Consider the following 57,671-nt stretch of genomic DNA (forward strand, 5'->3'; position numbering starts at 1 on the left):
AATATCAGCTTCCGTTAAACCATAGCGATTGATTGCCTCGCTAATAACAGAATCAAAGTAATATGGATATTTATATGTGTCTTCATAATGATACGTGTTAGCCGTGAGAACAGGCTCTTGCTGATATGTTTTCTCCTGAGAAGCCGAAATCTTCCCATTTTCCTCCATCAATCCCAATACTACGTTCCGTCTATCTTTGGCATTGGTAGGATGATCCACTGGATTAAAGCCACTTGGATTAGTTAACATTCCAGCAATAACAGCAGATTGTGGTACTGATAGTTCAGAGGCGCTAACTCCAAAATACCGTTTTGCGGCATCCTGAACTCCCCAGACCCCGTTACCAAAATACGCATTATTCAGGTACATAGCAAGTATGTCTTGCTTAGAATATACATTTTCAACTTCTACTGATAAAAACAACTCACGTGCCTTTCGTGAGAAGGTCTGTTGCTGAGACAAAAATGCATTTTTTACCAACTGTTGAGTAAGCGTACTTCCACCACCAGAAATATAGTCGCGCCCAAGTAACTTATTCATTGCAAACAGAACCGCAGCTCTTCCAATACCTTTAATTGAGAAACCGTGCTCTTTATAAAAATTTCGATCCTCAGTTGATATTACGGCATTTTGCACATTGGGAGAAATCTTATCTAAATCGACCCATGTTCCCTTTTGCGAATATAGACTTCCCGCCTTACTATTGTCGTCATCGTAAATCACAGTTGATTTTGATAAAGCAGCCTTTAAATCACCAACATTGGCTGTTTTAGCTTCAAATGTAAGATACGCACTCATTGCAAAAAATATTCCTAAAAAAAAGACAATTATCCATCTAGTAATCTGATAACGATGCCAATATTTTTTTATGAATCTATTTATCACTTTAAAAATTGGTTTTAGCCAAGCAATGATCTTTGCCATAAACCCGTTTTGATTTTTCATACTTAACATCCAATCCGTTAGAAATTATGCTTTATTTTACCATATCCCCTAATACAGAGATTTCTTCAAAGATTTTTTAAGCCCTTCTTAACCTCTAAAAAGTTTATATTCTTCATAAAAAAGGTTATTTCAGCAAAAAAAAAGACCGGTACAAATGTTTATATCAGTCTCTAGTAATAATAAATAGTTTCCCAATCAAATATAATATTTTAAAATTTTATTCAAAGAAATTGCACTTTCTGCGTCACTACTAAACGTAATAACTGTATCATATCCCGCTAAAGTTCCTTTAATTTCTCCAAGTTTAGCATCATCCAAAACCGCAGCTATTCGATTTCCATCATTCGGTGTGGTCTTAATAATATTCACAAATTGTACCTGTGTAACCTCTAAAACACTTTCCTCAAAGGCATCTGGTAAAACATCACTATGAATATTTTTGTCAGGCTGAGGCACACGGTAATACTGATCCCCAGTTATATCAGCCTGTTTAACAATCCCCAACTCTCGAATATCTCTTGAAAGAGTTGCTTGCGTAACTTGTACACCAGCCTTTTCCAATAACTGAATTAGATCAGCCTGTGTTTCGATTTCTTGCTCAGAAATCACATCAACAATTAACTTTTGTCGCGTTTCTTTTTTCATAATATCTAACCAACAAATGAAAATATTTTATTTTGGTACTTTATAGTATTTTCATGCTCCATTTTTTTAACAACTTGACTAGTTGTTTCTCGCGTTGTACCACTCATTAATGCAAGTTCAGCTAAACTAATTTTAAATGGTATTCGAATAGTTTCTTTAATGTACCTTGCATGATTTTCTTTTAGAAGAAAAACAGTTTGCTCTATTCTAACTTGTGCAGACGAACTACCAATTTCTTGCATCCGACGTTCAACCGTATCAAACATTTGATGCACCCTGTTTAAAAGAGCCCGTGAAAATGTCACTTGAGTCTGAACAAGTCCTCTTACGATTTGGTGCGGAATTTCAATAAGTAACACATCACAGATTGCATCGGCGGCATAATGATGAATCTCACTACGCCCGAATAAAGTTCGAATGGAAAAAAATGCTTGAGGTTCCAAATATGTAATGAAGGTTGGAACCCCTTCTAAGTTCAGTTTTCTAATCTTAACATGTCCCTCTACAATGCAATATGAGGATTTTACGTGTTTGCCTTGGTTAAAAATCTTTTTCCCGCGTTTAACAACACGCAACGTAGCTTTGTCTGCTAAATCGCGTAAAACATTAGCGTCCAAACACTTAAAATCCTGATGTTGCACCAAATACTGATATATCTGTTCTTTCGTTGTGAAAACTTGGTCCATACATTCCTCCTGATATTTATAATAAAAATGATACTCAGCTGCAAAACAATCTATACCAATTAGAAATAGTGTGGGAGTGTTTATTTTTCTTCAAGGTAATTGTTAACTACTAACTAAGCATCAGCAAATATTATTATATCTTATCGGAGATATACCTAAAAGTCGAAATCCGACATTTCAAAACATTTTTTTACATTTCTTGTGGTGATTTAACACCTAGAAGACGCAATGATTCCTTTAAAACCATTGACACACTTTTAACCAAAGCAATTCTTGCACCTAGTTCTTGATCATTAGTTAAAACCTTTGAATTAGCATAATACTTATTAAATGCTTTAGCCAATGCCAATGCATATTTTGCGATAATTGAGGGCTCATAAGCTAATGCAGCTCGTTTTATTGTATTGGGAAAACTTTCTAGTGCTTTCAAAGTTTCCCATGCATTTGTATCGCTAATGGAAATATTTTCATCGATTTCGATGTCACCAGCTTTTCTCAAAATACTCTCGGCACGTGCTCTCGTATATTGAACGTATGGTCCAGTTTCACCTTCAAATCTAACAACTTCTGCTAAATTAAAGTCGAATGAATTCGTGCGTTCATTTTTTAGGTCATGAAAAATAACTGCCCCAACACCGACATCATTTGCAACCTGTTTTGCATCCTTTAAATCAGGATTTTTTTCAGAAATTTGTTGACTAGCAAGTTTAATTGCATCATTTAAAACCTCGTCTAACAGAACAACTCTACCGGATCTTGTTGATAATTTCTTACCATTCAGCGTAATCAATCCAAAAGGAATATGATGAATATTATCTGACCAATCATAACCCATTTCCTTTAGGACAGCCTTTAGCTGTTTAAAATGATTAGTTTGTTCTGCTCCAACCACATAAAGTGATTGTACAAAATCATAAGTGCGATAACGATAGATTGCTGCTGCAAGATCTCTCGTAATATATAATGTTGCACCGTCAGTTTTTTTAATTAGAGCCGGATTTAAATTGTATTTTTCAAGATCAACAACTTGAGCGCCTTGGCTTTCTTTAAGTAATCCCTTATCTTCAAGCAATTCAACGACTTCGTCCATTTTATCATTATAAAATGCTTCTCCATTGAATGAATCAAAGGTTATACCCAACTTGTCATAAATATACTTAAATGATTTTAATGATTCAGATCTAAACCATTTCCATAGTGTGATTGCTTCCTCGTCACCATTTTCTAACTTTTTAAACCAATCTCGCGCAATATCATCCAATTCCGGATTTTTTTGATCTTCTTTATGAAAACGTACGTAATACTCTAAAAGTTTGTTAATCGGATCTGCCTTAACTTCTTCTTCTGATCCCCACAGTTTGTATGCTGTAATCAGCTTTCCAAATTGCGTACCCCAATCACCTAAATGATTAATCTTTACTGGGCTATAACCATTTTTCTCTAAAATCAATGCCAGCGAATTTCCGATTACTGTTGAACGTAGATGCCCCATTGAAATTGGCTTTGCAATGTTAGGTGATGACATGTCAATTGGCACCTTTCCACCTTTTCCATCTTCATTTTGTCCGTAGGATGCTTTTTGTTTCATTACAGTCGTTAAAACTTCGTTGCTAAATGACTTCTTATCTAAAAAGAAATTAAGGTATGGTCCAGCCACTTCAACCTTTTCAAACTTAACTTGATCGATTTTTTCCGATATTTCCTGTGCAATTATTTGTGGTGCTTTGTGCATTGTCTTTGCCAAGGTAAACGTTGGAAACGCATAATCCCCCATCTTCGATTCTTTTGGGACTTCAATTCTGTCATAAATATCTTTCTGATTAGCCCCGTCTAATACTGGTTCTAAAGCATCTACTACCAAATTTTTATAATCCATTATATCCTCCTAATCCTTACCCACCAAATCAAGACCGCTACATAATTTTATTTAATTAAGATAAATTATTTATCACAAGGTACAAAAAAACTCCTACATTACAGATAATGTAAGAGACGAGATATCCCGCGGTACCACTCTTTTTGATTGAATAATCCACTCATTATTAAACTAGCTTCTAAAGAGCACGCCTTCACACTCACGTAAGCGTTGGCTTCCACCGTCCCAACTTCGCTAAACTTAAAAGAAGTGCTACTACTCTCTTATCATTGAACACTGATAATTATAACAAAAAACAGAAAGAAGAGCGATTTATTATTTTTATTTTCCATAAAAAGTGATAAAGTAGTTATTGTAATAATTGCGGATGTAGTTTAATGGTAAAATCCGAGCTTCCCAAGCTCGTGTCGCGAGTTCGATTCTCGTCGTCCGCTTATGAATAGGTGCTTAACTACTGATTAAACAAGCTTTTACAATTTTAAGTGCACCAAAAGTGCACTAAAGTTTCCATTAGATAAATATACAATTAAAAACACTACCTCTATTTTGAAGTAGTGTTTTTATTTTCTAGTTCAACTAACTCATCAGCAACTCGACAGAAGGGATAATGTATTTGGATAGTGGTTTTACTTTTCAATTCAATTAAACCTACGCCTCTTTTCCCACTGACTTGTGTAGTATTTTATCCTTTTTAATTTCACACAACATTTTAAATTGTTTCATGAATTTTGAGTTGAGGTCCTTGTTTTTTAACTCGAGAATCAACGAATCATCCGGATTAATAAAATACCTTACTGTTTTTAATAGCATCATGCTTTTTAAGAAGACAATACGGTAATACAATATATAAAAAACATAATTTGAGTATTTATTTAACAACTACCTTCATTTATTAAAGCTATAACTTCTCAATCAAATTAGCATAAAATCAATCACATATTACAAATTTCGTATAGAAAACTATTTTTCTTGGTATAATATAAAAGTATTCTCTTTGCCTGCAGCAGAGTACCAATTAAACTACCAGTTTTGCACTTATATACCAGATATTCAAAAGTCAACCAATTTTAGGGAGACTTTAAAAATTAATTCATTTTTTATTTAATCTACTAAAATATTAATAAATGGCAGACAAACTTTGACAACCTGTCGTGGTTCAATGCTGCTAGTGAAAATACGAGCAAAAGTGATCCTCGTTAAAAGCTAATATTTAGGAGATGACAGTTATGATTAAAAATTCATTGGCACGTTTTAATACGGACTATAGGAAGAGATTTTTTAATTATTTAATTGCAATGGTGATTATTTGGGTTATTACATTCATGATAGTTAAAATTTCTGGTCATGAAAATCAAATTTTATCCCTGTTAAAGAACACTATTGGCAAATCAGCAGGAAACGGGCAACTAGCGTTATTCTGGCATAATTTTTCTAGTTCATTACTAATTATTATCCTAGGTATAATTCCAATTCCCCTTTATTATTTATTTATTATTATGAATGCTGCGAGCGTAGGGATGACACTTTCCTTAGTAAACAATCCAATTCCAATGTTTTTAGCTGGGATTTTACCACACGGACTATTTGAAATACCTGGACAATTGATGAGCGTTGCAATTAGCGCTCGACTTGTTTGGTTCATGATTAATAAATACTTTCGGCATAAGCAAACTAATGTAACATTAAAAACTCTAATTACTGAAAGTGCTATCGATACAGTTGTATACGTTTTACCATTGCTTTTCATTGCAAGCATTATTGAAACTTATATAACACCTATCTTAATTAATATGATCAGCAAATAACTTATTTATCCACTCTGGTGACGTTAGCAGTGGTTCGATTCCACTGGTGGAAATATAGGTCGGGTTCTCACCTCGACACAATCTTCTAGTTCCTATTGGTCATAGAATTAATTAGATCACTATTTTTACTTGGTTCACATACAGAAAGCTTTTTCAATCAATACTTTGATTACTCAAAATTTCCAGAATGCCTAGTTTAAGAATAGGGTTGGATATAGCTAATATTCAAAATTTATTTTCATTCTAAAATTGACTTCCATTGATCCACGATGTTTTCCATCTGGAAATCCCGCACCCTCTCTAACGACCTTTTGGCGAATTGCTCTCTTATCCCTTGGTCGTTTAATACTGGCAAAATTTTTTGAATAAATTCGTCTACATTGTGACCGTCTAACAGTAGTCCATACTTGCCGCCATCCAAGTATTCATCTGCCCCAGTTGAATACATTGTTGCAATTGGTAACCCAAAGCTCATCGCCTCACCTAGCACCAGTGGTAGTCCCTCCCACCGTGAAGTCATCACAAACAATGAGGCATTTAAATAATGTTGCTGTAATTCGGCATCTTTTAATCGACCTAAATAAGTAATTTTATCTGTTACGTCCTTTTGCCTTCTCAATTGTTCAAAATCATTCATCGCTTTTTCTCGTCCATCACCAGCTATCGTTATTTTCCAATCATCTGGTAACTTAGATGCTACGTCAATCAAATAGTCAATTCCCTTTTGTTGAATATCGATCCGTCCAGTAAAGGCGATGTTGTGTGTTTCTAAATTGGAATAGCCAGTTGCCTCAATCGTAAGCGGATTATAAATTTTTATAGTTTTAGGGTTATATGGTAGAAATCCTAAAAGGTCATAGTCAGTTAATACAACAACTCCATCGGCTTTTTCTAAACCACCTATAAATTCCTTTTTCATATAGATATAGTAATTATTTAAATATGTGTCTACATTATTATGCATCCAAGCAATTGCACGAATATTTGGAATTTTATTTTTTATTAAGGGTATAAAACTTGTTAAACAGCCAGCTGTGAGAATAACTGCATCATAATAACCTACTTGTAATTCTTCAATTAAGTCATCGATCTGATCTTTCAATCTGGTTAATGGCTTATCACCACGAAAACTAATTCCATTGGAATCTAGCGGTCTTTTAGCGATTATAAGTGGTGCATTCAATTCATAAAACGGTTCAATATCAGCCAATGTATAAAATTTAACATCCATCTCATTTGCAAGCCTGTTTCCCAATATGCTTGCAACCCGTTTAACACCATCCATGACAAAATTCTCGACTACAATTAAAACTTTCATTAAAATCAACTCTTTTCATCTAAGTTAATTAACACAATAAATCGAAGTTAAGAAAATTATGCACGGCGTTAACTAATAACGCAAAATTTATGCTCTCAAAAAACATCCAAAAAAAAGTATGCCTTCGACAAGGTCTGGCCTTTATCGATTGCATACTTTTAATTTATTTCTTCGCTAACTCAATTGACTTATCAACCAATACAGATTGAGAATCAGCAATTGGAAAATCATGGTCAGGTGCGATTTCTTGAGCATATGAAAGTTCTGTACATCCTAAAATAACAACCTCTGCCCCACGTTCCTCGATCATTCTCTGCAAAATTACATGAAATAGATCAGCGTCAACTTCATTCTGCGCTTTAATATCGTCAAAAATTAACTCACTAGTCATATCTTGAAGCTCTTGAGTAGGTTTAATTACTTCTAACCCGACTGCTTCCAGCTCACGATCGTAAATCCCATCCGAAGTTGTTCCTGGAGTGCCAATAATTCCCACTTTTTTAACTTCTGGAAAACGTTTTTGAATATCCTTAACCGTTTCGCGAGGCATATGCACGATCGGAATCTCAGTTGCTTTTTGCAGATCGTCGTAAAAATAATGTGCTGTATTACATGCGATTACAAAGAATTTAGGACTTAATTTACTTTGATCTCTTATATCTTCAAGCAAATCTGGATATGGATTTGGTTTCGAATTATCCATCAAGTAAGTAGAACGATCTGGAACACTCGCATGATTAACCAATACATAGTTCAAATAATCTTGATCACGGTGTGCCGGAGTTCGTTTGTTTAGCAGTCTAATATAACTTTCAGTAGCCGGAGTACCCATACCCCCTATGATTGTAAAGAAGTCTTTCATTTGAAATCACCCCTTATTTTCTTTAAAATACTTCCTAAAGTTTTTAACATAATTATGGTTCATCCATGCTAATAAGAATCGACGTTTTAAATTCATATCTTCATCAAAATACGCAGTCAGTCCATAGTTACCATCGTTAATTAAATCTAAGGCAGCCTTTTTTTCTTCATTATTTCGAGCATATTTTTTAAACACTCGTACTGGAACACCTAACCAAACCTTACGATTTTTAAGGACCTCGTTGGCTAAGATTAATTCCTTAGACTCCAAAGAATTGGTAACGTAATCATTGACCACATAACTTGCCAAATTGTAACCATTCAACGTAACAAAAAAACTGCTACGACCTTGTCGAATGTTAATTTCAAACAGCTTAAACTTACCATCGCGTTCATCGTATTTCATATCAAAATTAGCGTAACCAACGTAATTAATGCTTTCAAGGAATCTCTTAACTGTGTTATAGATGTCAGCATTATATTCGGGTAAAATAGCCACATAATTACCAATAGCCGATGGAGCGGGATCCTCCAATAATGGGTGTCCAAGACACATCATCTTAACTTTGTGATTCTTGTCAACATATGCATTTAAAACTCGCATATTACTGTCATCTCCAGGAATAAAATCCTGAAGAATTAAATCAGAAGTGTATCCATTATCATAAATTTTAGCTATGATATCATCCAATTCTTCCTGTGTTTTGATTCTGAATGCCTTTTTACGTCCTTCAAAATGAATATCCAGCCACTCAACACTGTCAGCTGGCTTGAGCGCAACTGGGAATGCAAATGGTGAAGTGAAATCAGCTTTACTTTCATAATCTGCTTTTGAGATAAACTTAGTATCAGGATACGGAAGATTGTATTGGTCACAAATGCTATAAAAACGTTCCTTATTATTAAGCTGTTTCAATAAATCATAGTCAATATACGGACAAACGAAAGTCTTTGAAAGTTCCTCTTTATGCTTCGAAATAAGTTCTGCATACCCGTCACCCATTCCTAGTAGAATAACTTTCTCGTCCGATCCGTCAAACTGTTTTGCAATTTCGCGCATAGACTCAATGAACACAGGATCCTCTGAGAATCCCGGAATAATATTAACATCAATAATTTTAGTGAACCGAGTTGGTGCCAGCTCAGCTCCAGCGTATGCTTTAACTTTTCTCCCAGTTAATTCAAAAAAGCCACGCGCCATTCCATATGCATTAAAATCACTTCCTAAAAGAATTGGTGTGAAATTGTTAACAGGTCTCTCCATGTTATAATCCCCTTTTAAAATCTTCGGCTACTTTCATATCAGTTGGCCACGGTGTATCAACACCACGGACTTTTTGATATGGATCCTCACCTTTTCCAGCTAAAACAACAACATCCCCATCGTTGCTTCCGTTTATTGCTTGCTCAATTGCTTTTTTTCGATCTAAAATTCGGTGAACTTCAACCGATCCCGGAATGATATTTTCTTCAATTTCGTTAAGAATATCATCTGGATTTTCAAATCCTGGATCATCCGTAGTAAGATAGGCAACATCTGCCTGTGCACTAAGAGCCTGTCCAAACCCCGCACGACGTGACAATCCCTTATCACCAGGGCTTCCAACAACTACGCGAATCATTCCATTGGGATACTGTGTTCTCAAAAACCTTAATAACGCATTTAAGCTAGCAAAATTATGAGCATAGTCAACAAATACCATACCATGATGCGGAATCTTTAAATGTTCCATACGCCCTGGAATCACCACTAAACTTAATGGCTCGATAGCATCCTGTCGACTCGCCCCCGCAAGAGCACTAGCAATTAAAGCTGCCGTTGCATTTTCTTGATTATAATCACCTGGTACATTTACCTGATACTCACCCGCAACATTGAGCTTTTCGGCTTTATCAGTGTTAGCAATGACTTGCATCTTATCAGTATCAATCTGGTCTACGAGATTATTAATCGCAAAATCCGGCTTCTGTCGCTCTTTTGCAGTACTGTTTTGCTCAAATAAATAAATATCTGAATTCTCATGTCCAGCCTTCGCAGTTGCCAAAATATCGGAAAATCGATCCGTTGCAGCATTAATAATAACTTGCTTTGAATTAACCATTAACTGCATCTTGCAATGCAAATAATCCTCAAAATCTTTATGCTCATTACGACCAATGTGGTCAGGAGTAATATTTAAGAAAATTCCAACGTTAAACTGCAATCCAAACACTCTATTTCTTAGATATGATTGTGACGAAACTTCCATGACGAGGTACTTCATCCCATTATCGACGGATACCCGCATGTCGTGAAATAAATCCATTGATTCAGGTGTTGTAAGATCTGATTTGAACTGATCCTCTGCCTTAGGTCCAACAATTCGATCAATTGTTGAAAATAACGCCACTTGATGTGGATATTTATTTTCTAAAATACTATGTGTAAAGTACGCTGAGCTTGTTTTCCCCTTTGTGCCTGTAATTCCAATAATAAATAATTCATCCTGAGGACAACCATAATATGTAGCAGAAAGAACCGCCATGGCCTTTGCAACATCAGTTACAATTAAGGCAGTCATGCCGGTTCCTTCCTGCAATTCAGTTTCCGCAACGTAAACCGTGGCTCCGTTGGTTTGAGCTTTGGTCAAATACTCAGGCTTGAAATTACCCTTACAGAAAAACATATCATCTTTTTCTGACGTTCTTGAATCATACGTAATTCCATCAACTTGTTTCACTCCTGAGTCAATAAACTTACTCAGTAGTTGATATTTATCCAAGATTGCCTTTGCTTTGGCAATTTCAAGTTTCATCTGCTCATCTCCACTAAATTTGTGTTCGCTTTACTAAATCAACTGTATTAGCAGAAGTTTCTTCTGGGAAATATACTTGATACCATAAAATGAACGTATAGATTGTAAAAATCTTTTGCATGCTTGATTTTCCGTTAACATGCTCTTCCAAAATATGCATTAAAGCTTCTGGTTTAAAGAATTTCTTCGCAACATCTGAATTAAAAGCTTCTTCAATTCGTTTTCGATACTTGTCTTCCTTAATCCAATTAGCAATTGGAGATGGGAAACCAAGTTTTTCTTTTTTAGCAACTTTTTCTGGTAATTCGGCTTCAGCGGCACGACGAAGGGATACCTTAGTTTCATCCTTATGAATACGTGTTTTAATTGGCATGGTAGCCGCAAATTTAGCAACTTCACGATCAACTAAAGGTGTACGAACTTCCAAAGAATTAGCCATACTCATTCGGTCAGCCTTGTGCAAAATATCAAATGGCAACCAAGTATTAATATCGAAATATTGCATTTGCGTCATCTCATCTTTGCCTGCAACTTCATCAAAAATGTGCTTCGTATATGCACCAGTATCGACATTTAAACTTGGATCCTTAAGAATCTTATCGCGATCATCTTGGTTAAATACATAATTAACCCGATAATAACGTTCACTAAGGGGCTGTGCACCACGTGTTAAGAAACGCTTCCCATGGAAACGGGGTAACCCAGAAACTGCTTTAGCAAGTCCCTTACGTATTATCTTTGGTACCATCTTCTGGTAACGCTCAAATGTGAATGATTCCAAATACGTATTGTACCCACCGAAAAATTCATCGGCTCCTTCGCCAGACAAAGCAACTTTAACATTTTCACGAGTTCCTTTTGAAAGGTAGAATAACTGCATCGCTGAAGGATTAGACAGTGGTTCATCCATGTAATACATGATAGTTGGTAGGATATCAAAATAATCATCCCCATCCATGTATAGAGGAGTATTCTTTTGCTTAATTTCCTTAGCAAATTCTGTAGAATAACTTAACTCGCTATATTTGGAATCTTCAAACCCAATTGAAAATGATTGAATTGGCTTAAACTTAGCTGCTTCAGCTAAAACATAGCTTGAATCAATTCCACTAGATAGGAAACTCCCCACTTCTACATCAGCAATCATGTGTGCATCAACTGAATCGTGCACAATTGTTCGGATTTTTTTAGCGTCTTCTTCAATTGTTTGGTTTTCATCAATGTGGTCATAATTAAACTTGAAGTAAGTATGGGTCTCAGTTTTTCCATTCCGATGAATGAAGTATGTTCCAGGAAGTAGTTTGTATACATTCTTGAACATTGTTTCTTTAGATGGAATAAACTCAAAACTTAAATGAATTGGTAACAATTCCTTATTAAATTCCTTGTTGAATTTAGGATGTTCCAAAAACGCCTTGATTTCTGATCCCCATAAAAATGTTTCATCATCGTCATAATAATATAATGGCTTAATTCCAAAGTGGTCACGTGCTCCAAACACCTCATCATTTTCGATGTCATAAATCACAAAAGCATACATACCACGTAACTTTTGTAACAAATCAGGTCCCCATGCATCGTAACCATGAATTAAAACTTCTGAATCAACGTCCGTCTTAAACACATATCCTAATTCTTTTAGTTCTTCACGAACTTCTTTATAATTATAGATTTCACCATTAAAGGTCAGTACTTTGGTTTCCGTACTATTCATCATCGGTTGGCGACCATGCGCCAAATCGATAATTGAAAGTCGTCTGAATCCCATTGAAGCTTTTTCATTTTGGAAATATGCCTCGTCATCAGGCCCACGGTGCTTAATCCGATCAGCCATTGAGTGAACGACATTCTTATCTACATTACTTTGGTTAACGTACCCTACAAAACCGCACATGTTTTTGTCCCCTTTGAATAATAAAAATTATTTAACTGACTTTCGTCACAACACAAATTATTTTATCAAATTAACGCCTTAAATACTACTATTGTAAGATTTTCATAACCTTTAATTAAACTAAACTTAGGAGGGTTAAATTATTTTCTAACAAACCAGAGTTAGCCTTTAAAGCCATTGTATCCCATTTTAAGTTCAAAGATATTTTCAAATTTGTTTCTAAATAACGAAATGTATCGGCATTAACATAAAAATCCCCTAATGAACTACCGAACAAAATATTATATGAATCTGGCAGTTGCTTTTTCTTAATAATAATTAACTGATATTTTAACCCATTTTCAAGTAGTTCATTGGAAAACGGACCAATACCATCATCCAGATCAATAATTCCAACCGTATCTTCAGTAAAAAAAGGCCGTACCTTTTCATAGGCATCATCGGAAAAAAGAATTTTCATAAATTTCTATCCCCTATCTAAAACTTTTATGAATTCCACTGCCTTCTCATATAGCGCACTCCTTGAGCAAGATTTCGCTTCAACCTGAAGTCCATTATGAAAAGTTAATAGCAACCCAACCAGATTATCCTTCGAAGCTGCCGAATCTTTCGAAATCACCCTCTGAATACTTTTCCTATATTCGTTGAAAATATTATCAACCATCCCTGTTACTGATCGATATTCTCTAGTACCAACCGCGTCAACGGCCATACATCCTCTGGGGAAAACATCATTTTCCCAGTCCATCACTAGTAGATCACAAAGAATTTCGTTCTTTGCTTTATTTTGTTTTTCAATAACCTGAAGTGTTCGTTTAAAAAGTCTCGTATAATACCCCAATGCCACGATGTAAAGCTCTTCCTTATTTCCAAATTTATTATATAAACTTTGTGGCTTTACATGAACAAATTCGGCAACTTTTCTCATGGTTGTCGCTTCAAAATCATTTTCCCAAAAGAAAAGCATTAACCCTTTTAAAACAGAGTCAACATCAAACTCAGTTTTTCTCGCCATATTTCTACTTTCCTCCCAACACAATTACTATACAATATATTTAACGAACGTTCAATAATTATTTAAAGAATACTATTTTCATCATTTAAAACCTATTAAGTCCAAAAACATATTTTTATCAGGCAAAACTTGTTTAAAATAAAATTCACTTTTACAATCGTTTTCGTTGTAAAAGTGAATACAAGGTAAGTTCCTAATATTAAATTGAATAAAATATTACGAAGAATAATGATACTACTCTTAGTTATTTAAAATAAAATCATCTTGATTCATGATTATCAATAAAATTATTAACCTGGGACTCCTTTTTTTCAACATCTTTTTCAATCAACTTTATATCATGCTGAACACGTCCCTTTGGATAAATACTTTTCTGAATTTTATTTATATCACTTCTCTTAACTGTCCAATTATAACCACCCACGTCAGGAACTCTGCTCCCAATCTCGTACGTTAATTCTGTAATTATAACAATTACAGCAAAGAAAATGACCATAATCATCGTATAGGTGCCCGATTTTATTCCTGTTATATGCTGATTTGGAATAAATGTTGAGTAGAAAACAATTATTGATGATAATAAACCAATTGAAGCAATACCATACTGTCCCATTTTGCCACCAGGAATAACAAAGTCTCGATGGACCTTGTCTTTTTGATTAATTTGTTTCAAATACGCCGTAAAAATTAACACGTAAGTTACCAAATACAACATAACAGTTAATGCCATAGCCATTTGGTAAGCATTATTGTCACCACCAAAGATAACCGTTAATACCCCACTGATAATTGTTACAATTCCTCCTTGCAAAAATATCAATCTAACCGGAACATTTTTTTTGTTAACCTGCATGAAATATCGAGGTAAAATACCGTCTTCGGCAGTCACAAAAAGTGATTTAACCGGTCCTATAATCCACGAACTAATTTCACCAATCATTCCGAATGCCATCAAAAGTCCAATAATATAAACGCCCCAGCCCAAAAATGGTATTGTATCATTAAACATTTGACTAACAGCTTGAATCACACCTTGATTCAATGTTAAGTCTTTGACTGGCACTACAGCCGCTACTGATAATCCTCCGAGGGAATCAATTAAAATTGCAAAAACTACCAAAGTTAAAAGTGCGATCGGATAATTCCTTTTGGGTCGTTCCAAATTATTAATATATGACGCAGACGCTTCAATACCTGTAAATGCAAGTACGTACGGGACAATTGTGTCTAAAGAAAAATTTTGTTTTAGGGTGGCTAAATTGCTCGAAACATTAGTATCAAACTGAACGTGACCTGCTGAGAAAAAATATACCAACCCAAGGATCAGTAAAACAATTGAAGGAAATACAATTCCAGAATAAAAACTAACGTTAACTAATTTTTCAGTTTTGCCAACTCCCCCCAATTGCCAAAATGTCATTCCCCAATATATTACCAAGAAGGCGATCCATTTTATAATTGGATTATCGTTTAGCTCTGGCCAGTTAAACACGTATGAAATTGCACCTATAATAAAATAAATCATAGTTATAAAATTAACGGTAATTTGTAACCATTGAAAAAATACAGCCATAAAACCAAATCTTGATCCCAAAATGTTCTTAACCCAAGTAAAAACACCACCATCTTCGTTGCCATCAATGGTCGCAAGTTCTGCCGAACAAAGTGCAACAGGTAAAAACCAAATAATACCTGCGAAAATTAAGTAAAGTACAGAAAGTAATCCCGACTGTGCAAAAGCAGGATATTCATCAGCTGACATTAACATTGCTGCTGTTAGCGTAAAAAATCCCATTAAGTTTATTTTTTTGGTTTCCATAAGATTCCTCCCATATTAGTTACTATTCTAATACGCATACTTCCCTATTGACAATTTTTTTGCAAATAACCCATTTCGTTTCATCATTTTCTATAAATGAAACTAATTTACTTCCCATTTTTTAACAATTCTGCTAAACTACTTAGATAAATGAGACAGGAGGAATGGAAGATGAAAAAAACATTTGTATGTTGTATGGGTCTTAACAGTCAGCTGAGCCCAAGCTTTAATCATCTTTCAATTCCTAATTTTAGTTGTTAATGGATCAAGTCTTGTTTATTTAGGTTCACTAACTAATTTGATTATTGCAGTGTAGATCCACTCCCGGGCTTGGTCCATCTTTGATTAGCAGGGAGTGGGTCTTTTTAACTTCAGGAGCGAGTTTAACAATGTTTGAAACTATTGATAGTATAATTCAGCGTGATCCGGCAGCTAGAAGTCGTTTACAGGTTCTGCTTACCTACCCTGGTGTACTGGCGTTGCGTTGGTACCGGGTGGCTTCTTTTCTTTGGAATCATCATTTAAAGTTACTAGCTGAAATCATCACTAATATAACGAGACGACGAACAGGCATAGAAATTCATCCAGCAGCTCAGATTGGAAAACGTTTGTTTATTGACCACGGGATTGGAGTTGTAATCGGTGAAACTGCAATAATTGGAGATGACGTAACTTTAATGCATGGTGTTACATTAGGAGCTAGGAGAACAGTCACTGGAAAACGCCATCCAACCGTTAAAAATGATGTACTCATTGGAGCTAACGCGTTACTTTTGGGAGATATTACTATTGATAATGGAGCTAAAATCGGCGCTGGTGCGGTGGTTTTGCATAGTGTCTTACCTAATCAAACAGTTGTGGGCTCTCCAGCTAAACCAATTTAATTCTAAGGAGATAATTATATTATGATAAAAAAAGAAAGTATTTTAGACTATATTGGAAAAACGCCAATTATCAAGTTACAGCGTAGTGTGCCTGCGGGTGTTGCCGATGTTTACGTTAAATTAGAGTATTTCAATGAAGCGGGCTCCGTTAAGGATCGCATTGCTCTTAAACTAATTGAACATGCTGAAAAAACTGGTGATTTAACTAAAGATGTAACCCTTATTGAACCAACTTCAGGCAATACCGGAATTGGAATTGCTGCGGTTGCTGCTGCTAAGGGATACAAAGCTATCTTGGTTATGCCTGATACTGCGAGTGAAGAAAGAAAGCAAATCATGAAGGCTTACGGTGCAACACTCATTGAAACACCCGGTTCAGAAGGAATTAAAGGATCTATCAAAGTCGTAGAAGAATATACAAAAGACAGCAAATATCTATCGCTTAATCAATTCGTGAACGAGATCAACCCACTTGCTCATTATGAAACAACCGGACCTGAAATTGTTGACTACTTTGATGGCACTCCAGATGCTTTCGTAGCTGGAATCGGAACAGGTGGAACACTATCAGGAACAGGAAAGTTTTTAAAAGAAACTAATACAAACATTGAAATTATTGGTGTTGAACCCGCTACATCTGCAATTTTAAATGGTGGAAAACCAGGCAAACATCCTATTCAAGGAATTGGAACTGGATTTGTTCCAGACACACTCGATACAAATATTTATGATTCAGTAACCGACGTAACTGGCGATGATGCGGTTAATACTGCGCGCATGCTTGGCAAAAATGAAGGAATCTTACTTGGCTTCTCCGGTGGAGCGGCCGTATGGGCAGCAATTGAGAAAGCTAAAACAATGCAACCAGGTCAAAAAATTCTAGCCTTAGCAGCTGACAATGGCGAACGTTATCTGTCTACATCACTTTACAAAGACTAATCTATTTATTTTTCATACAAAAAAGGCCATCAAAATGATGGCCTTTTTTGTATTATATATATTAGTTTTCAGCAACTCTCATATTACGATCAACAGTGGATCGTCCAGTTTTATAATCAAACTGGACGCCAGGCTCCACATTCCAAATAAAGACATTAAAATTCAAACTACCATCCGTTGAAATTGCCTGTGAGTGATATCCAATTGGCATTAAATCATCACCCTTAAAAACCGTTGAAACCTTATAAATAACCTTTTTATTTTGAGCAAGCGCATTTCGAACGCGTTCTTCAAAAATTTGCATTGTTCTCTGGTTACTAAATTCCGTTTGAGTAGCAAGATTCTTCGGATTATCAAGAGAGCCTAGCTCATTTTGATTAAAATTACCATCTTTATCAAACTTCCCGGTCACAGAATATGCCAATAAATGGCCACGATTTAGTATCTCGATTTGACGACCGTCAATTGAAAGTCTTTTTTGATGCCACCCCGTCGGATTCCAAACTTGACGAGTTCGAGTATTTGATTTAACTAAATTCCTTCTCTCAAGAAAAGCGATGTTTTCAGTTGTACGATTTAAACTATCAAGTTGTCCATAATCAATTTTATTTTGTTTCCATTGAGTAGGATCTAAATCACTTCTGCCATTATTTACATTAATATATGCAGATTCACCAGATTTAAAAGTAAGTTCCGCTAATTTATCGTCTGAGACACTCTTTTTAACGGTTTTTGCTGACTGAATTCCAGCGCCTATATTTCCCTTAAAAAGTTGTTGTATTGTCCCACTATTTCGAGATAGGAATAAAAAAGCTGCTAATAATATGAGCAACCATGCACTTTGTTTCGAATATCTTCTCTTCTTCATAACTTCTCCCCTAGCCATTATTTTTGAATAAAAAAACCGACATTAATTAATGCCGGCATATCAAAACTATAGTGTTGTTAAAAAATCCAGATATCTTCTCTAATGCCGTCGACAGGGATCGAACCTGCACATGGTTTCCCATACAGCGACCTGAACGCTGCGCGTCTGCCAATTCCGCCACGGCGGCTTAAACAACAAGTGTAATTTTACACTAGTTTTCATGCTAAGAAAAGGAAAAATTAATCAGTCTTTACAACTGTTCCATAAGCATGCACTACCAAAAACTTTGGAGCTACACTTACTTGTGCAATTTCAGTATTATATTTCAAACCAATAATTCCATTACCGTCTAATAATTCTGCTTTTTTTTCCAACTTTTCCTTTGCTTCTTCAAATAGTTGATCAAACAGATTAAACTTATCAATATCTTCTGATGCGAGCATTAAACTGGTTGTTGCTTCCACAACTCCTTTGATGGTATGTCCAACATTAATTCCTTCAGTTGTTATAAACATTATTGATTACCTCACTCTAGTATTTAGATCAATTAGAAGATCCATTGATTATAACTCATAAACATTTTAACAGAATTAAACTGCCCTTTACTAACAGCTTCCACTGATCAGTCATTTTCTCTTTTATTCGTATCTGCCATTCGACTTTTAACTTCAAAATAGGTTGACAGTGCCATTGCTAACACTAGCCCGATTCCCCAAGTTAAATATAAAGCAACTCCACTAAGTTTCCCAAATTCCGTCCATAAAACTAAAACAACTGCGATGATCAATGGTACAACTATCCTTAAAATTTTCATGGTGTCTGTTTTTTTCTCATTTCTTCATTTTTTGGTCTAAAACATTCTTAATATAAATACCTAACCCTAGCAAAATCAAAATTGAAATAATGATTTTATTGGTTAAACTAATATCAGAAAAGTACGTAACTAATCCTATCATTACCGTCAAAACTAGTAAAACAAACCCATTCAAAAAAATCTTTTTCATTATCTAATCCAAAACAAACTTGTTAATTGCTTCAGCAACACCGTTAACGTAGTCACCATTGGTAACGTGCTTAGCAATTTTTTTGGCTTGGTCATTCGCGTTAGAAACTGCAATTGGTAACCCAACTTTAGAAAGCATTGGCAGATCATTTCCGTTATCACCAATAGCCATAATTTCATCTTTTTTAATACCTAAACGATTAGCTAGCTCAAGTGTGGCAAGTCCCTTATCAACACCCTTTTTATTGAATTCCGTGTATCGGTCAGACGAAAAAGTAACATTTAAGTCAAAATCAACGTTTTTTAAAACGAGGTCCCTCATATAAGCCAATCGGTTAAAATCGGGATTCATCGTTATTACTTTCATTATCTTCTCATTCCGTAGTAACTTAAGGTCCTTTTCCTTATACTCAATTGGTCTCACACCACGTGTTTCAATATAATCTAAATCAGCTTGAAGTGGGTTATAAATATAAACATCATTAAGCGTATAAACATGCGTATCAAAGTCCTTAACTTTCATAGCAATATTATAAATTTCACTCGCCTGTTCAAATGTTAATTCATTAGTCTGTACAACTTTTAAACCAGCATTTTCAACAATAGCACCCCCGTTATAAGAAATAACAAACTCTTCTTTTTGGTCTTTCAATCCTAATTTCTGTAATAAACCTTGTACTGAACTAAATCCGCGACCAGTGTTAGGTACAAACTTAACACCTGCTTTTTGAGCCTTTTTTATTGCTTTAATATTTTCATCCGAGATACTTCCATCCAAGCCTAATAATGTTTCATCTAAATCACTAACAATTAACTTAATCATACGTAACCTCTCTCTATTCTTATATAATTTAAGATTAGCCGATTTGGAAAGGGTTTTCAATTATATACAGTAACTTTTTTAAATTTAATACTAAATTAATATAAAACAAATGTGACCGTTTTCGTGCAATTCATGCACAAAAAAATTCAAAGCACAATATGTTGATGTGAATTTTTATATGATATACTATCCCTTGGTTAAATTGTAAAAAAGAGGGGCAAAGCATGGTGATAATTACAGCAGGAATGATTGGTGTCGGAAAAACAACATTAACAGGTAGAATTGCGGATTTTTATGGTTCAAAGGCCTTTTTTGAACCAGTAGGCGATAATCCAGTATTACCACTTTACTATTCTGATCCTAAAAGTTATGGTTTTTTACTCCAAATTTATTTCTTGAATAAACGATTCCAAATGATTAAAAAGGCTCTGGCAGATGATAATAATGTTCTTGATCGTTCAATTTATGAAGATGCCTTATTCACACGCGAAAACAATAAGGAAGGCAACATTACTGACACAGAATTCGGCGTCTATATGAACTTGCTCGATAACATGATGGGTGAACTCCAGAACCTGCCTAAGAAGGCTCCAGATTTGATGGTTTATGCTGAAACTGATTTTGATACTATCCTATATAGAATTAAAAAACGCGGTCGTGACTATGAACAATTCGACAATAACCCTGAACTTGAGTCTTATTATAAAAAAATGTGGACAGCATATAAAACATGGTACGAAGAATATGATGCTAGCCCTAAAATGAAAATCGATTTACAAACTTATGATTTATCTGAAGAAAAAAATGTTAATATCATCTTGCAACAAATTGATAAAAAATTAAAAGAGACACGTAAGGCTAATTACAATCAAGCCATTTAAATCAAAAAGTGTTCCGAGCAACTTCACCTCACAGTGAGTTCTCCGGAACACTTTTTAATTTTCCTACTTAACAATTGATACATCAGTTTTAGAATTTTCTACAACATAACTCGCAGTCGAGCCGATCACAACTCATGCAACTCGTCCCAATCCAGTAGCACCTAATACCGTTAAATCAATATCATACTTATCGGGAATATCTTCAGAAAGTTCTTGCTTTGGGTTTCCCACTCTTAAATCTATTTGAACATCACTGACTCCTGCTTCAATTGCTTTCTGTTTTAAAACTTCAAGCTCCTGCTCGCGTTCCATCAGTGCCTTCTTTATATCAATATCAGTGCTCGCAATTCCAAATCCCAATGACACACTTTCAGTATTCGCGTATTGTTGTTTAACAATTTCGCTAATGACCAACCTAGCATGATTCTGTTTTGTAATCTCAATTGCTTTCTCAAAGGCTTTTTGGGCCTCCGGAGAACCATCATATCCAAAAAGAACATTTTTGTAATCCATAGTAGCACCGCCTTCCTGTTTTTATTATAGCAGTGTACCCTATAGATTTTCCAAGTTTACGATTTCCTCGTCTGTTAGAGCTCTATAATGACCAGGCAAAAGTCCCACATCTAGCTCCAATGGACCAAATTTCACTCGTCGCAACCTAAGAACACGTTCACCCAAAGCGCCAAACATGCGTCGTACCTGATGATACTTTCCTTCGCTAATCGTTACTTCCACCGTTGTCGTTTTTTCCAAATTAGAATATTCTTTAACTTTCAGACCGGCAGGCTTCAACTGAGTACCATCTTTGAGCGTTAATCCGTTAGCAAATTTGGCTGCCGCACCCTCACTAATTTGTCCTGTTACAGTCGCTTCATAGACTTTATCAACATGGTGTTCAGGCGATAATAAGCGGTGCCCAATCTCCCCGTTATTTGTAATTAGAAGTAATCCTTCAGTGTTCTTATCTAACCTTCCAACTGGAAATAAATCTGGTCTACGGTCATTTTTATTAAAGAGTTCCATGACTGTTTTTTGCTTTCGGTCTTCCGTTGCTGTCAGTACCCCAATCGGTTTGTTAACAATAAAATAAAAGTGCTTTTGATATTGAACTACCTCACCACTAAGCTGCACCTCATCTTGATCAGGATCAATCTTTACTCGACCAGACTTTACAGCTTCGCCATTTACACTAATTTGCCCATCACGAGTTAGTTTTCGAATCTGAGTCCTTGTACCAACGTTCATATCATGTAAAAATTTATCAACTCTCAACATTTCAACCTACTTTATTCTTAACATATTTCTTAGACGACTTGCTCTACTACCCAGCATTTCATCGGCTAATCTGCTCTTAAGTGAACAATAAAGATAGAAGAGACCACCAGCCGAAGCAGCAACCAAAGCAACGATCAACGCAGCAACTTTGCTTTCATTATTCATAAATAGATACATTCCATGTGCCACTCCCCATGCAATGACAAACATTCCTAGTGAATATAAAATAATTTTAGTCAAATGTTCATTAATAACTTGATAATCAATGCCATATTCATCGTTAATATGCTTTAAAATCAACCAATTAATAAAAGCAAAACCAATTGCTGTCGACATTAATGAGCCAATAGCTGAAAAGGCCATTACAAGTGGAATTTGCGCAATAAATTTAATTATGACCCCGTACAGAAAATAACGAACTGCTAATTTATTCTCACCAATTCCTTGCATGATAGCAGAAATCACCGTGAAAACCCCTAAAACAATTGCAACATATGAATTAAACTCAAGAATAGCTGTCCCCACTCCACTAAAATGATAAAAAAGTGTATAAGCAGGTTGTGCAATTGCGGCCATTCCAAGGGCTGCAGGAATCATTAAAAATGAAAATAACGAAATGGCTTCAGTTACTTGTTGACTAATTGCTCGTGAATCCCCTCGCGTTTTTGCTTCTGAAAGTAAAGGAACCGAAGTTACAGCCATTGCAGACGCTAATGAAATCACAATCATGACCAATTTATTTGCATTAAAAGCAAAAATGGCATACATAGTATTTAAAATATCAGTGGTATAGCTACTTGTCATTTGCATAATTTTAAAGAAAGTATACTGATCAATTAATTGAAAAATAGTAATTGCGGAACCAATGATAATAAATGGAATCGCTTGTGCAATAATCTCCCGATATAAATCACCTGTGGATACAACCAGCTCATTGGAGCTAGCCTGAGCAAGTGTTTTCAAACGTTTACGATATTTTAGAAAATACCATCCTAACACCAGAAAACCGCCTATCGCTCCAATAAAAGCAGCAAATGTTGATTGTGAAACAGCAAATACCCAATCACCATGGTGAACTCCCATAATTAAATATGCAGTCACCAGCATATAACCAACTCGCGCCAATTGCTCAACAAACTGAGAAATAGCAGAGGGACCCATTTCTTGGTAACCTTGGAAAAATCCCCTAGTCAGACTCATTGTTGGAATGATTAAAACTGCCCATGCCAACGCATGCAATACAGGAACGACACTCTCAGATCCAGCAGATAGAAAAGGTGCACCATAAAATAATATTAAAGCACAAACAATTCCTGATCCGACTGACAATAACAGACCCCTTTTGTAGAGCCTTTGTCCTAAGGCAAATTCATTAAGTGCGTTATAATGTGAAACTTGTTTAGCAATTGCAGAAGGGATTCCAGCAATTGCAGCAATTAAGAACAAGCTATAAATATTATATCCTTTAGCGTATAAAGCATTAGCCTGATTACTGTACACACCAAACCAAATTACCCAAGGAATGATATAAACTGCGCCAAGTATCCTAGAAAAAATACTGCCCGCTGTCATCCAGACTGATCCCTCAAGCATTTGAGATTTAGAAGAAGTTACTTTTTGTCCTTCTCTAAGGGGTTGTGACCCAATATATTCAAGGTCACTACTATCATTTTTATTCGGCTGATCTGCCATGGTGCTTCCCTACTTTCAATAATGTCTCCAAAATTATCCAACAACGATATTAACAATCCGATTAGGAACAACGATTACTTTCCGAATCTCTTTTCCGTTAATCCATTGTTGAACAGAGTCACTGTCCATTGCTAATTTCTGTAATTGTTCCTGTTTTAAATCCTTTTCAACAGTAAGACGTCCTCGGACTTTTCCGTTTATTTGTAAGATTACCTCAACAGTATCCTCGACTAATTTAGATTCATCAACGGTGGGCCATTTTTCATAACTAATCGTTTCCTTGTATCCTAAACGACTCCATAATTCTTCTGCCAAATGTGGAGCAAGTGGCGAAAGGATTTTTACAAAGTCCTCTACATATTTAACATAAATAGAATCCACTTTGTAAGCTTCATTTATAAATACCATTAGCTGGGAAATTCCAGTATTAAACCGCATATTTTCAAAGTCATTAGAAACTTTTTGAACAGTTTTATTAAAGATTAGATCTAACTTTCCATCGTTAACTTTAGTAATGCGGTCTCGTAATTTACCGTCATCATCAATAAACAGCCGCCATACACGGTCAAGCCATTTACGGCTTCCATTTAGTCCATCTTCACTCCAAGAAACTGATTCAGTCAAAGGTCCCATAAACATTTCGTATATACGCAGCGTATCTGCACCATATTTATCGACGATATCATCTGGATTAACAACATTTCCCTTTGATTTGGACATTTTTTCATGATTACTACCAAGAATCATGCCTTGATTAACCAATTTTTGGAAGGGTTCTTTAGTTGGAACAACTCCCAAGTCATAAAGCACCTTATGCCAAAAACGTGCATATAGAAGATGCAATACGGCATGCTCAGCACCACCAACGTATAAATCAACTGGCATCCATTCTTTGAGGAGTTGCTTATCGGCAATTTCTTGATCGTTTTTTGGATCAATGTATCGTAAGTAGTACCATGAGCTTCCCGCCCACTGTGGCATTGTATTAGTTTCACGTCGTCCTTTTCGCCCATTTTCATCGACGACATTAAGCCAGTCGTCTAAGTTAGCAAGTGGACTTTCACCGGTACCAGAAGGCTTCAAATCATCTGTCGCTGGTAAACGCAGAGGCAATTCATTTTCAGGAACCAGCCCAGTTTCTCCATCTTCCCAATGAATAATTGGAATAGGTTCACCCCAATATCTCTGACGAGAAAATACCCAATCTCGAAGACGATAATTAACTTTTTTATCACCCACGCCATTTTCTTTAATCCACGTTAACATTGAGGAAAGAGCAGCTTGTTTATCCAAGCCATTTAAAAAGGCAGAATTAATATGTGTCCCATCACCTTCGTAGGCACCATCTTCAATATTTCCCCCCTCAATAACCGGAATAATTTCAATTCCGAACTTTTTAGCAAATTCAAAGTCTCGCGGGTCATGAGCAGGAACAGCCATAACAGCACCCGTTCCGTATGATGAAAGGACATAATCAGCAATCCAAATTGGCACTTTTTTTCCATTAACCGGATTGATAGCGTAGGCACCGGTAAAGACCCCTGTTTTATCCTTATTTAAATCTGTTCGTTCAAGATCGGATTTTGTAGCAACTTGTTTTTGGTATTCTGTAACTTTAGCCTTGTTTTCGGCTGTTGTAATTCGTTCAACAATATCATGTTCAGGCGAAACCACTAAATAAGTCACACCAAACAATGTGTCAGCACGGGTTGTAAATACTTCAATGTTTTCTTCTGTATCTTCAACCTTAAAGTTAACGCTAGCTCCGACCGAGCGACCAATCCAGTTACGTTGCATTTCCTTGATGCTTTCAGGCCAATCAACTAGATCTAAGTCATCAAGTAAACGATCAGCGTAAGCAGTAATTTTTAAAATCCATTGTTTCATCGGTACTCGAAAAACCGGAAAATCGCCACGTTCAGTACGCCCATTAATAACTTCTTCGTTTGCAACAACAGTGCCCCCCATCAAATCAGGTGCCCAGTTAACAAGTGTTTCTTTCTCGTATGCTAAACCTTTTTTGTACATTTGTTCAAAAATCCACTGGGTCCACTTGTAATAACTAGGATCTGTAGTATTAATTTCACGGGACCAGTCATATGAAAAACCTAGTGATTGAATTTGTCGTTTAAAATTTTTAATGTTATCTTTTGTGAAATCTTTAGGATTATGTCCCGTTTTCATAGCATATTGCTCAGCTGGCAAACCAAAAGCATCCCATCCCATTGGATGAAGAACTTTAAATCCTTGCATGCGTTTCATGCGCGACATAATATCCGTCGCTGTATATCCTTCTGGGTGTCCCACATGTAATCCCTGTCCTGATGGATACGGAAACATGTCTAGTGCATAATATTTGGGTTTATCCTCTGTTGCGTTTGTCTTAAATGTTTCGTGGTCTGACCAGTACTTTTGCCATTTTGGTTCTATTTCATGATGATTAAAGGGCATATCCATTCCTCCTAAAATTTGCCAACAAAAAAATCCCAAGAGAAAATCTCTTAGGACGAAATCTGTTCCGCGGTACCACCTAGGTTTGTAGCTTACAGCCACACTCTTGATTCCTTAACGCGGAAAAACGTTCCCCTTACTATAATTCAGCAGGAAACTCAAAGGCGAGTTCGAACGCATCAATCTCCAAGTTCACACTATCCACCTGGTCTCTGTAAAATATAAGCGTCTAATATTCCTTATCTTCGTTGACTTTATGTTGATATAATAGTATCAAACTATATCTCAGTTTGCAAACCTACATATGGTAATATACCAGAGAAGGATACCACATAGGAGGAGTTCATGAGGACAACAAAAACATCACAATTTGCGCCTTTTATTCTAAGTTTAGTGTTTTTTATTTTGTTAACCTTAACCGTAAAGTTTGTTCCGACAACGCTTTACCCTTTTGATAAATTTATAACAAACTTAATTCAATTAGATCCTAGTCCACTAAAACTAACTTTTTTTAAGATAATTACGCAAATTGGTAACCAAATACCGTTCATCATTATCAATTTCGCTATACTTTTAATTCTCACAGTGAGCAAACATTTCAAATACGGAATTTTCTTACTTTTTACTACTTTTGGTAGTTCTTTAATTAATCATTTAATTAAAGAGTGGGTTAAAAGGCCACGCCCATTACCTCATTTAGTTAGAGCTACAGGTTATAGCTTTCCTAGCGGTCATTCTGTAGTTGCAATCGCCTTATTTGGTGGACTAATCATCATCACAAATCAAATCATTAAAAATAAGGCTATTAAATTCGTTTTAAACTTTATTTGGAGTCTCGGACTGATCCTACTTCCAATTTCACGGGTATATCTTAATGTCCACTATCCATCTGACATTATTGGTGGAATGCTTCTAGGATTCATGATTTTACAAATTTCACGTTATATTTTAATTAAGGAGTTTTAGAAAATGCTAAAAAATTCAATGCAGTATAGTCATATCGTTTTACAAGAGATTATCAATAAAGGTGACAATGTTATTGATGCCACTATGGGAAACGGTCATGACACCCAATTTCTGGCTAAATCAGTTGGTGCTACTGGTCATGTTTATGCGTTTGATATACAGCAAGATGCCATCAACCATACTAAAGATCGACTTACACAATTAGATTTAATAAGCCAGACAACACTCATTAACGATTCTCACTCTAAGATTGATAACTATGTGTCTAATCCGATTTCGGCTGCAATTTTTAACCTTGGATATCTTCCGGGAAATAATAAATCAATCATTACACATTTTTCGACTACTATTCCGGCTATCAACTCCTGCCTTCGTTTACTCAAAGTTGGTGGTAGAATTGCTGTTGTTTGTTATTACGGGCACCCAGGCGGCAAGGATGAATTAGACCATATAACCCATTATCTAAGCCAAATAGAACAACAAGAATTTAGTGTCCTGCGCTATGAATTCCTTAATCAGATCAATCAACCGCCCATTTTATTAATTATTGAAAAGAAATAGTGGAGTATGTTTTACAATATTGATTATCCAATAATTCTTTAACCATATCTTTTTTTAAGGATCTGTTGCATAACAAAATATCTATCGTTTATATTGCTAGTAATACTCGTTATTTTCCGACCTATGTCCCGCTTTTTATGCTGGAATTAACTAACTATTTTCAGCCGTTTTTCGGTCAAAGATATTCACCACTAAAGCTATTAGGATTAATATAAATCCAGACAAGTAGATATTATGAAGAGCTGAGTAAAGAATCAAACGTAATCCACCCAACAAGTCACTAGGTAATTCTTTAGCAGTTTGCGGATTAATTAATTTATTCATCATTCCCATATTGTAACGACTATTCTGTGCTACTCCACTATTCATACTACTATTCATAATAATTCCAAAAATAGACATCATAATTGTCTGACCAAGTGATCGCGCCAAAGTATTAAACGAAGTAGCAACTCCAATCTGATCAGAACTAACTAGATGCTGCGAGGTAACCGTTGTAGAAGTAATAGTAATCCCAAATCCCGTTCCTAAAATCGCTGAGATTACAAAGAAAAACCAGAACGGTGTTTCAATTGGTACAACTGCTAATATGAGGCTACCAACCGCTAGTATTGATAAACTAACACTTAAAACTTTATTAGGTGACAACTTCACCATCATTTTACCCGCCAAAAATGAGCCAAAAATCCACAACAAGGAACTTGGCGTTACAGCAAATCCAGCTAATGAGGCTGGTAGTCCTAAAATTCCCTGTGTCCACGTTGGAAGATACACTTCAAAACCAATCAAAAAACCCGCTACTAACATTGTAGCTACATTTTGAATAACAAATGTTCTATTTTGAAAAAGTTTGAGCGAGATAATTGGGTCCACTGCCTTTTTTTCTTGTCGAATGAATAAAACCACTCCTAAAATAAAAAGTACAAATGAGATCAATAGCATAAATGGTGAAAAATGTGCTTCTCCAATCAATTGGAATCCATACATTAACCCAAGTAAAGCAAGCATTAACCAAGCACTTCCCAAAAAATCAATTGGTTTATCATTTACTTTTACTTCTTCCCGCAAAAATATTTGAATGAGTAGAATCGTTATAATGCCAATTGGGACATTTATAAAAAACACCCAATGCCATGTTAATTTATCTACAATAAATCCACCTAATAATGGGGCAATAATTGAAGCAATTCCCCAGGCAGCGCCATTAAATCCCATAATACGTGCCCTTTTTTCGATTGGATAAATATCTGCGATGATAGTATTCGATACAGGCATAATGCATCCAGCACCCACACCTTGCAAAGCTCGCCAAATGATTAAAGTAGTCATTGAATTAGCTAATCCACTCAAAATTGAACCCACTAAAAAAATAAATATTCCAACATTAAAAATTCGTTTTCTTCCAAATATATCAGCTAACTTTCCATAAATTGGAGTAAAAATTGCATTTGTTAATAGAAAAATTGAAATAACCCAATTCATCAAACTGACACCGTGTAAATCACCAACAATTGTTGGCATAGCAGTTGAAACGATCGTTCCCTCCACCGCTGACATAAATGTCGCAATAAAAATTGCAATTGTGACAATAACTACGTTTGTTTCTTTTTTCTTCATAAAGCCCCCAAATTTGTTCAAAAATAAATGAGTCTGAGATAATCAGGTCAGACTCATCAAAATCGCATAATAATTTAAAAGATGGGACATAAATTAAGCAATCATTTGATTGCCCACCATGTCCCACTGTTGCAAATATTAATTAAAGAAATCCTGTAGTTCTTGAACTTTATCAACATGCTCCCATGGCAGGTCAATGTCTGTTCTGCCAAAATGACCATAGGCAGCCGTCTTTTTATAAATTGGGCGGCGCAAATCAAGCATTTCTATGATACCAGCCGGACGAAGATCAAAGATTTGACGAACAGCTTCAGTAATATCTTCTTCTGAAACTTTTCCGGTCCCAAAAGTATCTACCATGACGGATACAGGTTGTGCAACCCCAATAGCATAGGCAATCTGAACCTCAACTTTTTCAGCAAGCCCCGCAGCAACTATATTTTTAGCAATATACCTTGCTGCATAACTAGCCGAACGATCAACTTTTGTAGCATCTTTCCCAGAAAAAGCACCACCCCCGTGTCGAGCAGCCCCTCCATAGGTATCAACAATAATTTTACGGCCTGTTAAGCCAGCATCACCCTGTGGTCCTCCAATTACAAAACGACCAGTTGGATTCACAAAATATTTTGTTTTTTCATCAAGCAGTTCACTTGGTATTGTTGTTTTAATCAGCTTTTCTATCATATCAGTTCTAATCTGAGTAAGTTCAACGTCTGGATCATGTTGAGTACTAACAACAACCGTATCAACACGCTTAGGTTTTTCCCTTTCGTCATACTCAACGGTAACCTCAGCCTTTGCATCTGGTCTGAGATAAGGGATTACATTATCTTTTCGTAACTTAGCAATTTTTTGCATTAAATGATGGCTAAGCATAATTGGCAAAGGCATCAACTCAGGTGTTTCATTCGTAGCATATCCAAACATTAATCCTTGGTCGCCAGCACCAATTCGGTCCAGTTGATCCTCTTTACCTTCACGTGTTTCAAGCGAATCATCAACGCCTTGCGCGATATCAGGAGATTGTTCGTCAATTGCTACCATTACTGCACAATTTTCCCCATCGAAACCATATTCGCCGCCTACATAACCAATTTCTTTAATCGTACGTCTCACAACTTTTTGAATATCGATATAAGCGGTTGTCGAGATTTCTCCAACAACAACTACTAAACCGGTGGTGACTGTAGTTTCACAAGCCACACGGGCATTGGGATCATGCGTTAATAATTCATCTAAAATTGAATCACTAATTTGATCTGCAATTTTATCAGGATGTCCTTCAGATACTGATTCTGAAGTAAATAAATGTCTTTCTGTCATTTGAGTTTCCCCCTCAATTTTTTTCGGTTACAAGGATCTAGGGATAATCAGTCCTATCGGGAACACTGTAACTAGTAAATTTTAGCACAGAAATAATGCTTTTTAAAGGGAATCTATTGACTGTTTGTTGTCTTTTGTTTACGATTACTCTATGTATAAAGGAGTCATATAATTCTATGAAAAATCTCGATTTTTTACACAACAATGCTACTGTTAATCAAAAAACCATTTTACCGGCAATTGTATCTTTCCTACTAAGTGGAAGTATTTGGCTTTTTAGTAGCCATTTCAGTACAACACATTTTGGAGAGTCCTTTCCAATCCAGTTACTGCTCTTCTTGGGAATTGCTATGATCATATTTATTACCTTAGATCGATTTACTAATCGCACGCCACCAAGATTGCTATTACCAATCTTTATAATTCCTGTGGCCATTATTGCTATAATTTATTTAAGTAATCAAAAATCAATCGCCGGATTACTCGCATTAACGCTAATACCACTTTTTACATCGTTTTTGCCGTTTTATAAAATTGACGGAATTGGTCTGCTGATTTATGCAATTTCGCTTGGAACAATATTTCCATTCTCTTACTTTTTCGTTCAAAATAAGTTTGTTTCAGGCTACCTTATCAGCCTTTGCATTATTTTATCTCTGAGTTTAATCTCGGTTAATTTTCCAATTTTCTTTGAGGTAAGTTCAACCTATCGGATTTTCAATATTATTCTTAACGTTTTAACAATTATCACTGCTCTAATTGTTTTAAAAAATTGGGCGGTCATTCCATTAATGATTATAAGTATTGCTTCGTTCTTCATTAATCAACTGGACAATATCAGGTACAAACTAACGATTATTACCGTCCTAACTCTCTTAAATATTTTTATCTTAATGTTCAATTAATGGAAATATATCCGGCGGTTCGCTCGGTATAAATCAAAAAAAGGACAAATGACGAAGCACTGTCATTTGTCCTTTTTAAATACTATGAATAAAATCAGCAACTAATTTCACACCATAAAGAATAATTATTACTCCACACACCTTATTCAAGATTAACAGATATTTAGAATTAAACTGCTCTCTCAGATAATTAATTACACTGGTCAATACAATAAACCAGCTTATAGAAGAAATACACACTCCAACAATAAACCAATTGGGATTATCTGTACCGTGAAATGAAGCCCTAAAAGCCCCGAGTAGCATCGTACCATCAATAATTGCCTGAGGATTAAGCCAAGCAATTGTGAAAGCACTTAAAATAACACTTCTGTAACTAAAACTATTATTATTTTTATCATCAACTTCAACCGTCTTTTTATTTTCTCTAAACAGGCTAACTCCAATGTAAAATACCATTAAACTACCGACTAATAGAATAGTTTGTTTTAGCCATAAGTATCTTTGCAACAAAGTTCCCATTCCATAAAATGAAGCTAGCGCCAAACTCATATCAAATGCTGCAACTATTAATGCAATGCTGATTGCACGTCTTAATGGATATTCTAAAGATGAATCAATAACATAAATATTTTGCATGCCTATCGGAGCTATGTACGCAATACCAAATATGATTCCTTGTATCAATATACTCAATCTATTTCCTCCGTTTTTGAAAACAAAAAAAGCATACCTTACGATATGCTTTTACTTCTATACAAGACGGTTCTAACGAGACTCGAACTCGTGATCTCCTGCGTGACAGGCAGGCGTCCTAAACCAACTAGACCATAGAACCAAACAAAATTGCGGGAGCAGGATTTGAACCTACGACCTTCGGGTTATGAGCCCGACGAGCTACCAGACTGCTCCATCCCGCGATAATAATAAAATGACCCGTACGGGATTCGAACCCATGTTACTGCCGTGAAAGGGCAGTGTCTTAACCACTTGACCAACGGGTCATACACATATGTAAAGCATCTACCAACGGAGAAGGAGGGATTCGAACCCTCGCGCCGCTTACACGACCTACACCCTTAGCAGGGGCGCCTCTTCAGCCACTTGAGTACTTCTCCAAAATGGGCCTAAATGGACTCGAACCATCGACCTCACGCTTATCAGGCGTGCGCTCTAACCAGCTGAGCTATAGGCCCAAAGGAAGGAAAGCGGGTGACGAGAATCGAACTCGCGACAACAGCTTGGAAGGCTGTGGTTTTACCACTAAACTACACCCGCAAAACAAAAAATATTCAATTGAAATGGCGCGGGACAGAATCGAACTGCCGACACATGGAGCTTCAATCCATTGCTCTACCGACTGAGCTACCGAGCCATAAAACGGTCCTAACGAGACTCGAACTCGTGATCTCCTGCGTGACAGGCAGGCGTCCTAAACCAACTAGACCATAGGACCAAACAAAAATTGCGGGAGCAGGATTTGAACCTACGACCTTCGGGTTATGAGCCCGACGAGCTACCAGACTGCTCCATCCCGCGATAATAAAAAAGGAGGATGAGGGATTCGAACCCTCGCGTGGTTTGACCCACCTGACGGTTTTCAAGACCGTTCCCTTCAGCCGGACTTGGGTAATCCTCCATAATCAATATACGTTTCACTGGTCTCTAACAATTGAAGCTAGATGGACCTTGTAGGACTCGAACCTACGACCGGACGGTTATGAGCCGTCTGCTCTAACCAACTGAGCTAAAGGTCCAAGTTCGTATATTCAACCCTATCGCGGCGGAGGGGATCGAACCCCCGACCTCCCGGGTATGAACCGGACGCTCTAGCCAGCTGAGCTACACCGCGATCTAACTAAAGATTAAATGCCTTACGACATTTAATCGGGAAGACAGGATTCGAACCTGCGACCCCCTGGTCCCAAACCAGGTGCTCTACCAAGCTGAGCTACTTCCCGTTTTTAAATGCACCCAGCAGGAGTCGAACCTGCAACCTTCTGATTCGTAGTCAGACACTCTATCCAATTGCGCTATGGGTGCATATATGCCGAGGACCGGGATCGAACCGGTACGGTCATCACTGACCGCAGGATTTTAAGTCCTGTGCGTCTGCCAATTCCGCCACCCCGGCAAGGGCTTTGATAAAACTTAGTAGTTTTTAGCTACTAAGCGGAAGACGGGATTCGAACCCGCGACCCCCACCATGGCAAGGTGATGTTCTACCACTGAACTACTTCCGCATAATGCCGACTAGAGGATTCGAACCTCCGACCCCCTGTTTACAAGACAGGTGCTCTGCCAACTGAGCTAAGTCGGCATTACTAAATGCCTATTAATATTATGTATATCATAGCACATTTAGTGCTATGAGCCGTGGCAGGCTCGAACTGCCGACCCTCTGATTAAAAGTCAGATGCTCTACCAACTGAGCTAACGGCTCAATGGAGGATACAGGGTTCGAACCTGTGACCCCCTGCTTGTAAGGCAGGTGCTCTCCCAACTGAGCTAATCCTCCAAATATAAAGCATGGCAACGTCCTACCCTCGCAGGAGGCGATCCTCCAACTACTCTCGGCGCTAAGAAGCTTAACTTCTGTGTTCGACATGGGTACAGGTGTATCCTTCTTGCCATCGTCACCACACTCAACGCTAACTTACGTTATCGCTTGAGAAAATCTTTGTTCTCTCAAAACTGAATAATATCTTAAATTTTCCTTCGAAAACCACCACTTACTTGGTTAAGTCCTCGACCGATTAGTATTAGTCCGCTTCATGCATCGCTGCACTTCCACTCCTAACCTATCTACCTGATCATCTTTCAGGGGTCTTACTTGCCCGAAGGCAATGGGAAATCTCATCTTGAGGCGAGTTTCACACTTAGATGCTTTCAGCGTTTATCTCATCCATACGTAGCTACCCAGCGATGCTCTTGGCAGAACAACTGGTACACCAGCGGTATGTCCATCCCGGTCCTCTCGTACTAAGGACAGCTCCTCTCAAATTTCCTACGCCCGCGACGGATAGGGACCGAACTGTCTCACGACGTTCTGAACCCAGCTCGCGTACCGCTTTAATGGGCGAACAGCCCAACCCTTGGGACCGACTACAGCCCCAGGATGCGATGAGCCGACATCGAGGTGCCAAACCTCCCCGTCGATGTGAACTCTTGGGGGAGATAAGCCTGTTATCCCCAGGGTAGCTTTTATCCGTTGAGCGATGGCCCTTCCATACGGTACCACCGGATCACTAAGCCCGACTTTCGTCCCTGCTCGACCTGTCTGTCTCGCAGTCAAGCTCCCTTCTGCCTTTACACTCTACGAATGATTTCCAACCATTCTGAGGGAACCTTTGGGCGCCTCCGTTACTCTTTAGGAGGCGACCGCCCCAGTCAAACTGCCTACCAGACACTGTCTCCCGCCACGATTAGTGGCGCGGGTTAGAGGGTTCATACAACGAGGGTAGTATCCCACCAATGCCTCCATCGAAACTAGCGTTCCGACTTCAACGGCTCCTACCTATCCTGTACAAGCTGTACAAACACTCAATATCAAGTTACAGTAAAGCTCCATGGGGTCTTTCCGTCCTGTCGCGGGTAACCCGCATCTTCACGGGTATTATAATTTCACCGAGTCTCTCGTTGAGACAGTGCCCAAATCGTTACGCCTTTCGTGCGGGTCGGAACTTACCCGACAAGGAATTTCGCTACCTTAGGACCGTTATAGTTACGGCCGCCGTTTACTGGGGCTTCAGTTCAAAGCTTCGCTTACGCTAACTCATTCCCTTAACCTTCCAGCACCGGGCAGGCGTCAGCCCCTATACGTCATCTTACGATTTTGCAGAAACCTGTGTTTTTGATAAACAGTCGTTTGGGCCTCTTCACTGCGGCTGACCTTGCGGTCAGCACCCCTTCTCCCGAAGTTACGGGGTCATTTTGCCGAGTTCCTTAACGAGAGTTCTCTCGCTCACCTTAGGATACTCTCCTCGACTACCTGTGTCGGTTTGCGGTACGGGTAATTAAACTCTAACTAGAAGCTTTTCTCGGCAGTGTGACGTCTGGAACTTCGCTACTATAATTTCGCTCCCCATCACAGCTTGTCCTTAAGAAAAAAAGCATTTGACTCTTCTTCAGACTTGCTGCTTGGACATCCGTTTCCAACTGGATGCTTTCCATAGCCTACTGCGTCCCTCCATTGTTCAAACAAGTTTAACTAGTACAGGAATATCAACCTGTTATCCATCGTCTACGCCTCTCGGCCTCGACTTAGGTCCCGACTAACCCTGGGTGGACGAGCCTTCCCCAGGAAACCTTAGTCATTCGGTGGATAGGATTCTCACCTATCTTTCGCTACTCATACCGGCATTCTCACTTCTAAGCGCTCCAACAGTCCTCACGGTCTGCCTTCATTGCCCTTAGAACGCTCTCCTATCACGTCACCTATTGGTGACATCCGCAGTCTCGGTAATATGTTTAAGCCCCGGTACATTTTCGGCGCAGAATCACTCGACTAGTGAGCTATTACGCACTCTTTAAATGGTGGCTGCTTCTGAGCCAACATCCTAGTTGTCTATGCAACTCCACATCCTTTTCCACTTAACATATATTTAGGGACCTTAACTGGCGGTCTGGGCTGTTCCCCTTTCGACGATGGAACTTATCTCTCACCGTCTGACTCCCGGACATAAATCAATGGCATTCGGAGTTTATCTGAATTCGGTAACCCGTGACGGGCCCCTAGTCCAAACAGTGGCTCTACCTCCATGATCCTAATTCCGAGGCTAGCCCTAAAGCTATTTCGGAGAGAACCAGCTATCTCCAAGTTCGTTTGGAATTTCACCGCTACCCACACCTCATCTCAGCACTTTTCAACGTACACGAGTTCGGTCCTCCAGTGCGTTTTACCGCACCTTCAACCTGGACATGGGTAGGTCACTTGGTTTCGGGTCTACATCCGCATACTTATTCGCCCTCTTCAGACTCGCTTTCGCTGTGGCTCCGTCTCTTCAACTTAACCTGGCATACGAACGTAACTCGCCGGTTCATTCTACAAAAGGCACGCCATCACCCATTAACGGGCTCTGACTTATTGTAGGCACATGGTTTCAAGAACTGTTTCACTCCCCTTCCGGGGTGCTTTTCACCTTTCCCTCACGGTACTGGTTCACTATCGGTCACTAGGGAGTATTTAGCCTTGGGAGATGGTCCTCCCGGATTCCGACGGAATTTCACGTGCTCCGCCGTACTCAGGATCCTGAACTGAGGGAGCTTGATTTAGTTTACGGGGCTATCACCCTCTTTGGCGAGCCTTCCCAGACTCCTCAACTATCAAACTCTTTGGTAACTCAAATGTTCAGTCCTACAACCCCAGAAAGCAAGCTTTCTGGTTTGGGCTTTTCCCGTTTCGCTCGCCGCTACTCAGGGAATCGATTTTTCTTTCTCTTCCTGCGGGTACTGAGATGTTTCAGTTCCCCACGTCTACCTTCACACATCCTATGTATTCAGATGTGGATAACAAGCGGTAAAGCTTGCTGGGTTGCCCCATTCGGAAATCCCCGGATCAAAGCTTACGTACAGCTCCCCGAGGCATATCGGTGTTAGTCCCGTCCTTCATCGGCTCCTAGTGCCAAGGGATTCACCATGCGCCCTTCCTAACTTAACCTATACTTTGCCGACGGGAAAGTGGTTTATGAGTTTAATTCTAGCGATTAATTGAACTAATCTTGTTAATATAACTCTTTAAATTACGCGGTGGTTTTCTCGGTTTAATTATTTACATAATTAATATTAGAAAATTTAGATATTATTCAGTTTTCAAAGAACAAATTATCAGAACAACTAACGTTGTCCAATGGAGAATAGCGGGATCGAACCGCTGACCTCCTGCGTGCAAGGCAGGCGCTCTCCCAGCTGAGCTAATTCCCCATCATGGGCCTAAATGGACTCGAACCATCGACCTCACGCTTATCAGGCGTGCGCTCTAACCAGCTGAGCTATAGGCCCGATACGCATGTTCTGAGAGTAGACCTCTCAAAACTAAACAAAGCTTTGACATGGTGTAGTTTCCGTATTATTCCTTAGAAAGGAGGTGATCCAGCCGCAGGTTCTCCTACGGCTACCTTGTTACGACTTCACCCTAATCATCTGTCCCACCTTAGACGGCTAGCTCCTAAAAGGTTACCCCACCGGCTTTGGGTGTTACAAACTCTCATGGTGTGACGGGCGGTGTGTACAAGGCCCGGGAACGTATTCACCGCGGCATGCTGATCCGCGATTACTAGCGATTCCGACTTCGTGTAGGCGAGTTGCAGCCTACAGTCCGAACTGAGAATGGCTTTAAGAGATTAGCTAAACCTCGCGGTTTCGCGACTCGTTGTACCATCCATTGTAGCACGTGTGTAGCCCAGGTCATAAGGGGCATGATGATTTGACGTCGTCCCCACCTTCCTCCGGTTTGTCACCGGCAGTCTCACTAGAGTGCCCAACTTAATGCTGGCAACTAGTAATAAGGGTTGCGCTCGTTGCGGGACTTAACCCAACATCTCACGACACGAGCTGACGACAACCATGCACCACCTGTCATTCTGTCCCCGAAGGGAACTTCTAATCTCTTAGAATGTCAGAAGATGTCAAGACCTGGTAAGGTTCTTCGCGTAGCTTCGAATTAAACCACATGCTCCACCGCTTGTGCGGGCCCCCGTCAATTCTTTTGAGTTTCAACCTTGCGGTCGTACTCCCCAGGCGGAATACTTAATGCGTTAGCTGCAGCACTGAAGGGCGGAAACCCTCCAACACTTAGTATTCATCGTTTACGGCATGGACTACCAGGGTATCTAATCCTGTTCGCTACCCATGCTTTCGAGCCTCAGCGTCAGTTACAGACCAGACAGCCGCCTTCGCCACTGGTGTTCTTCCATATATCTACGCATTTCACCGCTACACATGGAGTTCCACTGTCCTCTTCTGCACTCAAGTCTCCCAGTTTCCAATGCACTTCTTCGGTTGAGCCGAAGGCTTTCACATTAGACTTAAAAGACCGCCTGCGCTCGCTTTACGCCCAATAAATCCGGATAACGCTTGCCACCTACGTATTACCGCGGCTGCTGGCACGTAGTTAGCCGTGGCTTTCTGGTTAAATACCGTCACTGGGTGAACAGTTACTCTCACCCACGTTCTTCTTTAACAACAGAGTTTTACGAGCCGAAACCCTTCTTCACTCACGCGGCGTTGCTCCATCAGACTTTCGTCCATTGTGGAAGATTCCCTACTGCTGCCTCCCGTAGGAGTCTGGGCCGTGTCTCAGTCCCAATGTGGCCGATTACCCTCTCAGGTCGGCTACGTATCACTGCCTTGGTAAGCCTTTACCTTACCAACTAGCTAATACGCCGCGGGTCCATCCAGAAGTGATAGCCGAAACCATCTTTTAAAGGAAAACCATGCGGTTTTCTTTATTATGCGGTATTAGCACCTGTTTCCAAGTGTTATCCCCCTCTTCTGGGCAGGTTACCCACGTGTTACTCACCCGTTCGCCACTCATTTCATTGTTAAAATCATCTTCCGTGCAAGCACTTCTGATTCTTTTAACGGAAATGCGTTCGACTTGCATGTATTAGGCACGCCGCCAGCGTTCATCCTGAGCCAAGATCAAACTCTCATATTATATGATGAGTCTATATAAGCTCATTAATTGTTTGTTTTGCGAATTGACTTCGTTCGCATAATGTTTTATCGAATAACTTTCGTTACTCAATCCCTACACCATTTGATTGTCAAAATTTTGTTCAGTTTTCAAAGGTCTACTATGTTGTCATGTCAGCGTTGTTAGCGCTTCAAGACAACTATTTAACTATATCATCGTCGATTTAGAATGTCAACAACTTTTTTTAAGAAGTTATCTCAACTCGTTTACCGAACAATTAAATATATTACCAGCTGATTTAGAAACGGTCAACCCTTTTTTAAATAAAAAAGGCAGATTTTTTTAATCTGCCTTTCTGTTGAGCTTATTCGGACGTACAACCATGGCTACCATGCCGGCGAACATCCCTAAATAATAGGTTAAAAGTCTCCAAATCAACATTGCAAGAACTAGTTTTCCACTATTCCCGACAAACTGCGAAAACAGAACACTAAATCCATATTCTGCTCCTCCAGCCCCTCCAGGAATTGGAAAAAGCGAAATAACCATAAAGATTAAAACATGCAAACAAGTTATCATTACAATATTAACTCCCGTTTTTCCGAGAGCAAGTAAGATAAAGTATGGAACTAAATAATAGAATAGCAATTGAAAGAAAGTTATTATCGAAATCTCTAAAATTAATTTCCATTGCGCCTTCATTCGCAAGCTTTCCTCATAGAAAGTATCCACTTTTTCATTTAACGTGCTTCGCCATTCAGTATATTTCTCACTTTTCACAAACCACCTAAGTGGAACAAATGCAATATCGATCAACCGTTTTGTAAAATCATGCCAATACATGACCATTAATAATCCAACAATAACCGTCAGATGAATCAAGAATCCAAATAAAACAAACCATGAAAGAAACCGTATCTTTTCTTCTAAGTAACCAAAACCGACAATCAGGCTAATAATAAAATTAATAACTACCATAGATTGAAACACTACAAACTTCATTAAAAGCACTGAACTTGCTCGTCCACCTTCAATACCACTTTGCATCAAAGCAACAAGCTGGGCTGGTTGTCCCCCAGAAGAAAAGGGAGTAATTCCATTAAAAAGTTGCTCAATTAAAGGTATCCTGAAAGAATCCCGCCATGATAATTTGTTCCCATTACTCTCAACTAACATTTTGGTGATAATACCTTCAAGTCCAAAATATAAAAACATGCAACCAAGAGCAACTGCTATCCACCACATATTCAGATGGATTAAGTCATGCCACACACTACCTAAATTCTCATTTTTTAACGAAATTCCAAAAATAAGTGCACCTATTAAGATCATCAAAGCTAGTACTAACTTATTTCTTCTCGACATAGTTAGTCCCCCTGCCCTGTTAGTAGCGCCTTATAATATTTTTGCCAAATCTTAGTTAAACTTTCTTCTGAATAACGATCAGAAGCAGCCAACGATAGAGTACGATACTTTTTCATCATACTAGAAGAGCCTTGTAATTCATGCAATTTTGAATTCATTTCTTCGTAACTCGTTGTTTTAATGTAATACCCATCAATTATAGAATGATAAAGGTCCAAATCACGTAACATTACAGGAGTTCCACAACTAAATGCCTCTAGAACAGACATTGGAAAGAGTTCATTAAAAGATGGAAGCAAGAACAAATCGGCTGCATTATAGTAATCACTTAACTTTTGGCGATCTACAATGCCAGTGAATGTCAAATTAGTCGGAGGGTTATCAACAACTTTCTTTAAATCCGCATACCCATCTGTTAATCGCCCAAAAGAGAATCCACCAGCCCAAATGAAGTCAGTATTCGGATTATTTTCGGCCAACTTAATAAAGTCCTTAACACCCTTCCGCTCTTGAACTTGACCAGTACCTAACACCATAAAACGTTCAGCACTAATTCCAAGTTGCTTTCGGACCTTTTCACGTTTTTCCAAACTAAGGTGTGGAAACTCATCTTTTCTTACAAAATTTGGAATATAGGTTATTTTTTTCTCGGGAATATTATACTCAACTAACTTTGGAATAAAAGTAGGATTAACAACCACAATTTGGTCCATCCTTTTATAGAAGGAAATAATATATTTATAGAAAATCCCTCTAAACGGCTGTGGGATATTTAAGCTTCCTTCAATTGTCTCGGGCAAAAAATGAACATAACCTACTTTAACTCCCCTTTTTTTTGAGAAAGTCGAAAGGTAAAAGTTCGGGTCAATCGTATGATAATGGCTAATATCCGATTTAGTGAATTGATTTATATTAACCTCAAATTCAGTATTAAGATGTTCATCAAGCAATCGAATTAATTCTTCATAGGCACTCCCAACTCCTTGCCCTTTCACCTTGCTTGCAGAAGAAAACATATTGATTTTTATCATTTAAAATAAAGTACTCCCTATTTAGAATTGAAACATTAGGACAAATCCGAATCTGTCTGCATATTAGAGTATGACTCAATTGAATCTTTATAAAAGTCTAAAACTCTCTTTCCAAAATAATCAGCTGAAATTTCATATAACTTTTCTGAACGAGGTGCCTGGTCTACATATTTCGTTGGATTGTTCATATATTCTTCAACTTCATGAACGAATTCGTCTTGACCGTCAAAGGTCATCCCTAAATTTTTATTATCTAACAACTGATCAGTATATGGTCCTGATTTAGCAACTACTTTCAATCCCGACGCAAGTGCTTCTATATACGTCAGTCCCTGTGACTCAGAATCAGATGCCGATATAAATAGATCCGCCATCTGATAAAACTGGTAAACCTGATCGTTATCAATTTCTCCTGCAAACCGAACATGTCGCTCAATTCCTAATTCTTTAGCTTGAGATTCTAGTGAATCACGAGCGGGACCATCTCCAACAATTAGTAATTCAACCTTATTGTCTTCCTTAATTAACGATGGCAAAATATCTATAACTTCTTTTATGTTTTTCTCATATGCTAAACGACTAAGAGACAACAATAAAAACGTATCGTCGTCATAACCATATGTCACACGCCAATTTGAATGTTCTTTTTTTTGAGAAAACTTATCTAAATTAACCCCTGTTGGGATAATCCTGATAGGTGTTTTAACTCCATACCCTTGTAGAGTGGCTGAAACACGCACACTTGGTGCTACAATACCATTCATATGATAACAAAAAGCTCTTGTCATCTGCTTAACATGATATGGACGTAAAACTTTTCCGTTGGCCACGTAGTGCAAGTAATCTTCGTACATTGTATGGTACGTATGAATACATGGAATTTTCAAACTTTTTGCAACAAACTTACCCATCCAACCAAGGGAAAATTCGGTCTGTGTATGAACAATATCCAAATTAAGTTCTTTAGCAACTTGTGCGGCCTTTATGAAACCACTTACCGCGATCCGTCGATCCGTAAATGATACAAAAGGAACACTCGGAAAGCGAAAAACATTTCGTTCATATACGTTTTTATCCACCTTAGGATCAGTTGTCGTAAAAATATATACTTGATGTCCTTGTTTCTCCAACTGATCTCGCAACGTTTTTATTGAAGTTGCAACACCACTCACTTGCGGAAAATATGTATCCGTGAATAATCCGATATTCAAGCAAAGTTCCTCCAATCCGAATGTCTATAATAAACCAATTATATGGGTTTACATTTTTATATGCAAACTAAGCCATTATGATTTTAAAAACCTTAGCATGATTTCATTAAAGGTCTTAGGATCCTCCGCCATGGGGATATGTCCGACCCTATTCATTGAATGAATTTCAATTTTATTATTGATCCATCTTAATGCGCCAGCATTTTCCTCGTTATAAAAGGCACTTTCTTTACCCAAGATAAATGCTATCGGAATATTGGCATCCCTTAAAACTCCACGCCAATCCTTTAATGCATGATCGGTCAATAGATCTTCACTTTCTCTTCTAGAAAATGGAAAATCAATATCTACAGCCTTTGATGCCCTGAATACCTCGTCGTCAACATGCTGATAGTAGGGATGGTTCAGCGGTTCACCTATTACCGTTAAAAAATTTGATAGTTTCATATTTTTAAATCCAAACTTCCATTTTTCATCGTTTAACATTTTGGGAGACTGATCAACGATTATTGCTTTTGAAAAGTAGTCCCACCCTTTTAAATGTGCAATGTTGAACACGACCGAACCGCCCATTGAATTGCCAACTATCACAGGCTTAAAAATATCCAATCTGTCAATTAGACTTATTACATCTAACGCTAACCGGTTCATTCGTATGCCGTAACTAACATGGTCAGACCTACCATGATTACGATATTCCAAACAAACAACTCTAAATCCCTGTTTCACAAAAAAAGATTTTTGGCCCTGCCAAATTGCTGCATTTCCACCAAAACCAGTTAAAAAGATAATTGGTTGACCTTTTCCTAAATCTTCATAATACAAACGAACCTTGTCTTCTGTTTCAAAATACATCAAATCATCACCCTTCTCGTAGCATATTAAAAAATTATACAATTAAAAAAATAGAGTATGCGAGTAATTCGCACACTCTATTCTAAAAATGATTTTTTAGTTCTCCGCATTAACGGCTTCATTCACCATAGCAATAACATCTTCGTTAGTTTCTGCTTCAGTAACAGCACGTTCAGCCAACTTCTTCATATCATTTGTATCAAGTTTCTTCATCAATGAACGAGTCTTCAAGATTGAAGTAGCGCTCATTGAAAATTCATCCAAGCCAAGTCCCATTAAAATTGGAACAGCGGTCTGATCTCCGGCCATTTCACCACACATACCTGTCCATTTACCTTCAGCATGTGAAGCATCAATTGTACGCTTAATCAAGCGTAACAATGAAGGATTATATGGTTGGTATAGGTAAGCAACTTTTTCATTTCCACGATCAGCAGCAAACGAATATTGAATTAAATCATTAGTACCAATACTAAAGAAATCGACATACTTAGCAAGTTTGTCAGCAATTTCAGCGGCAGCAGGAATTTCCATCATCATACCAACTTGAATATCACCGACTTTTTTACCTGCATCGACCATCTTTTGACGTTCGTCATCATAGATTGCACGAGCTTGTTTAAATTCTGCAACAGTCGCAATCATTGGGAACATAATCGCCAAAGTACCAAATTCAGAGGCACGAAGTAAAGCGCGAAGTTGAGTTCGGAATAAGTCTGTACGATCCAAACTAATTCTAATAGCACGATATCCTAAGAATGGATTCATTTCTTCAGGGAGTGGAAGATATGGAAGTTCCTTGTCTCCACCAATATCCATTGTACGAACGACAACTTGTTTGCCCTTCATACCTTCAACAACTTTTTTGTACGCTTCAAACTGTTCATCTTCTGAAGGAAGTTCCGAAGCATTCATATACAAGAATTCAGAACGGAACAATCCAATAGCTTCACCACCATTATCAATAACACCTGTTAAATCATCAGGAGTACCAATATTGGCAGCTAAATCAAAATGAACTCCATCTTTTGTGATGGTTCTTTCATTCCTAAGTTTATCCCATTCAGCCTTTTGAGCTTTGAAAGCTTCAGCCTTTTTCTGATATTCTGAAATTTCAGATTCAGACGGATCGATAAGAGCAATCCCATTCAAGCCGTCGACAATCATCATTTGACCATTTTTAACACTTGTAGTTGCTTTTTCAGAACCAACAACTGCTGGAATCTCCAATGTACGGGACATTATAGCTGAATGTGAAGTACGTCCTCCAATATCAGTAATAAATCCCTTTACGAAACGACGATCTAACTGTGCCGTGTCACTTGGTGTTAAATCATGTGCCACAATAACAACTTCAGAGTCAATCAAGGCTGGATTAGGTAACTCAACTCCAAGTAAATGACTCATAACACGCTTTGTAACATCGCGAATGTCACCGGCGCGTTCTTGCATATAAGCATTATCAGTCATTCCTTCAAACATGCTGATAAACGAATCAGTTACTTCTTTTAATCCTTCTTCAGCATTTACCTTATCAGTTTTAATCTTATCTTCAATGTTTCCAATTAATTCTGGATCAGAAAGAATTGTTAAATGTGCTTCAAAAACTTCTGCCTCATCGGCACCCAAGTTTTCGGTAGCTTTTTCTTTGATGAGTTGTAATTCAGCTTTAGAATCATCTAAAGCTTTGTGTAAACGTTTAATTTCGGTATCAGCATCAGTGATTTCTTTTTTATCAAAAGAAATATCGGGATCAACCAACATATAAGCCTTGGCGATCGCGATCCCATCACTAGCAGCAATACCCTTAAGTGAGCTAGTCATTATTCGGAAAGTCCTTCCTTTTTCATTGTATCTTCAAGAGCTGAAATTGCTTCAGCTTCGTCAGCGCCATCAGCTGAAATTGTAACGTCAGAGTTTTGACCAACCCCAAGTGACATAACACCCATGATTGATTTCAAGTTAACTGACTTGTCCTTGTATGTTAATTGAACATCTGAGTTAAATTTACTTGCTGCTTGAACCAACAAAGTAGCGGGACGTGCATGAATACCTGTTTCTGCAATTACGTGAAAGTCGCGTGTTTCCATAATAAATATCTCCTTTTTAAGTACTCTAATTTAATTGACTATCAAATAGAAAGTTAATATAGCCTTTGAAAAGATAATAACAATTTAAAAACATGAAAGCAAGCCCTTTCACTGTTTTTTTAGTTACCGCTTTCATTACTTTCGAAATGGTATACAATATCTCCACCCCTTCGAGCTTCTCCAATCACCAGTTTTCGATCTGAGAAATTCATAAGAATGGGCTGAAAATCAATGAACTCATTAGCTTTAATAGTTAATTCCGAAATAGAACCGTCTTTTAATTGGTTTAGTGCCTCTAAATAATCCTTAATATTCACCCCTCCTCCTTGAAAGACAAAGTACATTGTATTCCAGAATTACTATCATATCAATATTCTTTACCAAAAGTTCAAACTTCTTGCACAAAAAAACAAAGTGAGTATAATTTAGTTATGGTCAAATTTGGTCAAACAATTTGACGCATTCTATTTTAGTTGTACAGAAAGGAGACAGCGTTGTGCTTTGTCAAAACTGTCAAAAAAATGAGGCGACCATTCATCTTTATACAAACGTGAATGGGAGCAAACAACAGATTGACCTTTGTCAGAGTTGCTATCAACTTTTACAAAATGATGAAAAAAACGGAAACGGAGGTGCTAACATGGCACAAGACCCATTTGGCTTTGGAAACTTGGATGACATTTTCAGAGCAATGCAAAATGGCAATGTTGAACAACCGGAAGGATTTAATCAACGCCAAGTTCCCCCCACTCAGGGTGAACGCGGCGGTGGAAATAACGGAGGTTCCTTATTAGCCCAATACGGTCTAAACATGACTGATCTAGCTAAACAGGGTAAAATCGACCCAGTTATTGGTCGTGACTCAGAAATCGAAAGAGTTATTGAAATTCTTAACCGTCGAACTAAGAATAATCCCGTTTTGATTGGTGAAGCCGGTGTTGGTAAAACAGCAGTCGTAGAGGGGTTAGCACAAAGGATTGTCGAAGGTTCTGTTCCACAAAAACTACTCAACAAACAAATCGTGCGATTAGACGTTGTTTCACTTGTTCAAGGGACTGGTATCCGCGGACAATTTGAGCAACGCATGCAACAATTAATGAAAGAAGTTCAAGATAATAAGGATATGATTGTCTTTATTGATGAAATTCATGAAATCGTTGGTGCAGGAAATGCTGAAGGTGGCATGGACGCAGGTAACGTTTTGAAGCCGGCCCTTGCGCGGGGTGACTTCCAACTAGTTGGTGCCACAACTCTTAAGGAGTATCGTGACATTGAAAAAGATGCCGCTTTAGCACGTCGTTTACAACCCGTCCAAGTTGACGAACCAAGCGAAGAAGAATCAATCAAAATTTTAAAGGGTATTCAGAAAAAGTACGAAGATTATCATCATGTTCATTATACTGATGACTCAATTGTTGCCGCGGTTAAACTTTCAAAACGTTATATTCAAGATCGTTTTCTGCCTGACAAAGCAATTGATCTTCTTGATGAAGCAGGGTCTAAAAAGAATTTAACACTCAATGTTGCCGATCCTGAAACAATTCAAAAAAAGATTAACGAAGCTGAAGCCTTGAAACAAGACGCTTTAAAGGCTGAGGATTACGAGAAGGCTGCTTATTATCGTGATCAAGTTACAAAGCTTGAAAGTAATAAAGAGAATGCTTCAGATAACGACTCAACTGCTACCGTAACCGAAAAAGATATGGAACAGATTGTTGAATCGAAAACAGACATCCCTGTTGGCGATTTACAACAACAAGAGCAAGAACAACTCCAAAATCTTGCTCCAAATCTTAAAAGCCATGTAATTGGTCAAGATGAAGCCGTTGATAAAATTGCTCGTGCTATTCGACGAAATCGAATTGGCTTGAATGGTACAGGTCGTCCAATTGGTTCATTCCTATTTGTTGGTCCTACTGGGGTTGGTAAAACTGAACTCGCAAAACAACTTGCTGCTTCCCTATTCGGCTCAGAAGATTCTATGATTCGCTTTGATATGAGTGAGTACATGGAGCCACATTCAATTTCTAAGTTAATTGGCTCACCTCCAGGGTATGTTGGATACGAAGAGGCTGGACAATTAACCGAACAAGTTCGACGTCATCCATATAGTTTGGTGCTATTGGATGAGGTTGAGAAGGCACATCCGGATGTAATGCATATGTTTCTTCAGATCCTTGATGATGGTCGCCTAACCGATTCTCAAGGTCGAACAGTTAGCTTTAAAGATACCATCATTATCATGACTTCAAATGCTGGATCAGGAGATGTCGAGGCTGACGTTGGTTTTGGTGCCGCTGCACAAGGCAAAACTCATTCAGTTTTAGGTAAACTCGGTAACTACTTCAAACCTGAATTTTTAAATCGATTTGATGACATTGTTGAATTCCAGGCACTTTCAAAGAAGAATTTACTGAAAATTGTTGATCTAATGATAAATGACGTAAATGGCATGTTGGCTGCACAAGATCTACACGTCACAGTAACAGCTCCTGTAGATGAACGATTAGTAGAACTTGGCTATGACCCAAAGATGGGGGCTCGCCCATTAAGACGTGTCATCCAAGAGCAAATTGAAGACAGAATTGCTGATTTTTATTTAGACCATCCTGCTGACAAGAATCTTGTTGCTGATCTAAAGAATGATCAGATCGAAATTCGCTCACAAAAGCCATCCGAAAGTGATACTGAAGACTCCAAATAGAGAATATTTCACTTAAAAAAAAGCGGAACTACAATAATTAATTGTAGTTCCGCTTTTTTAGTATACATAAATTATTTTCCTGCATATCCAATAACCATTCCGAAAATCAAAATAACAAGTACTAAGGTTGTAATCCACACATACATTCGATCATTTTCCTTAGCAAAAGCATAAATCGATACAATTACTCGTAAAACCGGTGTTAAAATCAATAGAAAAATTCCAAACATCACAACAGCGTACGCTCTTAGTCCAAGAACACCACTCCAGATCGTTCCAAAATCTTTGGGTAACAAATCTGAATTATATCCAGTTCCTTTGAATACCCATAGTAAAATACCAACAATTATGACAAACGCAGATATATATACCCCAATTTGGAGCACTCTACCAATCATAATTTCAACATTTTTCATTTCGTCCTTTTTTACTGAATTACCCATTAGATATTCACCCCAAATCCTTTAAGAACCATCTGCAGTCCCATGTATAATAAAACTGGAATAAAAATCATACGAATGACACGAGGATGAAGCCTTTGCATAACTCTGGATCCAATTGTTGCGCCAAAAAGAATTCCAAGCGCTAGGGGTCCAGCAATATCAGCCCTAATCGATCCGTTAAAGAAATAAACCATTGCACTTGCCGCCGCAGTAACTCCCATCATCAAATTACTCGTAGCACTAGAGGGTTTTAACGGCATTTTCATAATTGTATCCATAGCAGTAACCTTAAAAACACCACTACCTATTCCAAGAAGTCCACTCGCCAAGCCAGCACCAAACATCATCGCGAAACCACCCGGTACATTCTCAACCGAATAATCAACATCTTTATTCAACACTTGGTCATGATAGCTCCCGTTTAACTTTAGCTTATTTGCTAGGGCATCATTTTTAGTACTTACTTCATCACTGCCGGTTCCCCTGAGCTTTCTCCACATATTCCAACATGAAAAAAGTAAAAATGAACCAAATAACACGAATAAAATCGTTGGATGAAAAAAGCTTGTCATAATTGCACCAATAATGGCGCCAATTGTGGTTGCAATTTCCAAAAACATCGCAACCCTTAGATTTAACATTTCATCTCGTAAATATGCAATCGTTGCTCCAGAACTGGTAGCAATTACGGAAATAATACTTGCACCAATAGCGTATTTAATATCCAATCCCATCATTACTGTCAAAACTGGCGTAATAATAATCCCACCACCAATTCCTAAAATTGCACCAAATATTCCCGCCAGTAGTCCAACTACCAGAAGAAGAATTAATTGATTGGCCACATTCTCCATCTCCTTTTTCTCTCAATATATAGATTATACCCAAAAAGAGCAAACCACCAGAAAATCTGACAGTTTGCCTTTTTTTAAATTAAGAAAGATTTCTACTTACTATCTTTTTCATCATCCTTAATCTCTGGTGCATCTGTTTTATAATCACCCATCGTTGATTTACCATGATTTTGACTAACTAAACTAGTTGGAAACTTCTTGTCCGCCTGTTCTAATTGCTCAAGACCGTTTTGCTTCTTATAGTTATAGTCCGCTTTATTAACTTTCTTAAACCAGTCTAACTTATTAAATCTTAACAAATCTCCATTGATTACCTTATCAGAGTATGTCAATTGTTTATCTACATAGTCCTGAATCTTAGCGATTTCTTTCTTTTGGTTTCCAGTTTCATTGGTAATCTGTTCACCAGTTGCGGTGTAATATAAATCACCACCGTACTTAGTATACTTTTTAGAAACGAAACTGCCATCACGAAATGCCACAATCTGATTAAAGTTCTTCGCAGTCATATCTTGTCCAAATTCAATTGTCCCTGGAGTTTTAATTCCTAATATGTTCATCAAGGTTGGCATAACATCTATTTCACCACTGTAATTATGATTAATTCCACCCTTAAGCCCATCAGCGTGAATCATGAATGGAACTTTTTGGAACATTGCTAAGTCATAGTTATTAACACCCTTTAATCCTAAAATTTTAGCAATGGCTGGTTTATGGTTATTTGAAATACCGTAATGATCTCCATACAAAACAAGAACACTCTTTTTCTCAAGTCCTGACTTCTTCAAATATTGCATTAATTCACCAATTGATTGGTCCAAATAATGAGCAGTTTGCACATATGGATCCACAGTTGGGTCACCCGTATCCCACGGAGCAATCGTTGCATTTTCCTTCGAAATCAAATAAGGATAGTGATTTGAAACCGTAATCAACTTCGCGTAAAACGGTTGTGGAAGTTGTTGCACATATTGCATCGAGTCACGTAAGAAGATTTTATCTTTCATCCCATAACCACTGACGTAACCTGGTTTAATATCAAAATACTGCTTGCTAAAGAAATATTGATATCCAAATGACTTGTACGCATTATCACGATTCCAAAAACTAGGAACATCCCCGTGAAAGGCAGCTGTCGTATATCCATGTTGATCAAGAATTGCTGGCGTTGATTGGAATGTATTGGTTGTTCCGTCAGTTACCATAGCGGCTCCTTCTGGAAGTCCAAACAAAGAATTCTCAAGCATCATCTCAGCATCGGCAGTCTTCCCTTGCCCAACTTGGTTAAAGAAGTTATCAAATGCTAATGTATTTTTATCATGATAAAGTTTGTTAAGGTTTGGCGTAATCTCTTGCCCTTTCCACTTTTTATCAATTACAAATTGTTGCAAACTCTCCAAATGAATTACAAAAACATTTTTTCCTTTTTCAACCCCCTTGTATTGAATATTAGGGTTAGCATGTGTTTCTTTAAGAAATTTCCTGATAGGATCTAGCTGAGAACTCTTAGCCTCTTTCTTTTTATTACCATTTTGATACGTTTTAATCCCGTCATAAAGAGTATAGGACTGCAATCCAAGGTACTTTACAATGTAATTATTATCAAACGTTCTAGTTAACAATCCTGATCGATTAGCATATGCCATAGTTAGGTTGGCACCTAATACAGCAAACGATAAAATTGTCACTAAGAAAGCATTAACGATCTTAAATGGTCGCTTATCGATCTTTACAAAGCCAAACACTAGAATAAGTATTACGAACAAAACATCTAAGAATACTAAAAAGTCAGTTGCTCTCAGTATCCCCATTAAGCTCTTTCCCAGATTATCAGATGCAGATCCTGAACCCTTAATCAAACTAAAGGTAATAAAATCCGAAAATTCGCGATAATACAAAATATTTGCAAAGAGCCAAGTGGACAAAATTGCATCCATAACAATCATGTACCAATAAGCCCACTTACCACGAATATATAGTCCAATTCCGAATAACAGAATTGCAAAGCCTAAGGGGCTAATTGCAAGTATTAACTGCTGCATTGGTCCCTGTGCACCTAAAGTGAACTTAGTCTGATAAGCTATGTACGACTTAATCCAAAATAATATTGTAATAAGGGCAAAGAAGCCAAACTTGCTATTTAAATCTCTTCTCGCCCTATGCCAAAGCTGATTCATGGCAATCCTCCGTAATTAAACAAAAATTGAAACATCAATTATTATAAACTAATTAACAGCATTTATACCGTTTCAATATAAAATCTTAAACATCTGAATTAAAGCTTAGCCGTTAATTCAACGTTCGGATACTTATCTTTAAACCAACGTTCTGCAAATTGATTCTCAAATAAAAATAGAGGTTCGCCAAAACGATCCTTCACCAGCAAATTACGCGATGACGACATTTTTTCATCCAATTGATCAGGGTTAATCCAACGTGCAATTTTCTTTCCCATTGGCTGCATTACTACCTCAGAATTATATTCGTTTAACATTCTGAATTGAAATACCTCAAACTGTAGTTGACCGACCGCACCTAGAATATAATCTCCAGTTGTATAATTTGAATACAATTGAACTGCGCCTTCTTGCACTAATTGTTGAATTCCCTTGTGGAAAGATTTTTGTTTCATGACATTTTTTGCAGATACTTGCATAAATAGTTCTGGCGTAAACTGTGGTAGCTTTTCAAATTGAACTGCTTTTTTTCCGTCATAAATCGTATCACCTATTTGAAAATTACCAGTATCATAGAGACCAATAATATCTCCAGCCACAGCCGTCTCAACGTTTTCTCTAGTGTCCGCCATAAATTGAGTAGAATTTGAAAGGCGAATCTTTTTATTAGAGCGAGTAAGTGTTACATCCATCCCCCGATCAAACTCTCCCGAACAAATTCTTAAAAATGCAATCCGGTCTCGATGATTTGGGTTCATATTAGCTTGGATCTTGAAGACAAAACCTGAAAATTCAGAATCATTGGGTTTAATTACTGATTCATCTTCAGTTACATGAGAAGACGGCGCAGGTGCGAAATCTAAATATGCATCCAAAAATGTCTTAACCCCAAAGTTAGTAAGAGCGGAACCAAAGAATACAGGTGTTAAATCCCCCGTTTCAATCTTCTTATGGTCAAATTGATTACCAGCCTCTTTCATCAATTGAACTTCCATCATTGCATCTGAAAATATGCTATCTTCCATCAAATCTAAGCTTTCAACTGGATTTCCTTCGTCGTCCAAATCAATAAACTTTGGCTTGTCTGTATGTAACTCAATTCGATTATTGTAAATATCGTAAAGGCCTTTAAGCCCTTTTCCCATTCCGATTGGCCAATTCATTGGATACGCATTGATTCCTAAAACTTCTTCTAATTCATTAACTAGTTCAAGTGGCTCTCGCCCATCACGATCTAATTTGTTCATGAACGTAAAAATTGGAATTCCACGCATTTTACAAATTTGAAACAACTTCTTTGTTTGAGGTTCAATTCCTTTAGCAGAGTCAATAACCATCACTGCCGAATCAACTGCCATTAAAGTACGATAAGTATCTTCAGAGAAATCCTCATGTCCTGGCGTATCCAAAATATTAATTCTTTTATCATGGTAATCAAACTGCATCACCGAGCTAGTAACAGAAATTCCACGTTTCTTTTCGATTTCCATCCAATCTGATTTAGCGTAGTTCCCTGTTTTGCGAGCTTTTACCGTTCCTGCTTCACGAACAACCCCACCAAATAACAATAATTGCTCAGTAATAGTTGTCTTACCAGCATCAGGATGTGAGATAATGGCAAAAGTTCGTCGCTTATTTACCGCAGTTTCTAATTCACTTTGATTCATTGGTTAGTACTCCTTTTTGTTATTAAAAATTCTTAAAATATTTATCCAAGACTATGAAAAGGGCTAGGAGAAAACGTTAGTTTTTCCCTAGCCTCTTTACGATAAGAACTAGTCATTCGCTTTCTGACCAGCAAGCCCTAAATCCTTTTTAATCCTAGTTGTCGAGATGCCTTCGGTGCGTGGTAGATAAACTACCTCACAATATTCCGCCAGAAAATCAAATTCACCTTTCCAGTCGTCACCCATTACAAAAATATCAATATTATGGTCTTTGACATCCCGGATTTTCTGGTCCCACCCCTTTTCTGGAATTACCTCATCAACGTAACGAATTGCTTCCAGAATGTATTTTCTGTCTTCAAAGGAAGTATAGGCCGTTTTTCCCTTAAGGGCGTTAAACTCGTCCGTTGAAGCACATACAGTTAAGTGGTCGCCCAATTCTTTGGCGCGCTTTAATAGACGAATGTGTCCCTTATGCAATAAATCAAATGTCCCATAAGTAATTACTCGTGTCATTTTTCCCATACCTCTTTCTCGCATGATGTTACCATATTTTGAACATTAATTCCAACTTACATTTAACGAAGATAACGTTCTAATTACTACTCCAGTAATTATCTAGTAATACTTCGTCACTTCACAGTAATGTATTCTGCGCTCCCTAATTAATGCGGGTTAACCTTATCCTCAATTGTATCCCTATTCAGTAACCAAATCTTATGGAAGAAGCCAACTAATACCTTTAAAATTGCGTAGAACGGAATAACCAAAATCATTCCAAAAACACCAGAAATTTTCCCAGCAGCTAATAATAAAATGATAATGGTAAGGGGATGGATCTGAAGACTCTTGCCAATAACATTGGGGTACACAAGATTTCCATCAATTTGTTGAACAATTAAAACTACAACGATTACATAGACAACTTGTGTTGGAGACTTTGCAATCGCAACTAACAGTGACGGAAAGATCCCAATATAAGGTCCAACATATGGAATTATGTTACATATACCTGCTATAACCCCAAGCAATGCACCATAAGGCTGACCAATAATCATATACCCAATCACTGTAAAGGTTCCAACAAACAGACATTCAATCACCTGACCCCCAATATAGGAAGAAAGGGTCGAGCTCATCGTATCAAACAATTCAAGTACGTTTTTTTGATTCCTTTTTGGAATGAACTTGGCAACCGTTGGCTTTAACTTATATCCATCCTTTAACATGTAAAAAAGAACAACGGGAACAGTAATTAAAATAATAGTTACACTGGTTAGAGTGGAAATAATTGTTCCTAGACTAGAGGTCATACTTGTTAAAATTGTTTGAGCATAGCTCCCCATTTTTCCATTCAATTGTTTAACATACGGATCAAGGTCTATTTTTTTAAACCAAGAGTGCTCAAGTAACTTCTGTGATCCCTTCTGTAAATCAGTAGCAATTGACGGTAAGTTACTAATCAACTGTGAAATTTGCTTAATAATTACTGGTAGAAATGAACTGATTGAAAATGCAATCAGTGCAAAAAAAGCAATAAACACAATCGTAACAGCCCAAGTTCTCCCGATCTTGAACTTTTTAAATTTAATGTGCATCAACAGCTTCACTAAGGGGTTAAGCATGTAGTATAAGAAAGTAGCCAATATTAGTGGTGTGAAAACAGTATTAATAAAGGTGCCAAATGGTGTAAATAAAAATTTAATTTTTGTACATACCCATACTAAAGTGGCGACAATCAAAATTTCTAACGACCAATACATCAATGGACTATTTCTTAATTTATTAAACATAATTCAACTCCAATTTTAGTATTAAAAAAGGTGGGACCTCCCACCGTTATCTCGAGTTATTGCGCTTAGCTATACTCAGGTACCGATTGTACCAAATGTTAACAAACTCCGTTGAAAATGGGCCTCTCTTTTGATCAATCCATTCTGTAAGTTCGGATACACTTCCCATCACAATATTGATTGTATCCTGAGGGTAATGCCATTTCTTGCTAAACATCATAAACTCATCTACGTCAAGAAGTCGTCGATCACCATTGGGGAAAATTTTCACATCTAAATCATAATCAATGTACTTCAACGCTTCCCGATCCAAAACATACGGTGTTGCTATATTGCAATAATACGATACACCACTTTTTCGAATCATTGTGACAATATTGAACCAATTATGTTTATTAAAATAAACAAGCGCTGGTTCCTTTGTCATCCAATGACGTCCATCTTCTTCAACAACAATCGTATGATCGTTACAACCGATAAATTCGTTTTCATCATTTTTTAAAACCATGGTATCCCGCCATGTTCGATGAAGCCGACCATCATGCTTATAGCTTTTTATCGCAATATACTCGCCCTCCTTAGGTTGGTTCATTTCACGAGTCATATTGTTCCTACCTCTATCTATAAATCACTTTTAATTATAGCAAATTGAGACAACTTAATACATACGGATCTCACTTTGCTTATTATGAATAAATTTTTAATCGAGATTTGGTTTAAATACAAAAACCGTAACCACCAATTATTGCTTATCAGTGATTACGGTTTTAAGGTTAACTAATTCTTCCGTTTTCCATTTCATTATAGAAACCTGCTACAATCCTTCGTAAAGAATTATATCCGCCAAACTTTTTGTTTACGCTGAAGTTTGACATATACACAACGGCATCTTTTCCGTTTTTGGACATATTAACCACGCAAGACTGTCCATATCCTTGTCCTCTCATAACATATCGATCAACATCTTCGTACATTCCGCCAGCATATCCAGAGCTAGGTAATGCTAATGCCCGTAATTGTTGGTTGGTTTTGGCACTAACATATTTATTATTCAAAATTGCACTTAGGGCAGTATAAAAATCCCGTGCGCTCATAGCAACATCAGCCGTTCCCAACTCAAAATGAGTATTTATTGGACTTTCGACAAAAGGTTGGGCAAATAAATTATTTACATTGTTAGTTTCATTATAACTTGCAGACATATATGGCACGGCACTGCGGTCCGTTATAAAGCCTGTTTCTTTCAAATTTAATTTCTTAATAAACATCTGCTTGTAAAGCTCTTCGTAGCTTCTCTTGTCATACTTCATAACGATACCAGCAATTAATGAAAAATTAGGCCCAAAATAATGCCACATTCCTAGCTGACCATTATTCCTAACGTGCGATACATACCATTTAACAACATTTTCAGGTGACGGGGTTCCCTCTACTTTTTTGGTAAGTACCAAGCCACTAGACATCGTTAGTAAGTTGCGAACACGAATGTTTTGCCCGTTTGGAATAGTCGGATAAAACTTTGATATTGGATCATCCAACGAAACCTTCTTCTTTTGTACCAGTTGCAACAGCATTTGAGTTGTCATCGACTTTTGCACTGATAAGATTTGATACTGAGTTCGAGCTGTATTAATTGTTTTCTTTTGAAAATTTGAATAACCGTAACCACGATTATACAAAACCTTCCCATCTTTAACGAAAAGGATTGTGCCATTCAAATGATTCTTCTTTACCACCGGAGCGATTGTTTTTGAAATTTTTTCCTGATTGGGAGTCAGTTCAGGCTGTGTATAGTCATTAACCTTAGGCACTCTGATCTTTTCACCCTTGTACAGATTTCTCTTAGAATTAGAGACTACTTTAACTTTTTCGCTATCACCATTCCCCGAAAATGATGTTTTAAAAAAAATGCCACCTATCACCACGATGATTACTATCACCATGCTGACTAAAAATCGTTTATTATTTATAAAATCCTTCATCACTTATTCCCCA

48 protein-coding genes, 23 tRNA genes, 3 rRNA genes, 1 riboswitch and 1 other annotated feature (2 of these 76 cut by a window edge) are annotated in these 57,671 nt (G+C 37.6%); of the genes, 9 read left to right on the forward strand and 65 right to left on the reverse strand.

Annotation, left to right across the window (positions count from 1 at the left end; genetic code table 11):
* The 4 genes from PECL_RS05560 to argS form a co-directional block, all read right to left on the reverse strand.
* Positions 1–924, reverse strand: partial view of a transglycosylase domain-containing protein gene (locus tag PECL_RS05560; protein WP_407946508.1) — the start only. Its footprint begins 1,185 nt before the window's first position; 924 of the gene's 2,109 nt are visible here — the first part of the coding sequence; the start codon lies at positions 922–924; its stop codon lies beyond the left edge, outside the window.
* Between the two features lie 216 nt (positions 925–1,140).
* Positions 1,141–1,590: an arginine repressor gene (locus PECL_RS05565; RefSeq protein WP_014215618.1), complete on the reverse strand. Its 450-nt coding sequence runs from the start codon at positions 1,588–1,590 to the stop codon at positions 1,141–1,143.
* Positions 1,591–1,595: 5 nt separating this feature from the next.
* Positions 1,596–2,276, reverse strand: a complete 681-nt coding sequence (locus tag PECL_RS05570; protein ID WP_014215619.1) for a Crp/Fnr family transcriptional regulator — start codon at positions 2,274–2,276, stop codon at positions 1,596–1,598.
* 190 nt (positions 2,277–2,466) lie between these two features.
* Entirely contained in the window at positions 2,467–4,152 is a 1,686-nt protein-coding gene (gene argS, locus PECL_RS05575; RefSeq protein ID WP_014215620.1) for an arginine--tRNA ligase, read from the reverse strand.
* 363 nt (positions 4,153–4,515) lie between these two features.
* On the opposite strand from argS, the gene PECL_RS05580 reads away from it, so the two are divergent.
* Positions 4,516–4,586: transfer RNA gene (locus PECL_RS05580), tRNA-Gly, on the forward strand.
* 792 nt (positions 4,587–5,378) lie between these two features.
* Positions 5,379–5,957, forward strand: coding sequence for a stage II sporulation protein M (locus tag PECL_RS05585; RefSeq protein WP_014215622.1), 579 nt, complete (start codon positions 5,379–5,381; stop codon positions 5,955–5,957).
* A gap of 238 nt (positions 5,958–6,195) precedes the next feature.
* Here the strand turns inward: PECL_RS05585 and PECL_RS05590 are convergent, their stop codons facing one another.
* From PECL_RS05590 to PECL_RS05625, 8 genes are all read right to left on the reverse strand, one after another.
* The gene (locus PECL_RS05590) at positions 6,196–7,275 is read right to left on the reverse strand and encodes a glycosyltransferase (RefSeq protein ID WP_014215623.1); all 1,080 of its coding nucleotides are present in this window, start codon (positions 7,273–7,275) and stop codon (positions 6,196–6,198) included.
* A gap of 163 nt (positions 7,276–7,438) precedes the next feature.
* Entirely contained in the window at positions 7,439–8,137 is a 699-nt protein-coding gene (locus PECL_RS05595; RefSeq protein ID WP_014215624.1) for an aspartate/glutamate racemase family protein, read from the reverse strand.
* Positions 8,138–8,143: 6 nt separating this feature from the next.
* Complete coding sequence (locus PECL_RS05600; RefSeq protein ID WP_014215625.1) at positions 8,144–9,400, reverse strand: carboxylate--amine ligase; 1,257 nt, start codon at positions 9,398–9,400, stop codon at positions 8,144–8,146.
* Position 9,401: 1 nt separating this feature from the next.
* Positions 9,402–10,931 (reverse strand): UDP-N-acetylmuramoyl-L-alanyl-D-glutamate--2,6-diaminopimelate ligase, encoded by a 1,530-nt coding sequence (locus PECL_RS05605; protein ID WP_014215626.1) that lies wholly within the window; start codon positions 10,929–10,931, stop codon positions 9,402–9,404.
* 13 nt (positions 10,932–10,944) lie between these two features.
* Entirely contained in the window at positions 10,945–12,825 is a 1,881-nt protein-coding gene (gene asnB / locus PECL_RS05610) for an asparagine synthase (glutamine-hydrolyzing) (protein WP_014215627.1), read from the reverse strand.
* Positions 12,826–12,940: 115 nt separating this feature from the next.
* Entirely contained in the window at positions 12,941–13,285 is a 345-nt protein-coding gene (locus PECL_RS05615) for an iron-sulfur cluster biosynthesis family protein (protein WP_014215628.1), read from the reverse strand.
* A gap of 6 nt (positions 13,286–13,291) precedes the next feature.
* Positions 13,292–13,840 carry a TetR/AcrR family transcriptional regulator gene (locus tag PECL_RS05620; protein ID WP_014215629.1) on the reverse strand — a complete coding sequence of 183 codons (549 nt, stop codon included), beginning with the start codon at positions 13,838–13,840 and terminating at the stop codon, positions 13,292–13,294.
* A 259-nt stretch (positions 13,841–14,099) separates the two neighbouring features.
* The gene (locus PECL_RS05625; RefSeq protein WP_014215630.1) at positions 14,100–15,659 is read right to left on the reverse strand and encodes an amino acid permease; all 1,560 of its coding nucleotides are present in this window, start codon (positions 15,657–15,659) and stop codon (positions 14,100–14,102) included.
* Positions 15,660–16,048: 389 nt separating this feature from the next.
* Here PECL_RS05625 and cysE point away from each other — a divergent pair, with 389 nt between their 5' ends.
* Positions 16,049–16,543, forward strand: coding sequence for a serine O-acetyltransferase (gene cysE / locus PECL_RS05630; protein ID WP_014215631.1), 495 nt, complete (start codon positions 16,049–16,051; stop codon positions 16,541–16,543).
* Between the two features lie 21 nt (positions 16,544–16,564).
* The gene (cysK, locus tag PECL_RS05635) at positions 16,565–17,482 is read left to right on the forward strand and encodes a cysteine synthase A (protein WP_014215632.1); all 918 of its coding nucleotides are present in this window, start codon (positions 16,565–16,567) and stop codon (positions 17,480–17,482) included.
* 61 nt (positions 17,483–17,543) lie between these two features.
* Here cysK and PECL_RS05640 read toward each other — a convergent pair whose 3' ends face one another.
* The 6 genes from PECL_RS05640 to PECL_RS05660 form a co-directional block, all read right to left on the reverse strand.
* Positions 17,544–18,350, reverse strand: coding sequence for a DNA/RNA non-specific endonuclease (locus tag PECL_RS05640; protein WP_014215633.1), 807 nt, complete (start codon positions 18,348–18,350; stop codon positions 17,544–17,546).
* 103 nt (positions 18,351–18,453) lie between these two features.
* Positions 18,454–18,537: transfer RNA gene (locus tag PECL_RS05645), tRNA-Leu, on the reverse strand.
* Positions 18,538–18,589: 52 nt separating this feature from the next.
* Positions 18,590–18,865, reverse strand: coding sequence for a heavy metal-binding domain-containing protein (locus PECL_RS05650; RefSeq protein WP_014215634.1), 276 nt, complete (start codon positions 18,863–18,865; stop codon positions 18,590–18,592).
* A 107-nt stretch (positions 18,866–18,972) separates the two neighbouring features.
* Positions 18,973–19,164, reverse strand: a complete 192-nt coding sequence (locus PECL_RS05655; protein WP_014215635.1) for a hypothetical protein — start codon at positions 19,162–19,164, stop codon at positions 18,973–18,975.
* A 16-nt stretch (positions 19,165–19,180) separates the two neighbouring features.
* Positions 19,181–19,354, reverse strand: coding sequence for a hypothetical protein (locus PECL_RS10145; protein WP_014215636.1), 174 nt, complete (start codon positions 19,352–19,354; stop codon positions 19,181–19,183).
* Between the two features lie 3 nt (positions 19,355–19,357).
* Complete coding sequence (locus PECL_RS05660) at positions 19,358–20,176, reverse strand: Cof-type HAD-IIB family hydrolase (protein WP_014215637.1); 819 nt, start codon at positions 20,174–20,176, stop codon at positions 19,358–19,360.
* Between the two features lie 224 nt (positions 20,177–20,400).
* Here PECL_RS05660 and PECL_RS05665 point away from each other — a divergent pair, with 224 nt between their 5' ends.
* Positions 20,401–21,057 carry a deoxynucleoside kinase gene (locus PECL_RS05665; protein WP_014215638.1) on the forward strand — a complete coding sequence of 219 codons (657 nt, stop codon included), beginning with the start codon at positions 20,401–20,403 and terminating at the stop codon, positions 21,055–21,057.
* A gap of 132 nt (positions 21,058–21,189) precedes the next feature.
* Here PECL_RS05665 and PECL_RS05670 read toward each other — a convergent pair whose 3' ends face one another.
* Genes PECL_RS05670 through leuS form a run of 4 tightly spaced genes read right to left on the reverse strand, consistent with a single transcriptional unit; the run spans position 21,190 to position 26,475 of the window.
* Positions 21,190–21,570: a universal stress protein gene (locus tag PECL_RS05670; RefSeq protein ID WP_014215639.1), complete on the reverse strand. Its 381-nt coding sequence runs from the start codon at positions 21,568–21,570 to the stop codon at positions 21,190–21,192.
* A 39-nt stretch (positions 21,571–21,609) separates the two neighbouring features.
* Positions 21,610–22,329 carry a pseudouridine synthase gene (locus tag PECL_RS05675; protein WP_050899615.1) on the reverse strand — a complete coding sequence of 240 codons (720 nt, stop codon included), beginning with the start codon at positions 22,327–22,329 and terminating at the stop codon, positions 21,610–21,612.
* A 9-nt stretch (positions 22,330–22,338) separates the two neighbouring features.
* Positions 22,339–24,024 (reverse strand): putative polysaccharide biosynthesis protein, encoded by a 1,686-nt coding sequence (locus tag PECL_RS05680; RefSeq protein WP_014215641.1) that lies wholly within the window; start codon positions 24,022–24,024, stop codon positions 22,339–22,341.
* Positions 24,025–24,057: 33 nt separating this feature from the next.
* Positions 24,058–26,475, reverse strand: a complete 2,418-nt coding sequence (leuS, locus tag PECL_RS05685; RefSeq protein WP_014215642.1) for a leucine--tRNA ligase — start codon at positions 26,473–26,475, stop codon at positions 24,058–24,060.
* Between the two features lie 48 nt (positions 26,476–26,523).
* Positions 26,524–26,730, reverse strand: a binding site (T-box leader).
* Positions 26,731–26,820: 90 nt separating this feature from the next.
* Here leuS and PECL_RS05690 point away from each other — a divergent pair.
* Positions 26,821–27,441, forward strand: a complete 621-nt coding sequence (locus PECL_RS05690; RefSeq protein ID WP_014215643.1) for a phosphatase PAP2 family protein — start codon at positions 26,821–26,823, stop codon at positions 27,439–27,441.
* A 3-nt stretch (positions 27,442–27,444) separates the two neighbouring features.
* Positions 27,445–28,002: a class I SAM-dependent methyltransferase gene (locus PECL_RS05695; RefSeq protein ID WP_014215644.1), complete on the forward strand. Its 558-nt coding sequence runs from the start codon at positions 27,445–27,447 to the stop codon at positions 28,000–28,002.
* Positions 28,003–28,152: 150 nt separating this feature from the next.
* Here the strand turns inward: PECL_RS05695 and PECL_RS05700 are convergent, their stop codons facing one another.
* Both PECL_RS05700 and metK read right to left on the reverse strand, forming a co-directional pair.
* On the reverse strand, positions 28,153–29,619 hold the full coding sequence (locus tag PECL_RS05700) for an MDR family MFS transporter (RefSeq protein ID WP_014215645.1): 1,467 nt from the start codon (positions 29,617–29,619) through the stop codon (positions 28,153–28,155).
* 138 nt (positions 29,620–29,757) lie between these two features.
* The gene (gene metK, locus PECL_RS05705) at positions 29,758–30,945 is read right to left on the reverse strand and encodes a methionine adenosyltransferase (RefSeq protein WP_014215646.1); all 1,188 of its coding nucleotides are present in this window, start codon (positions 30,943–30,945) and stop codon (positions 29,758–29,760) included.
* Positions 30,943–31,021, reverse strand: a riboswitch (SMK box riboswitch). (Overlaps the previous gene by 3 nt.)
* 100 nt (positions 31,022–31,121) lie before the next feature.
* Between metK and PECL_RS05710 the strand changes: the two genes are divergently transcribed.
* Positions 31,122–31,850, forward strand: coding sequence for a hypothetical protein (locus PECL_RS05710; protein WP_014215647.1), 729 nt, complete (start codon positions 31,122–31,124; stop codon positions 31,848–31,850).
* Between the two features lie 75 nt (positions 31,851–31,925).
* Here the strand turns inward: PECL_RS05710 and PECL_RS05715 are convergent, their stop codons facing one another.
* The 32 genes from PECL_RS05715 to PECL_RS05870 form a co-directional block, all read right to left on the reverse strand.
* Entirely contained in the window at positions 31,926–32,546 is a 621-nt protein-coding gene (locus tag PECL_RS05715) for a LysE/ArgO family amino acid transporter (RefSeq protein WP_014215648.1), read from the reverse strand.
* A 67-nt stretch (positions 32,547–32,613) separates the two neighbouring features.
* Positions 32,614–32,688: transfer RNA gene (locus PECL_RS05720), tRNA-Asp, on the reverse strand.
* An 8-nt stretch (positions 32,689–32,696) separates the two neighbouring features.
* Positions 32,697–32,770: transfer RNA gene (locus tag PECL_RS05725), tRNA-Met, on the reverse strand.
* 12 nt (positions 32,771–32,782) lie between these two features.
* Positions 32,783–32,854: transfer RNA gene (locus tag PECL_RS05730), tRNA-Glu, on the reverse strand.
* A gap of 26 nt (positions 32,855–32,880) precedes the next feature.
* Positions 32,881–32,968, reverse strand: a tRNA-Ser gene (locus PECL_RS05735).
* A 4-nt stretch (positions 32,969–32,972) separates the two neighbouring features.
* A tRNA-Ile gene (locus PECL_RS05740) sits at positions 32,973–33,046 on the reverse strand.
* Between the two features lie 11 nt (positions 33,047–33,057).
* Positions 33,058–33,128: transfer RNA gene (locus PECL_RS05745), tRNA-Gly, on the reverse strand.
* A gap of 24 nt (positions 33,129–33,152) precedes the next feature.
* Positions 33,153–33,225, reverse strand: a tRNA-Phe gene (locus tag PECL_RS05750).
* A 6-nt stretch (positions 33,226–33,231) separates the two neighbouring features.
* Positions 33,232–33,306 (reverse strand) — tRNA-Asp (locus tag PECL_RS05755).
* A 9-nt stretch (positions 33,307–33,315) separates the two neighbouring features.
* Positions 33,316–33,389, reverse strand: a tRNA-Met gene (locus PECL_RS05760).
* Positions 33,390–33,399: 10 nt separating this feature from the next.
* Positions 33,400–33,489, reverse strand: a tRNA-Ser gene (locus tag PECL_RS05765).
* 44 nt (positions 33,490–33,533) lie between these two features.
* Positions 33,534–33,607 (reverse strand) — tRNA-Ile (locus PECL_RS05770).
* Positions 33,608–33,628: 21 nt separating this feature from the next.
* Positions 33,629–33,702: transfer RNA gene (locus tag PECL_RS05775), tRNA-Met, on the reverse strand.
* A 35-nt stretch (positions 33,703–33,737) separates the two neighbouring features.
* A tRNA-Pro gene (locus tag PECL_RS05780) sits at positions 33,738–33,811 on the reverse strand.
* 8 nt (positions 33,812–33,819) lie between these two features.
* A tRNA-Arg gene (locus PECL_RS05785) sits at positions 33,820–33,893 on the reverse strand.
* A 5-nt stretch (positions 33,894–33,898) separates the two neighbouring features.
* Positions 33,899–33,984 (reverse strand) — tRNA-Leu (locus tag PECL_RS05790).
* Positions 33,985–34,021: 37 nt separating this feature from the next.
* Positions 34,022–34,093, reverse strand: a tRNA-Gly gene (locus PECL_RS05795).
* Positions 34,094–34,097: 4 nt separating this feature from the next.
* Positions 34,098–34,170, reverse strand: a tRNA-Thr gene (locus PECL_RS05800).
* Positions 34,171–34,220: 50 nt separating this feature from the next.
* Positions 34,221–34,293, reverse strand: a tRNA-Lys gene (locus PECL_RS05805).
* A 2-nt stretch (positions 34,294–34,295) separates the two neighbouring features.
* Positions 34,296–34,368 (reverse strand) — tRNA-Val (locus PECL_RS05810).
* 9 nt (positions 34,369–34,377) lie between these two features.
* Positions 34,378–34,494: ribosomal RNA gene (gene rrf / locus PECL_RS05815) — 5S ribosomal RNA — on the reverse strand.
* A 92-nt stretch (positions 34,495–34,586) separates the two neighbouring features.
* Positions 34,587–37,509: ribosomal RNA gene (locus PECL_RS05820) — 23S ribosomal RNA — on the reverse strand.
* A 190-nt stretch (positions 37,510–37,699) separates the two neighbouring features.
* Positions 37,700–37,772: transfer RNA gene (locus tag PECL_RS05825), tRNA-Ala, on the reverse strand.
* A 4-nt stretch (positions 37,773–37,776) separates the two neighbouring features.
* Positions 37,777–37,850 (reverse strand) — tRNA-Ile (locus tag PECL_RS05830).
* A gap of 78 nt (positions 37,851–37,928) precedes the next feature.
* A 16S ribosomal RNA gene (locus tag PECL_RS05835) occupies positions 37,929–39,507 on the reverse strand.
* Together the 16S, 23S and 5S rRNA genes with 21 tRNA genes alongside form the textbook arrangement of a ribosomal RNA operon.
* Positions 39,508–39,828: 321 nt before the next feature.
* Positions 39,829–40,851, reverse strand: coding sequence for a lysylphosphatidylglycerol synthase transmembrane domain-containing protein (locus tag PECL_RS05840; protein ID WP_014215649.1), 1,023 nt, complete (start codon positions 40,849–40,851; stop codon positions 39,829–39,831).
* Between the two features lie 2 nt (positions 40,852–40,853).
* Positions 40,854–41,882 carry a glycosyltransferase family 4 protein gene (locus PECL_RS05845; protein WP_014215650.1) on the reverse strand — a complete coding sequence of 343 codons (1,029 nt, stop codon included), beginning with the start codon at positions 41,880–41,882 and terminating at the stop codon, positions 40,854–40,856.
* 35 nt (positions 41,883–41,917) lie between these two features.
* Positions 41,918–43,093, reverse strand: coding sequence for a glycosyltransferase family 4 protein (locus PECL_RS05850; protein WP_014215651.1), 1,176 nt, complete (start codon positions 43,091–43,093; stop codon positions 41,918–41,920).
* Positions 43,094–43,168: 75 nt separating this feature from the next.
* On the reverse strand, positions 43,169–43,948 hold the full coding sequence (locus PECL_RS05855; protein ID WP_014215652.1) for an alpha/beta fold hydrolase: 780 nt from the start codon (positions 43,946–43,948) through the stop codon (positions 43,169–43,171).
* A 96-nt stretch (positions 43,949–44,044) separates the two neighbouring features.
* A complete protein-coding gene (gene ptsP, locus PECL_RS05860) occupies positions 44,045–45,772 on the reverse strand; it encodes a phosphoenolpyruvate--protein phosphotransferase (protein ID WP_014215653.1) in 1,728 nt (575 codons plus the stop codon).
* The gene (locus PECL_RS05865; RefSeq protein WP_014215654.1) at positions 45,772–46,038 is read right to left on the reverse strand and encodes a phosphocarrier protein HPr; all 267 of its coding nucleotides are present in this window, start codon (positions 46,036–46,038) and stop codon (positions 45,772–45,774) included. The genes ptsP and PECL_RS05865 overlap by 1 nt, the downstream gene beginning before the upstream one ends.
* Positions 46,039–46,157: 119 nt before the next feature.
* On the reverse strand, positions 46,158–46,355 hold the full coding sequence (locus PECL_RS05870) for a hypothetical protein (protein ID WP_231952005.1): 198 nt from the start codon (positions 46,353–46,355) through the stop codon (positions 46,158–46,160).
* A gap of 179 nt (positions 46,356–46,534) precedes the next feature.
* Here PECL_RS05870 and PECL_RS05875 point away from each other — a divergent pair, with 179 nt between their 5' ends.
* On the forward strand, positions 46,535–48,742 hold the full coding sequence (locus PECL_RS05875) for an ATP-dependent Clp protease ATP-binding subunit (RefSeq protein WP_014215656.1): 2,208 nt from the start codon (positions 46,535–46,537) through the stop codon (positions 48,740–48,742).
* Between the two features lie 71 nt (positions 48,743–48,813).
* Here PECL_RS05875 and PECL_RS05880 read toward each other — a convergent pair whose 3' ends face one another.
* The 9 genes from PECL_RS05880 to recX form a co-directional block, all read right to left on the reverse strand.
* Positions 48,814–49,185: a DUF1634 domain-containing protein gene (locus PECL_RS05880; protein WP_014215657.1), complete on the reverse strand. Its 372-nt coding sequence runs from the start codon at positions 49,183–49,185 to the stop codon at positions 48,814–48,816.
* Positions 49,185–50,039, reverse strand: coding sequence for a sulfite exporter TauE/SafE family protein (locus PECL_RS05885; protein ID WP_014215658.1), 855 nt, complete (start codon positions 50,037–50,039; stop codon positions 49,185–49,187). The genes PECL_RS05880 and PECL_RS05885 overlap by 1 nt, the downstream gene beginning before the upstream one ends.
* A gap of 92 nt (positions 50,040–50,131) precedes the next feature.
* Positions 50,132–52,216 carry an LTA synthase family protein gene (locus PECL_RS05890; RefSeq protein WP_014215659.1) on the reverse strand — a complete coding sequence of 695 codons (2,085 nt, stop codon included), beginning with the start codon at positions 52,214–52,216 and terminating at the stop codon, positions 50,132–50,134.
* Between the two features lie 98 nt (positions 52,217–52,314).
* On the reverse strand, positions 52,315–53,883 hold the full coding sequence (locus tag PECL_RS05895) for a peptide chain release factor 3 (RefSeq protein ID WP_014215660.1): 1,569 nt from the start codon (positions 53,881–53,883) through the stop codon (positions 52,315–52,317).
* A gap of 108 nt (positions 53,884–53,991) precedes the next feature.
* Entirely contained in the window at positions 53,992–54,399 is a 408-nt protein-coding gene (gene tagD / locus PECL_RS05900; protein WP_014215661.1) for a glycerol-3-phosphate cytidylyltransferase, read from the reverse strand.
* Between the two features lie 149 nt (positions 54,400–54,548).
* Entirely contained in the window at positions 54,549–55,676 is a 1,128-nt protein-coding gene (locus tag PECL_RS05905; protein ID WP_014215662.1) for an AI-2E family transporter, read from the reverse strand.
* 46 nt (positions 55,677–55,722) lie between these two features.
* Positions 55,723–56,280 (reverse strand): DUF402 domain-containing protein, encoded by a 558-nt coding sequence (locus PECL_RS05910; protein WP_014215663.1) that lies wholly within the window; start codon positions 56,278–56,280, stop codon positions 55,723–55,725.
* Between the two features lie 169 nt (positions 56,281–56,449).
* Entirely contained in the window at positions 56,450–57,658 is a 1,209-nt protein-coding gene (locus PECL_RS05915) for a serine hydrolase domain-containing protein (protein WP_014215664.1), read from the reverse strand.
* A gap of 3 nt (positions 57,659–57,661) precedes the next feature.
* Positions 57,662–57,671 carry the end of a recombination regulator RecX gene (gene recX, locus PECL_RS05920; protein WP_014215665.1) on the reverse strand. Its footprint extends 809 nt past the window's final position, so only the last 10 of its 819 coding nucleotides appear in the window; the start codon falls outside the window, past its right edge; the stop codon is at positions 57,662–57,664.

This window comes from Pediococcus claussenii ATCC BAA-344 (assembly GCF_000237995.1).
Classification (GTDB): domain Bacteria; phylum Bacillota; class Bacilli; order Lactobacillales; family Lactobacillaceae; genus Pediococcus; species Pediococcus claussenii.

What these genes read in the sequence shown, in the direction of transcription:
- PECL_RS05565 (WP_014215618.1), bottom strand. Translation starts at nt 1,590, where the DNA reads ATGAAAAAAGAAACGCGACAAAAGTTAATTGTTGATGTGATTTCTGAG.
- PECL_RS05570 (WP_014215619.1), bottom strand. Translation starts at nt 2,276, where the DNA reads ATGGACCAAGTTTTCACAACGAAAGAACAGATATATCAGTATTTGGTG.
- argS (WP_014215620.1), bottom strand. Translation starts at nt 4,152, where the DNA reads ATGGATTATAAAAATTTGGTAGTAGATGCTTTAGAACCAGTATTAGAC.
- PECL_RS05585 (WP_014215622.1), top strand. Translation starts at nt 5,379, where the DNA reads ATGATTAAAAATTCATTGGCACGTTTTAATACGGACTATAGGAAGAGA.
- PECL_RS05590 (WP_014215623.1), bottom strand. Translation starts at nt 7,275, where the DNA reads ATGAAAGTTTTAATTGTAGTCGAGAATTTTGTCATGGATGGTGTTAAA.
- PECL_RS05595 (WP_014215624.1), bottom strand. Translation starts at nt 8,137, where the DNA reads ATGAAAGACTTCTTTACAATCATAGGGGGTATGGGTACTCCGGCTACT.
- PECL_RS05600 (WP_014215625.1), bottom strand. Translation starts at nt 9,400, where the DNA reads ATGGAGAGACCTGTTAACAATTTCACACCAATTCTTTTAGGAAGTGAT.
- PECL_RS05605 (WP_014215626.1), bottom strand. Translation starts at nt 10,931, where the DNA reads ATGAAACTTGAAATTGCCAAAGCAAAGGCAATCTTGGATAAATATCAA.
- asnB (WP_014215627.1), bottom strand. Translation starts at nt 12,825, where the DNA reads ATGTGCGGTTTTGTAGGGTACGTTAACCAAAGTAATGTAGATAAGAAT.
- PECL_RS05615 (WP_014215628.1), bottom strand. Translation starts at nt 13,285, where the DNA reads ATGAAAATTCTTTTTTCCGATGATGCCTATGAAAAGGTACGGCCTTTT.
- PECL_RS05620 (WP_014215629.1), bottom strand. Translation starts at nt 13,840, where the DNA reads ATGGCGAGAAAAACTGAGTTTGATGTTGACTCTGTTTTAAAAGGGTTA.
- PECL_RS05625 (WP_014215630.1), bottom strand. Translation starts at nt 15,659, where the DNA reads ATGGAAACCAAAAAAATAAACTTAATGGGATTTTTTACGCTAACAGCA.
- cysE (WP_014215631.1), top strand. Translation starts at nt 16,049, where the DNA reads ATGTTTGAAACTATTGATAGTATAATTCAGCGTGATCCGGCAGCTAGA.
- cysK (WP_014215632.1), top strand. Translation starts at nt 16,565, where the DNA reads ATGATAAAAAAAGAAAGTATTTTAGACTATATTGGAAAAACGCCAATT.
- PECL_RS05640 (WP_014215633.1), bottom strand. Translation starts at nt 18,350, where the DNA reads ATGAAGAAGAGAAGATATTCGAAACAAAGTGCATGGTTGCTCATATTA.
- PECL_RS05650 (WP_014215634.1), bottom strand. Translation starts at nt 18,865, where the DNA reads ATGTTTATAACAACTGAAGGAATTAATGTTGGACATACCATCAAAGGA.
- PECL_RS05655 (WP_014215635.1), bottom strand. Translation starts at nt 19,164, where the DNA reads ATGAAAATTTTAAGGATAGTTGTACCATTGATCATCGCAGTTGTTTTA.
- PECL_RS10145 (WP_014215636.1), bottom strand. Translation starts at nt 19,354, where the DNA reads ATGAAAAAGATTTTTTTGAATGGGTTTGTTTTACTAGTTTTGACGGTA.
- PECL_RS05660 (WP_014215637.1), bottom strand. Translation starts at nt 20,176, where the DNA reads ATGATTAAGTTAATTGTTAGTGATTTAGATGAAACATTATTAGGCTTG.
- PECL_RS05665 (WP_014215638.1), top strand. Translation starts at nt 20,401, where the DNA reads ATGGTGATAATTACAGCAGGAATGATTGGTGTCGGAAAAACAACATTA.
- PECL_RS05670 (WP_014215639.1), bottom strand. Translation starts at nt 21,570, where the DNA reads ATGGATTACAAAAATGTTCTTTTTGGATATGATGGTTCTCCGGAGGCC.
- PECL_RS05680 (WP_014215641.1), bottom strand. Translation starts at nt 24,024, where the DNA reads ATGGCAGATCAGCCGAATAAAAATGATAGTAGTGACCTTGAATATATT.
- leuS (WP_014215642.1), bottom strand. Translation starts at nt 26,475, where the DNA reads ATGCCCTTTAATCATCATGAAATAGAACCAAAATGGCAAAAGTACTGG.
- PECL_RS05690 (WP_014215643.1), top strand. Translation starts at nt 26,821, where the DNA reads ATGAGGACAACAAAAACATCACAATTTGCGCCTTTTATTCTAAGTTTA.
- PECL_RS05695 (WP_014215644.1), top strand. Translation starts at nt 27,445, where the DNA reads ATGCTAAAAAATTCAATGCAGTATAGTCATATCGTTTTACAAGAGATT.
- PECL_RS05700 (WP_014215645.1), bottom strand. Translation starts at nt 29,619, where the DNA reads ATGAAGAAAAAAGAAACAAACGTAGTTATTGTCACAATTGCAATTTTT.
- metK (WP_014215646.1), bottom strand. Translation starts at nt 30,945, where the DNA reads ATGACAGAAAGACATTTATTTACTTCAGAATCAGTATCTGAAGGACAT.
- PECL_RS05710 (WP_014215647.1), top strand. Translation starts at nt 31,122, where the DNA reads ATGAAAAATCTCGATTTTTTACACAACAATGCTACTGTTAATCAAAAA.
- PECL_RS05840 (WP_014215649.1), bottom strand. Translation starts at nt 40,851, where the DNA reads ATGTCGAGAAGAAATAAGTTAGTACTAGCTTTGATGATCTTAATAGGT.
- PECL_RS05845 (WP_014215650.1), bottom strand. Translation starts at nt 41,882, where the DNA reads ATGATAAAAATCAATATGTTTTCTTCTGCAAGCAAGGTGAAAGGGCAA.
- PECL_RS05855 (WP_014215652.1), bottom strand. Translation starts at nt 43,948, where the DNA reads ATGTATTTTGAAACAGAAGACAAGGTTCGTTTGTATTATGAAGATTTA.
- ptsP (WP_014215653.1), bottom strand. Translation starts at nt 45,772, where the DNA reads ATGACTAGCTCACTTAAGGGTATTGCTGCTAGTGATGGGATCGCGATC.
- PECL_RS05865 (WP_014215654.1), bottom strand. Translation starts at nt 46,038, where the DNA reads ATGGAAACACGCGACTTTCACGTAATTGCAGAAACAGGTATTCATGCA.
- PECL_RS05880 (WP_014215657.1), bottom strand. Translation starts at nt 49,185, where the DNA reads ATGGGTAATTCAGTAAAAAAGGACGAAATGAAAAATGTTGAAATTATG.
- PECL_RS05885 (WP_014215658.1), bottom strand. Translation starts at nt 50,039, where the DNA reads ATGGAGAATGTGGCCAATCAATTAATTCTTCTTCTGGTAGTTGGACTA.
- PECL_RS05890 (WP_014215659.1), bottom strand. Translation starts at nt 52,216, where the DNA reads ATGAATCAGCTTTGGCATAGGGCGAGAAGAGATTTAAATAGCAAGTTT.
- PECL_RS05895 (WP_014215660.1), bottom strand. Translation starts at nt 53,883, where the DNA reads ATGAATCAAAGTGAATTAGAAACTGCGGTAAATAAGCGACGAACTTTT.
- tagD (WP_014215661.1), bottom strand. Translation starts at nt 54,399, where the DNA reads ATGACACGAGTAATTACTTATGGGACATTTGATTTATTGCATAAGGGA.
- PECL_RS05905 (WP_014215662.1), bottom strand. Translation starts at nt 55,676, where the DNA reads ATGTTTAATAAATTAAGAAATAGTCCATTGATGTATTGGTCGTTAGAA.
- PECL_RS05910 (WP_014215663.1), bottom strand. Translation starts at nt 56,280, where the DNA reads ATGACTCGTGAAATGAACCAACCTAAGGAGGGCGAGTATATTGCGATA.
- PECL_RS05915 (WP_014215664.1), bottom strand. Translation starts at nt 57,658, where the DNA reads ATGAAGGATTTTATAAATAATAAACGATTTTTAGTCAGCATGGTGATA.